This window comes from Enterobacter cloacae complex sp. 2024EL-00711 (assembly GCF_047529885.1).
In the GTDB taxonomy this organism is placed as follows: Bacteria; Pseudomonadota; Gammaproteobacteria; order Enterobacterales; family Enterobacteriaceae; genus Enterobacter; species Enterobacter ludwigii.
In genome coordinates this window covers 57,319-114,787 of record NZ_JBLIZC010000002.1, presented here as the reverse complement: position 1 = coordinate 114,787, position 57,469 = coordinate 57,319, and the positions used below count along the sequence as shown (strand labels likewise).

The window sequence follows — 57,469 nt, the reverse complement described above, 5'->3', positions numbered from 1 at the left end:
CTACGTAAGTTAATTTCATCAGCCTTCTCCTTATTGACGACGCGCCTGCATTTCGGCGTGATGACGTTTTTCACCAATCATCACCACAATCAACAGCAGCACCGCCAGCACGCTACCGCCAATCATCACCATAAAGCCGCCGTCCCAGCCGAAGAAGTCAACGGTGTAGCCCACAATGGCGCTCGCCGCGACCGAACCGCCCAGGTAACCGAACAGACCGGTAAAGCCGGCCGCCGTACCTGCCGCTTTCTTCGGCGCCAGCTCCAGGGCATGCAGACCAATCAGCATCACCGGGCCGTAAATCAGGAAGCCAATGACGATCATACAGGCCATATCGATTGACGGGTTACCCGGCGGGTTGAGCCAGTAAACCACGGTGGCAATGGTCACCAGCGTCATAAAGAAGACGCCCGTCGCACCACGGTTACCCCGGAACACTTTGTCCGACATCCAGCCGCAAATCAGCGTCCCCGGGATCCCGGCGTACTCATAGAGGAAGTAAGCCCAGGAGGATTTATCCAGCGCGAAATGCTTCACCTCTTTCAGATAGGTAGGTGACCAGTCGAGGATGCCGTAACGCAGCAGGTACACGAAGACGTTGGCCACCGCGATATACCACAGCAGTTTGTTGGGCAGGACGTACTTCATGAAGATCTGTTTGGCCGTCAGCTCTTCTTCATGCTGCTCGCTGTAATCATCCGGATAGTCGTTTTTGTACTCTTCAATTGGCGGCAGGCCACAGGACTGCGGCGTGTCACGCATCAGGGCGAAAGCGATAACCGCCACCAGAATGGCACCAAAGGCAGGCATATAAAGCGCGGCTTTCCAGTCGTTAAACCACGCCATCCCCAGCAGGAACAGCAGAGGTGGAATACCGCCACCGACGTTATGCGCGCAGTTCCACACCGACACGATGCCGCCACGCTCTTTCTGCGACCACCAGTGCACCATGGTGCGCCCGCACGGCGGCCACCCCATTCCCTGGAACCAGCCACAGAGGAACAGCAGCACGAACATCACGGCGATGCTGGAGGTTGCCCATGGCACAAAGCCCATGAACAGCATCACCGCTGCCGCCAGGATCAGACCCGCAGGCAGGAACACGCGTGGATTCGATCGATCGGACACTGAACCCATGATGAATTTGGAAAAACCATAGGCGATAGAGATCCCCGACAGCGCGAACCCCAGATCGCCACGAGAAAAGCCCTGCTCCACCAGATACGGCATGGCGAGCGCAAAGTTTTTACGTACCAGGTAGTACGCCGCGTACCCGAAGAAGATCCCCAGGAAGATTTGCCAACGCAGACGACGGTATAGCGGATCAATTTCTGCCTCTGGCAGACGCGCCCGATGCGGCGCAGGTTTGAAGATACTGAGCATGACAGCCTCCGTGGCCAGGTATTGAATTTACAGGGGTTTAACTGCCCCACACTCCAGAGAGGCGGCGATGTTAAGAAATCACGGTGATTGTTACTGTGAATCAACGCACAAATTGTTACAGAAATATGACAATGTGCGCAGAAAAGCGCATGGAATCACGTTTCACTTTCGAATTTCGTTCGTTTATGTTCGAAATCAAACAAACCACAGTTTTGATGTGGCTAAATGGTAAAAAACGAACACAGAGGGATAACAATGACAATTCACGATCCTCGCTACAGCGATGTGATTATCATTGGCGGTGGCGCGACCGGCGCCGGCATCGCACGCGACTGCGCCCTGCGTGGGCTGAGCGTCACGCTTCTGGAGCGCCATGACATTGCGACGGGCGCAACCGGGCGCAATCATGGCCTGCTGCACAGTGGTGCCCGTTACGCGGTGACCGACCCCGAATCCGCGCGGGAATGCATTGCTGAAAACCAGATCCTCAGACGCATTGCCCGCCACTGCATTGAACCGACCAACGGTCTGTTCATTACGCTTCCCGAAGACGATCTCTCATTTCAGCCAACCTTTGTGACCGCCTGCCGCGCTGCAGGGATTGAGGCTGACGTCATCGACCCCGAACTCGCGCGTCGTCTGGAACCGTCTGTCAACCCGGCCCTTATCGGTGCGGTGAAGGTCCCGGACGGCACGGTTGACCCTTTCCGCCTGACCGCCGCGAACATGCTGGACGCCCGTGAACACGGCGCACAGGTTCTGACCGGGCAGGAAGTGACCGGGCTTATCCGTGAAGGGAACCGCGTCTGCGGCGTACGTGTTTTTGATACGCAGTATAAGGAGCATGGCGAACTGTACGCCGCCGTGGTGGTCAACGCGGCGGGGATCTGGGGGCAACGCATCGCGGAGTACGCCGAGCTGTCTGTGCGCATGTTCCCGGCAAAAGGCTCGCTGCTGATCCTCGACCACCGCATTAACAACCACGTGATCAACCGCTGCCGCAAACCTTCTGATGCCGACATCCTGGTGCCGGGCGATACCATTTCGCTTATCGGCACCACCTCAACCCACGTGGACTATAGCGAGATTGATTACAACCGCGTGACCGCCGACGAGGTGGATATCCTGCTGCGCGAAGGGGAAAAGCTGGCCCCTGTGATGGCGCAGACCCGAATTCTTCGCGCCTATGCTGGCGTGCGCCCTCTGGTGGCGAGCGATAACGACCCGAGCGGGCGCAACGTCAGCCGTGGCATCGTGCTGCTCGACCACGCCGCACGCGATGGCCTGGATGGGTTTATCACCATCACCGGCGGCAAGCTGATGACCTACCGCCTGATGGCCGAGTGGGCAACCGATGCCGTCTGCCGCAAGCTGGGTAATAGCGAACGGTGTGTGACTGCAGAGCAACCTCTGCCTGGCTCGCGTCAGTCCACCGAGAAAACGCTGCAAAAAATCATCTCCCTTTCCGCCCCCCTGCGCGGTTCCGCCATCTATCGCCACGGAGACCGCACGCCGGTCTGGCTGGGGGAAGGACGGCTGAGCCGTAGCCTGGTGTGTGAATGCGAAGCCGTCACGGCGGGTGAAGTGCAATACGCCGTGGAGAATCTGACCGTCAACAGCCTGCTTGATTTACGTCGGCGCACCCGCGTGGGCATGGGCACCTGCCAGGGTGAGCTGTGCGCCTGCCGTGCCGCCGGGTTGTTACAACGTTTTCATACCACCACTGCCACCCAGTCGCTGGCACAACTCAGTGATTTCCTGAACGAACGCTGGAAAGGCATTCAGCCTGTCGCCTGGGGTGATGCACTGCGTGAAAGCGAGTTTACCCGCTGGGTCTACCAGGGGCTGTGCGGTCTTGAGAAGGAGCAACAGGATGAAATTTGATACCGTGATTGTCGGTGGTGGGCTGGCGGGTCTGCTCTGTGGTATCAGGCTAACGAAGCAGGGGCTGCGCTGCGCCATCATCACCCGGGGCCAGAGCGCACTGCACTTCTCGTCGGGTTCGCTGGATCTGCTGGATGAGGCATATCGCGATGCCCTGCCGCCAGAGCATCCCTATAACCTGACGGGCAGAGACACCGTCGACCGCTTCGCCCATGAAGCCGAAACCCTTCTGGCCGAGTGTGGCGCACGGCTGCAGGGTAACGCCCGGAAAAATCATCATCGGGTTACCCCGCTCGGCACCCTGCGCTCTGCCTGGCTCAGCCCGGAAGAGGTGCCTGTTGCCCCCTTCAACGCAGGACGGGTCCTGGTCGTGGGTATTAGCGGTTTTCTTGATTTCCAGCCCCACCTCGCTGCGGCATCGCTCTGTCGCCAGGGCGTGAACGCACACACGGCTGAGATAGAGCTTCCTGAGCTTGACGTCCTGCGCGACAACCCGAGCGAGTTTCGCGCGGTGAATATTGCCCGTTTTCTCGATAACGACGATAAATGGCCGCTACTGTATGCCGCGCTCCGGCCGCTTGCCGAAGGTTGCGACACGCTGTTTATGCCCGCCTGCTTTGGCTTAAGCGACAACCGGCTCTGGCGCTGGCTCTCGGATCGCCTGCCCTGCTCGCTTGGCCTGCTGCCGACGCTTCCCCCTTCTGTCCCCGGCATTCGCCTGCATACCCAGCTTCAGCGTCGGTTTATCGCTCAGGGTGGCGTGTGGATGGCGGGTGACGAGGTGAAAAAAATCACCCTGACGGATGGCTCGGTGAGCGAAGTCTGGACGCGTAATCACGCTGATATTCCGCTTCGCGCGCGTTATACGGTGCTGGCAAGCGGCAGTTTCTTCAGCAACGGTCTGCTGAGCCGTCGGGACGGCATCCAGGAGGCAATTATGGGGCTGGATGTCCGGCAAACGCCCTCCCGCGCGGACTGGTATCAGAGTGATTTCTTCACCCCACAACCCTGGCAGCAGTTCGGCGTGATTGTCGATAAGCAACTGCACCCGCAACTTTCTGGTCAGCCGGTCAGTAATCTCTATGCCATTGGCTCTCTTCTGGGGGGATACGATCCCATCGCTCAGGGTTGCGGCGGCGGGGTCTGCGCCATCACGGCGCTGTATGTGGCAGAGCAAATTGGCCAGCGCATGGAGGCTGAGCAATGAACGATACCCGGTTTGAAAGCTGCATCAAATGCACAGTTTGTACCACCGTCTGCCCGGTCAGCGGTGTGAATCCGCGCTACCCGGGCCCGAAACAGGCCGGACCTGACGGCGAGCGCCTGCGTCTTAAAGACGGTGCGCTGTACGATGAGGCGCTGAAATACTGCATCAACTGTAAACGTTGCGAAGTGGCCTGTCCGTCGGACGTGAAGATCGGCGATATCATCCAGCGAGCCCGCGCGCGTTACAGCACGCAAAAGCCGTCCCTGCGCGATGCGATCCTGAGTCACACCGACCTGATGGGCAGTGTCTCCACGCCTTTTGCCCCGCTGGTGAATGCTGCAACGTCTCTCAAGCCGGTGCGAAAACTGCTGGATGCGACGCTGAAGATAGACCACCACCGCAGCCTGCCAAAATACTCTCACGGTACCTTCCGGCGCTGGTATACATCCGTGGCAGCGGAACAGGCGCAGTACACCGATCAGGTCGCGTTCTTCCACGGCTGCTATGTCAACTACAACCACCCGCAACTGGGAAAAGATCTGCTGAAGGTACTCAACGCGATGGGGACCGGCGTGCAGCTCCTGAAGAAAGAGAAGTGCTGCGGTGTGCCGTTGATTGCCAACGGTTTTACCGATAAGGCGCGCAGACAGGCCAAAAGCAACGTCACATCCCTGCGCGAGGCCATCGTTGATAAAGGAATTCCGGTACTGGCCACCTCGTCCACCTGTACCTTCACCCTGCGTGATGAGTATCCGCACCTGCTGGACGTGGATAACACCGGTCTGCGCGAGCACATTGAGCTGGCGACGCGTTTCCTGTGGCGCAAACTGGACAGCGGGCAGACGCTGCCGCTGCGGGAACTACCGCTGAAAGTGGTGTATCACACACCGTGTCATATGGAGAAAATGGGCTGGTCGCTCTATACGCTTGAGCTGTTGCGGCTCATTCCGGGGCTGGAGCTGACGGTGCTGGACTCGCGGTGCTGCGGCATCGCGGGCACTTACGGCTTTAAGCGAGAAAACTACGAAACGTCACAGGCGATCGGCGCCCCGCTGTTTCGCCAGATTGAAGAGAGCGGCGCAGATATCGTGGTCACCGACTGCGAAACCTGCAAGTGGCAGATAGAGATGTCTACCAGCAAGCGCTGCGAGCATCCGATCACTCTGCTGGCGAAGGCGCTGGGCTAAACCATGCCGGGGCAAAACGCCCCGGCAAAGGCATCACTCAACAAACAGCGATTCGACAACATTAATCCAGCCGTGCTCGCTGGCCACCTCTTTACCCTTCAGCCAGCGGCGCAGCATGTTCAGCGCCATCATGGCGCAGACCTCCTGACGTACCGCCAGATTGTGGCGGGTAATGCTCATTTTAACCCGCAAAGCATACGTGCCTTCCGGCGTCGCCAGCGCAAAGTTGAGATGTTCCTCATCCAGCCCCCCCACAAACAGCGCCAGGCCAGCAAAATGTTTCACTCTTCTTTCCGAAGCCCAGCGCGCGGTCTGCGCCAGCGTTTCCTGCTGGAACGGCACCACTTCACTGGCCAACAGCGGCGCACTGGCGCGCGACAGCTGTAGCGCCAGCAGGCCGCCGGTGAACTGTTCGCTTAAGGTCACGCTCAGCTGCCGAGACTGCAGATGTGACGCAATCTGCGCCGGCAGCCCCTCGGTGCCTTCAAAGATCAGGCTTTCACCGGCCACGCGCTGCACCTCCGGCCAGAGCGCCAGCATCGCCGCCTTCTCTGAGGCCGGTCCTGTCAGCTTGAGTTCAATGATGGGCATGGAGGAGCGGTAGCCCATTGAGACACCGGGTGGCAGGGAAAGATGATCAAGACTCTGGGCCAGATCGCTTTCGGAACGGCCAAACGTGGTCAGACGCAGGCAGAGCGGAGGCTCAGGCAGGGTAAAACGTTCGCGAAGGCGCGGCAGGATCTGCTGCTCAACCATCACTTTAAATTCTGACGGTACGCCCGGCGTGAAGAACATCAGGCAGCGGTTCAGCGTAATGGCAAACCCACACGCAGTACCCACGGGGTTATCGACCAGTTCGGCGCTGGCGGGAATTTCCGCCTGCTTGCGGTTGCTGGGTGCCATAACACGGCCACGTTCGGAGAAGAAACGCTCCATCTGCGCCAGCCACTCTTCATGAAGCACCAGCCCTTCACCTTTTGCGGTCGCGGCGGCCAGGGCGCTGAGATCGTCGCTGGTGGGACCGAGCCCGCCGTTCACAATCAACACGTCGGCGTGTTCGCTACGCTCGCGCAGCACATTCACCAGTGACTCAAGATTGTCGCCCACCGTATTGCGACGCGTTAACGGTAATCCTTGCTCAAAGAAAAGATCGGCAAGCCAGGCAGCATTGGTATCAATAATTTGTCCATGCAGCACTTCGTCGCCGGTGGATAACATCTCCACGTTAATCATTGTGTTCTCCCGCTTATATGGTCAAAACACTATAGCGCAAATGGATGTCGGGAGAAGAGAGAAACTGGCGCGACAGAATGCCGCGCCGGCGTGATTAGAACCCTGCGCTGACCCCCACGTACGGACCGTCAGCCAGTGCGTTGTCGCGGTTGCCGTCTTTACCCGCCAGGTTCAGATAGCGATAGCCCGCTTCAATCGTAATCGGACGCATGATGGTCCAGCGCGCGCCCGCGTTGGCTTCTTCATAGCTGTCGATACCGCTGGAGAGCGAATCCGGAGAATAGTAATACTCGCCGAACAGGCCGAAGCTATCGCCAATTTTCCACTGCAGGCCGCCGCCTACCGCCGCCGCGTAACCTTCATCGCCGTCGTTCGGGTTAGTGTAAATTCCCTTACCGCCCACGGTGGCCAGGAACGGGCCAAGCGGAATGTTCAGACCCAGGCCGAGGCTTGCCGCATCGCCATCGTCATCGTTATGTGTCCAGCCGCCGGTCATCGCCAGACCGGAGGTCTCGGTCCCAAGGCCAAAGCCGAGGTGAGTATAATCCTGACCCGCCGAGCCGTTGAAGCTGATGGCGCTCGCCGCCGAAGAAACAACCATCAGGCCTAAGCCCACTAATGCCACTTTTTTCATTGTCGTGATCCCGCACAATTTTATAGAGAAGTCCCAAAACCGCGAGATTTTAACCTGAGTCGCCCGGGGATCAAGCACTCTGCGTGCGGCAGACAAGTAGTTTGTAACGATTTGATACCCGGTGTTTTTTTACGTGAGCAGCAGAAAACGCATTTTAACGCTCAGGCCACCCAGCGTTTCGCTGCGCGTCAGCTGTAAGGGACTTCGGTGCAGACGGGCAATATCAGCGGCCAGCGCCAGCCCGATCCCTGACCCGGCGGCATCTCCGACGTTATCCAGCCGGTGGAAAGGCAGCATCGCCTGCTGGATCTGGTCCTCTTCAATGCCCGGACCACTGTCCTCCACGCTCAGCTCAACGGCGCCCTGGCCTGTTCGCAGGAACACGGTCACTGTCCCTTCTGCAGGGGTATATTTGATCGCATTCTCCAGCAGGTTGGCGCACAACTCCCCCAGCAGCACTTCCTCGCCTTCGATCATGACCGGCTGCTGCCGACCGTCATAGCCCAGGTCAATCGCTTTACTGCGCGCCTGCGCCAGCCGGGAGAAGCAGCAGTTTTGCACCACCTGAACCAAATCTACCGGCGCAAACTGGCCCTCCCCCTGCTCCTTACGCTTCACCGCGGAAAGCTGCAGCAGCCGTTCGGTCAGTACAATGGTGTCATCCAGGGTCGCATTCATTGCCCGCAGGCTCTCCTGCCACAGGGCGGGATCCTGACGCGTCAGGGCAACGGAGACCTGGGTTTTCAGCACCGCCAGCGGGGTTTTGAGCTGATGCGAGGCATCCGCGTTGAAACGTTCCTGACGCGACAGCACGCCGCGCAGCCTGTCGATATAGCGGTTGAATGCCACAATCAGCAGCCGGGTCTCAGACCAGGGCAACAACTCCGGCAGCGGCGCGAGCAGGCCAGGATCACGGCGCACCATCAGCGAAGAGAGCTGGCGCATTGGGCGCAGTACGCGACGCAACAACCACGCGGTCAACACCAGGGTCAGCAGCACCAGCAATCCCTGAGAGACCCATGATGAAAAGAGCAATTGACTGGCGAGATAGCGGCGGGACTGGAGCGTCTCCGCGACATAAATCTCCGCCATGCCGACGATATTCCCTTCATTGACGGGCTGCAGCAGACGCGCGACACGGATCGCCTGCCCGCGATATTCGGTGTGATAAAACCAGGCCAGCGCCGGATAGAGCGTGGTGCGGGATGTTGCCGGGGGCATCCGGGGCAGATCGTCATAACCGGAGATCACCCGCCCGTCGGGATCGACCACTTTATAATAGAGCCGGTCGTTCATATTGAGTTCAAAGCTGTCGAGCACCACCCAGGGAACATTCACGCCCAGCCTGCCGTCGTGAACCTCCAGCCGCTCCGATATTGTTCGGGCAGAGGATAACAGCGTGCGGTCGTAAGCCTGCGTGGCCGCCTGCAATGCGCTGACATAGCTGTTAAATGCCGACAACCCCCACAGCAACAACAACGGAAGCCCAAGAAACAGCAGCAGTTGCAGGTAAAGCGACTGCGGCTTAACCCACCTCATCGCCGCACTCCAGCACATAACCCAGTCCGCGAAGGGTGGTGACCCTCACGCCGCTACCGCTGAGCTTTTTGCGCAGACGATGAATATAGAGATCGATACTCTCCGGGCTGACGTCGTCATTCAGGCTAAACACCTGATCGAACAGCTGCTGCCGGGAAACGGGCCGGGTCCGGCGATGCATCAACACCTTCAGCAGCGACAGTTCGCGTGGCGTGAGCGACAGAGGCTCGTCGCGCAGCAGGAAAAAGCCTTCGTCGTCATATTCCAGCTCCCCAAGGCGCTGACGCTCCTGCGTTCGCCCTTCGCTTCTGCGCAACAGGGCGCGCAGCCGCGCGTCAAGCTCCTCCAGCTCAAACGGTTTCGGCAGATAATCATCCGCCCCGGCGTTGAGCCCTTTCACCCGGTCCGCCACGTTGCTGCGCGCGGTGAGAAACAGGACGGGCAGCGTCTGACCGCGTTTACGCAGACGATGCACGACCTCCAGACCGTCAAAGCCAGGCATTCCGATGTCCAGAATGGCAACCGCATAGCTTTCTCCCTGCAGCAGATGGTCGGCGGCGCGCCCGTCAGAAACGCAGTCCACGGCAAAGCCCTCCTGCACCAGCGCTTTCTCCAGCCAGTGAGCCAGCTCACGATTATCTTCCGCGAGTAAGAGACGCATATCACATCCTGTAAAGTTGGTGTCGCATTGAAAGGGAAATGAAAGGTTATTGTTTTAACAATCACGCAACGGAACCGCTACAAGGTGGTTCACATAATCAGAAAAAAGCCCCGTACCCGTACTCCCGGAACTCCGGCGTGAGGATAAACGATGAAAAAACAACTACTTTCGACGCTTGCTGCAAGCGTATTGATGATAAGTGCCTCTGTCGTTCAGGCGCAGGATGCCCCGTCCCGCACCGAGTGCATCGCGCCGGCGAAACCCGGCGGCGGTTTCGATCTCACCTGCAAACTCATTCAGGTCAGCATGCTGGAGACCGGCGCTATCGCAAAACCCATGCGTGTGACCTATATGCCCGGCGGCGTGGGTGCCGTTGCGTACAACGCGATTGTCGCGCAACGCCCTGCGGAAGCCGGCACGGTGGTGGCTTTCTCCGGTGGCTCGCTGTTGAACTTGTCTCAGGGGAAGTTTGGCCGCTACGGCGTGGATGACGTGCGCTGGCTGGCAACCGTCGGTACCGACTACGGCATGATTGCCGTGCGCGCGGATTCACCGTGGAAATCCCTGAAAGACCTGCTGACCGCCATGGAAAAAGATCCGAACAGCGTGGTGATTGGCGCCGGTGCCTCCATCGGCAGCCAGGACTGGATGAAAGCCGCCCTGCTGGCACAGCAGGCGAAGGTTGATCCTCACAAGATGCGCTACGTGGCGTTTGAAGGGGGCGGCGAACCGGTGACGGCGCTGATGGGAAATCACGTTCAGGCGGTATCTGGCGATCTCAGTGAAATGGTGCCCTACCTGAACGGCGATAAAATCCGCGTGCTGGCGGTCTTCTCTGAGAACCGCCTGCCGGGCCAGCTGGCGAACGTCCCTACCGCAAAAGAACAGGGTTATGATCTGGTCTGGCCGATTATCCGCGGTTTCTTCGTCGGGCCAAAAGTGACCGATGCCGAATATCAGTGGTGGGTCGAAACCTTCAATAAACTCCAGCAGACCGAAGCGTTTAAAAAGCAGCGCGATCTGCGCGGGCTGTTTGAGTTCAACCTGAGCGGCAAGCCGCTGGATGAGTACGTCAAAAAACAGGTCAATGACTATCGCGAACAGGCGAAAGCCTTTGGCCTTGCCAAATAACCGGAGGCGGTATGAGCGATCGTATTTTTGCCGGGATTTGGCTGCTGCTCTGCGTCGGTGGGATGTTCGTCGCCTGGCAGATCCACAGCGAATACAGCTATGAACCAGTGGGGCCGCGCCCTTTCCCGATGGGCATTGTTGGACTGATGCTGCTCTGCTCGGTGGCCCTGCTGCTCCGTCATCCGGATACCGTAGAGTGGCCACCGCGCCGTATTCTGCAGCGTCTGCTGGTGATGGTCATTGTTCTGCTGATGTACGCCTGGGGTTTTGAGTGGCTCGGTTTTCCGGTTGCAACCGCCATCCTGACGATGGTGATCGGCATGCTGTTTAACGCCACCCTTCCGGCGGCGGGGATTTCCGGCGCGGTAATGGGGATCTTGCTGTGGTTTGCCTTTGACCGCCTGCTGGATGTGACCTTACCGCTCGGCGCATGGTTTAATTAACGGAGCACGCTATGGATACCTGGATTTATCTCTCGCAGGGGTTCGCCGTGGCGATGACCCCGGAAAACCTGGTGATAGCCCTGATCGGCTGCTTTGTCGGGACCATTGTGGGTCTGCTGCCCGGCCTTGGGCCGATTAACGGCGTTGCCATTTTACTCCCGCTGGCGTTTGCCCTGCATCTGCCTGCGGAATCGGCGCTGATCCTGCTGGCGACGGTGTATATCGGCTGTGAATATGGCGGGCGTATTTCCTCCATCCTGCTGAACGTGCCCGGCGATGCGGCGGCCATTATGACCGCGCTGGATGGCTACCCGATGGCACGGCAGGGTCGCGGTGGCGTGGCGCTGTCCATCTCCGCGGTCAGTTCGTTTTGTGGTTCACTGATTGCCATCGGCGGTATCATTCTGTTTGCCCCTGCGCTGGCCCAGTGGTCGCTGGCGTTTGGTCCGGCAGAGTATTTTGCGCTGATGGTCTTTGCCATCGCCTGTCTCGGCAGCATGATGGCGCAGAATCCGCTGAAATCGTTTTTGTCCGCGCTGATTGGCTTAGGGTTAGCCACCGTCGGCGTGGATGCCAACACCGGGGTTTATCGCTTTACCTTTGACAGCGTGCACCTTTCCGACGGCGTGCAGTTTATCGTGGTCGTGATTGGCCTGTTCTCGGTCTCTGAAATTTTATTGATGCTGGAACATACCAGCAGCGGACAGACGCTGGTGCGTAAAACGGGCCGCATGCTTTTCAGTGCCAAAGAGGGCGCACAGTGTATCGGCGCGACGCTGCGTTCGTCGGTGATTGGCTTCTTCGTCGGCATTCTGCCGGGGGCCGGGGCCACCATCGCCAGCGCCATCACTTACATGACCGAGAAAAAGCTCAGCGGCAACAGTGACAGCTTCGGCAAGGGCGACATTCGCGGGGTAGCGGCCCCAGAGGCTGCGAATAACGCCTCGGCCTGCGGTTCGTTTATCCCGATGCTGACCCTTGGCGTGCCGGGCTCGGGCACCACGGCGGTGATGATGGGCGCGCTGACGCTCTATAACATTACGCCTGGACCGGCCATGTTTACCGAGCAGCCGGATATTGTCTGGGGGCTGATTGCAGCGCTGCTGATCGCCAACGTGATGCTGCTGGTCATGAACATTCCGCTGATTGGTCTGTTCACCCGGATGCTGACAATTCCCCTGTGGTTCCTGGTGCCGGCTATCGCGGCCGTCTCTGCGGTGGGGGTGTATGCGGTACATAGCACCACTTTCGATCTGGTGCTGATGGTGCTGCTTGGCGCACTGGGCTACATCCTGCGTAAGATGCACTTCCCGATGTCGCCGCTGATTTTAGGCTTTGTGCTGGGAGAGATGCTGGAGCAGAACCTGCGCCGCGCCTTGTCCATCAGCAACGGCAATATGTCTATTCTGTGGGACAGTAGCGTGACGAAGGTGCTGTTAGCGATGGCCATCCTGGTGATTGTGGTTCCACCGGTATTGCGTCTGCTGCGTCGCCGCCAGCGCAAACCGGCACCGGATATCGGTTGATTATCCTTTCAACAGACGGGTGACCCACTGTTTTAATGCCTGGCGGGAGATCTTAATCCCGCCATTTTTAAGCTCTGCCGGCAGCATCAGCCAGTGCACCGGCTGCTCAAAGCGCGCCAGTTTACCCTGTACCCACGCCGGGAAGCCGGTGATATCGGTTCCCGGTTCACACTCCACCACCGCCACCGGACGCTGACCGAACTCGGCGTCATCGAGTGGGACGATAAACGCCTGGTTTATCTGCGGATGGCGGGCAATAACCCGCTCAAGGCTTTCCGGCTGGATCCCTTCGCCCCCGCTGAAAAAGAGGTTGTCCATTCGGCCAAGGATCGTCAGGCGCCCGTCATGCCATTCCCCGCGATCGCGGGTGGCAAACCAGCCCTGTGCATTGGTCAGCGGAATCAATGCACCGTCCCGCCAGTAACCTGCGGCCATACTTTGCGCTTTGATCCACACTTCACCGTCAACCACCCGCACCTCTCTGCCCGGCAACGCAGCGCCGACGTCCGGTTCACCGTCCGCCTCTTTGGCACAAACCGTTGATGCAAACTCCGTCAGACCGTAGCCACAGAAAGTGCGGATCCCCCGCTGGCCCGCCTGCTGAGTCAGGTCAACGGGGATCGCGGCCCCACCAAGCAGTACGGCTTTCAGCGCGACAGGCTGATGTGCATTAAGCAGACGCCAGAGCTGCGTCGGTACCAGTGAGGCATGCGTACAGCCCTGCAGGGCCTGCGCCAGCGGCTGCTTCTCGCGGACGGTTAAGCGCGCGCCAGCCTGCAGCCAGCGCCACAAAATCCCCTGCCCGGAGACATGAAACAGCGGCAGGGAGAGCAGCCAGTCGTCTTCATCGCCGTAGGGCATCAGCGAAAGCACGCCGCGCGCACTGGCAAGATGGGCGGCACAGGTATGGACCGCCGCCTTGGGTAAACCGGTTGAACCGGATGTCAGCGTCATGGAAGCCAGCCGCGACGGTTGCCACGCCACGCGACACCCGCCCGGCGCCTCGCGCATACTGAGTGCCACCAGCCCGTCGTAGACGCCGTCCAGCACCAGGGCAAAGCGCAGCGTCAACTGCGGGAGCAACACGTCCAGCAACGGGTGCGGCAGCTGCGGGTTAACGGGAAGAATACGTGCCCCGCACTGAAGCAATGCCAGCCACGCCATCAGGGTTTGCGGGTGATTATGCGCCAGCAGCAGTACGCCGTCGCCCTCCTGCACACCCTGCAGCTGAAAGCCTGCGGCCAGTCTGTCGATGCGCGCACACAGCTGTTGCCAGCTGAGCGTCTCATCGTTCAGCCTCAGGGCCGGTTTATCAGCATACTGCGAGCACCAGTGTCGCCACGGCCAGTCGGTAAAACTCATAGCAACGGCTCCAGCCCCTCAACGTCAAGGAGCGGCAGCGTGCTGTCTGGCCACGTTCGGATAAGCTGATTTTGCATCAGGTTCAGCGTATCGAGACCGGGGACAGTGTCTGGCGTTAACCAGGCGGCAATGCGCGCCAGTTGGGTTAGCCCCAGGCTGGACTCAATCGAAGAGCTGATGACCGCCGTCAGCCCGGCGGCATGGGCCGCCGCGACCTGCTCGCGTACCTTAGCAAGGCTGCCGGTCAACGTCGGTTTAATGACCACCGCGCGGACACCCGGTTCGGCGACAAACGCAAAGCCGTCTTCACGCAGGCTTTCATCCCACGCGATGGCAATGCCGGTTTCACGGGCAAACGCCCGGGAATCGTCGCGAGTTTTACACGGCTCTTCCAGAAACGCGATACGACTGCGGTACGCCGGGTTTACGTACTTCGCGAACTGCTGCGCCTTCAGCGGCGTCCAGGCGCGGTTAGCATCCAGACGCAGATGCAGGTCGGGCAATGCTTCCAGTAAGAGGTTAGCGACCATCCCATCGCGTACCGCTTCATAGAGACCGACTTTGATTTTCGCCACTTTCTCGCCTGGCATGGCGGCGAGCAGCGCAAACAGCTCATCCGGATCGCCCGTACAGAGCGGTGCCGCACGGTAATTAGCCTCTGCAGGCAAGCTACCGTCCAGCTCCGCCAGCGCGCAGCTAATACCAAAAGCCGCGGAAGGCACCTCCGGCAACGCCGGGTTCGCGCCCTCACGCCACTCACTGGCCCACGCCAGCAATACCGCCTGCGCGTCCTCCAGCGATTCAAGGCTAAAGCCCGGCAGCGGCGAAATCTCGCCCCAGCCTTCCTGCTCGCCCTGCTGCAGATGCACCAGCATGCCATCACGGGTTTTTAACCGCCGTTCACGCAGCACCACGCCCGCGTCCATAGGTATCTGCCAGCGGTAAACCTGCGCGCGACGCATTACGGATTCCGTTTATATTTGCTGAAGTCAGGCTGGCGTTTTTCGTTAAAGGCGTTGCGACCTTCCTGCCCTTCTTCGGTCATGTAGAACAGCATGGTGGCGTTACCTGCCAGCTCCTGCAGACCTGCCTGACCGTCACAGTCGGCATTCAGGGCCGCTTTCAGGCAGCGCAGCGCCATTGGGCTGTTTTGCAGCATTTCACGACACCAGCGCACGGTCTCTTTCTCGAGGTCGGCAATTGGCACCACGGTGTTCACCAGACCCATATCCAGCGCTTCCTGAGCAGTGTACTGACGGCACAGGAACCAGATTTCGCGGGCTTTTTTCTGACCGACAATACGCGCCATGTAGGAAGCACCCCAGCCACCATCGAACGACCCCACTTTCGGGCCCGTCTGGCCAAAGATGGCGTTCTCTGCGGCAATGGTCAGGTCACACATCATGTGAAGCACATGGCCGCCGCCGATGGAGTAGCCTGCCACCATCGCCACCACCGGTTTTGGACAAGTGCGGATCTGGCGCTGGAAATCGAGCACGTTCAGGTGGTGAACGCCAGAGTCATCCTGGTATCCGCCGTAATCGCCGCGCACTTTCTGATCGCCACCGGCACAGAACGCTTTTTCACCTTCGCCGGTCAGGACGATAACACCGATGTTGTCGTCATAGCGCGCGTCTGCCAGCGCCTGAATCATCTCTTTGACGGTCAGCGGACGGAACGCGTTACGCACCTGCGGGCGGTTGATGGTGATTTTGGCAATGCCGTCTGCGGATTTGTGGTAACGAATGTCGGAGTAACCTTCGGAGCAGTCTTGCCATTCAACCGGCGCATAGAGCATGTGTTCATCAGGATAGATCATAGAGAGTCCTTTATTCGAAGACGCAGTATCTGAGCCAGACTCGCAGCAACCGCAGCGGGGTTTTCCCGGTGGGCGTTGTGTCCGGCATGGGGAATCGCATGGCGTACGGCGTGCAGTTCAGCCGCAAGGGCTTTGAACTTCTCATCACGTTCACCATATAAATAATCAAAAGCGACGTTGCAGGCGCTCAGTCCCGGACGCAAATCAGGCTGCACGGCCAGCGAGGTGGCCTCGAGCATCATCGCCAGAGTCGCGCCATTGTTCTGGCTACGCTGACGAATAAGCGCCTGCCGCTGAACGTCCGTCAGGGAAGCAAATACGGGTTGTCGGTACCAGTCAGTGAAAACCACGTCGAGTGCCTCGGTACGAAAGCGCCGCGCCCAGCGGCGATCGGATACCAGCCGCGCACTCCGCTCACCGGCGTCCTGTAGCCCGGGATGGCCGCCTTCCACAATAATGCCCTTCAGCCCCTCTGGCTGCTGGCAGGCATGGAACATCGCAATGCGGCCGCCGAGGGAGTACCCCACCAGCCAGAAATTCAGTATGTTGTAACTAAGCAGGGTCCGGGTCAGCAAATCGCTCATCTCCTCGAACCCGGTCACGCCAGTATTGCCGGAAACACCGTGCCCCGGCAGGTCGAGATACAGCCGCGGGTAATCGCTCAGCGCCGCCCCGACCGTCTGCCACTCGCGGCAATCCCCGGAAAAACCGTGCAAAAAGACCAGCCAGGGATAACCCGGCTTTCCAGCCTGCTGCACGCCCGCGAGGATCACAGGTGGCTTACCTGGGCCAGCAGGCTTTGCAGTTTCTGCGCGCCGTCAGCATCGTTCACCACCAGCTCGATCAGCGTTGCACCGGGCTGTCGCCAGGCACTGCTCAGAGCCGCATCAAGCGCTTCCCAGCTTTCCGGGCGATGGTATTTCAGGCTGAACATTGCCGCGGCGTGTTCAAACTGCACGTTCTGGGGCATCAGATAGAAACGCTCACGTTCGCTCTGCGGGGTGGGCAGCAGGGAGAAAATCTGTCCACCGTTGTTGTTAACCACAATCAGCACAAACGGTGCCGAAACCTGACGCAGCAGCGCCAGGGCATTGAGATCGTACAGTGCGGAGAGATCGCCGACGATTGCCAGCGTAGACTTCGCGCTGGCACGCTGTACGCCCGCCGCCGTGGAGATCAACCCGTCAATGCCGCTGGCTCCCCGGTTACTGTAGACCGGGTAACCGGCTGGCAGCTTTGAAAAGGCATCTATCAGGCGAACCACCAGACTGTTGCCGACAAACAGCTGCCCCTGCTCGGGCAGATACTGACGAATACGGTGTGCCAGCCCGGCCTCACTGAACGTTTCGCAGCTCGCCTGGGTTAACGCCCAGGCCTGTTCCGAAAGCGCCGGGATCGCAACGGCCCAGGGCTTGCGTTTTTCAGCTGGATGGAGCGCAATCCAGGCATCAATCTCACTGACCAGACGACGACCACGATGGTGCGCCGGGTCGAGCCGCCCTTCCAGCGAGTCCACCAGCCAGTACTCTTCTGGATCACAGGTAGCCTGCCACTGCAGTAACCGTTTGCCGGTCAGGCTTGAGCCGAGCTGGATAATAATCTGCGCCTGCGCAAGCTCGGTGACCGCCTTCGCATTCCCCAGCCAGAGATCGGCACACGGCAGCGGCTGACCGGTCTGGGAAAGTACGTCGCCAATCAGCGGCCAGCCAAGGGTTTGCGCCCATTCCGCAACCAGCTTGCCTTGCGCGGCGCTCATGCGCCCGGCAACCACCACGCCACGCTTCTGCCGCCAGAAGAACCAGTCACGTTGTCTGGCGCTTTCAGGATGCGGTTGTGCACGCAGCCACGGCTTTTCACTTTGCCACCACTCACCCAGGGTGCGCTGCCATTCAAGACCGGTGTCATCCATTTCGCCATACAGCGGTTCGGCAAACGGACAGTTAATATGCAGCGCCCCGCTGCGCAGTGTCCCGATGGCATGATCGATTGTCGAGACCAGCCAGCTTGCCGGAATATCCTGAGTAGGACGCGGTAACGCGATTGCCTGTGAAGGATGCGAGGCAAAGATGCCCGGCTGACGAATGGCCTGGTTGGCGCCACAGTCGATAAGCTCGGGGGGACGATCCGCGGTCAGCAGGATCAGTTTCTCCCCGGTTAATCCGGCTTCGATCAACGCCGGATAGAGGTTTGCCACCGCGGTACCGGAGGTCACAATCACCGCCACAGGCTCGTTGCTGACTTTCGCCAGCCCCAGCGCCAGATGGCCAAGCCCGCGTTCATCAAAATGAGTGTGGTGAATAAATGCCCGGTTTTCAGCGGCCGCCAGCGTCAGCGGCGTTGAACGAGAACCCGGTGCAATACACACGTGCCTGACGCCATGGCGAGTCAGGGCTTCAAGGATCACCGCCGCCCAGCGTCGGTTAAAAGAACTTACTGACATGAGATTGTCCGGTATCAAGAATGCGACACAGTATAAATAATAGAAAAAATTGGAATTTTGATATGAATCGGGATTGCGCGAATCAGTCTTAATCCCTTAGGAGCAGAGAGCGCAGTCCGGCCGCTTTGTTTTCTATCTCCTGCCACTCCTGCTCCGGATCAGAGCCGCTGACAATTCCTGCCCCGGCGTACAGCCGCAGGGCGTCTTCGTAAACACGGGCAGAACGCAACGCCACGCAGAACTCGCTTTGTTCAGGGGATAAATACCCGGCAGAACCGGCGTACCACTCGCGGTCGAACGGCTCGTTGTGGTGGATAAAGTCGCGCGCCGCCTGACGCGGCAGGCCGGCGACGGCCGCCGTGGGCTGCAGAACATGCAGACATTGTGCATCGTCAGCGTGTTTGAGCTCGGTCCAGATACAGCGACGCAGATGCTGTACTTTACGCAGCCGTACAACCTGGGCGGGCAGCACCTCCAGCGTCTGGGTATGGTGCTGGAGCCGCTGGCAAATATCTTCCACTACCAGCATATTTTCACGCTGATTTTTGTCGTCGTTCATCAGCCAGTCGCCCAGCCGTTCGGCCTGTTTATCATCGGTATGGCTGGCGACGGTGCCTGCCAGCGCTTCCGTGCGCAGCAGCTTGCCGCGTCTGCGCCACAGGCGCTCGGGGGTCGAGCCGAGAAACGCGTTGCTGGCATCGAATACCATGCAGAAATGGTAGCAGTTCAGGTTCAGGGCGCGGCTGGCAGCCATCAGTGCGACAGGGTTAACAGAGTGCTTAAACTGCAGGTCGGTTGCCCGGGCGAGCACCACCTTTTCAAAATCACCGCGAGCGATGGTCTGGGTTGCCTTGCGGATAAGGCGCAGCCATTCGGGTTGTTCCGGATGATGCTTTTCCTGCACAACCTCAACGGACAGCGGACGAATGGGTCTTGCCTCACCGAGCTGCTGGAGAAAATCCAGCGCGGCGCGGGCATCATCGTGAAGTGAACTGTCGCTCCACAGCTGCAGGCGTAACGTGGCCTGTCCGGCGGTACGTCGCCACAGCAGACGCGGTAAAAACAGACTGCCCTGCTCGGGATTAAACGCATTCAGGCCGCAGATACGCGTGTCGCGGGCCGCATCATGCGCCTGCAAAAACTGTGAGGCAAATGCCAGAGAGGAGAAATGCGCGACGGCACCAAGCGCAGCAAGTTCTTCATCACCGTTACGCTGTTGCCAGTAAAACTGAGGATAGCAATGCTGAACGCCCAGCCAGGCCAGGGGATCGAAGGCGTCGTTTAACGGGAAAGAGACGTCGAAGTGATGTAAACCGGGTGCAGTGGGTAACGCTTGCGTAAGCTGGCTACGCAGATGCTCCAGCGCGGTGGAAATCGAATTCACGCGAACCTCTCCCTGTTAAAACCGCATATTATACGGGGTACTGACCATAAATAGCAGTACCCACGTATAGGGAGTGGTTAACCGTATAAGGAACGTTAACGGCGGGCTAAAAGCAGCCCCAGCACCAGTCCGACAGCTGCCCCTACCCCGATGCCTTGCCATGGTTTTTCATGGACGTAATCATCGGCACGGTATACCGCCTTTTTCGCGCGGTAGTAGTAATTGTCCGAAGCATGGCTGACGCGATTTTTAACATCATCCAGCGCTTTTTCGGCACGGGCTTTCAGCTCAATATATTTCTGATCGGCAGGGTCGCCCGACGAACGTAACACCTCTTCCAGCGTTTCGCTCAGCAAGGCCAGGTCGTCATCGATACGGGTATCCCAGGATTGAAATGACATATTTTTCTCCATGTTAGTACACCAGTCCGCTAACTATAGCCAACGACTCGCCATTACGCCTGTTTCGCTTCCCGCGCCATGCCGATGTGTGGAATACCGTCCTCATCGTACACGTCCGTCACGGGGGTAAACCCAAAATGCCCATAGAACGGTTGCAGGTGCGCCTGCGCGCCCAGATATAACGCCTTGTCCGGCCACTGTTTTTGGCACGCTTCCAGCGTTTTTTCCATCAGCTGATAGCCCAGTTTTTCACCACGCGCGTTGCCGCTGATAATCACGCGACCAATCACGACAGGCTCAAAATCATCTTCGCTTTTCAGAATCCTCGCATACGCCACCAGCGCGTTGTCCCGCCAGCCAAGAATATGGCGATTCTCGCCAATAAGATCATCGCCATCGATATCCTGATACGGACAGGTTTGTTCAACAACAAACACTTCGCAACGCAGTTTAAGCAGCGCGTAAAGTGACGTTACCGTGAGCTCACTATGGTGTAAATCTTGCCACTGGATCATGTCAGTCTCCTTCCTGGGTTCATCACGTTATACTAAACCCCTCCCCGTTCGGCAAAGGGCTGATTACGTTATGGAACTGATTTTTCTCGGTACGTCCGCTGGAGTGCCAACCCGATCACGAAATGTGACCGCGATTCTGCTGGATTTGCAGCACCCGACGCGGGGTGGATTATGGCTTTTTGACTGCGGTGAAGGGACACAGCATCAGCTGTTACATACCCCGTATCATCCCGGCAAACTGGATAACATTTTCATTACCCATCTGCATGGCGACCATCTGTTTGGCCTGCCTGGTCTGCTGTGCAGCCGCTCAATGGCGGGCAATGCCAACCCGCTGACGATTTACGGGCCTGCGGGTATTCGGGAATTTGTCGACACCACGCTGCGCCTGAGCGGCTCATGGACAGATTATCCCCTGGAGGTGGTGGAGATAACCGCCGGTCTGGTGCTGGATGACGGGGTTTATCGGGTGACAGCCCAACCCCTGAGCCATCCGGTGGAGTGCTATGGTTATCGCATTGAGGAGCAGGATAAACCCGGCGCGCTCAATGCGTCGGCGTTACTGGCCGACGGAATAAAACCCGGGCCGCTGTTCCAGCGTCTGAAGCAGGGCGAAACCGTGACGCTGGAAGACGGGCGCGTCATCAACGGGCAGGATTACCTCGCCGCCCCGCAGCCCGGGAAAAAACTGGCGATTTTTGGCGACACGGCCCCGTGCCCGGCGGCGTTGCTGCTGGCGCAGGGTGTGGATCTCATGGTGCATGAAGCCACCCTCGAGGCGGTGATGGAAGAGAAAGCCAACAGCCGGGGCCATAGCTCTACGCACCAGGCGGCGCAGCTTGCGCATGACGCGGGCGTCGGGAAACTGATCGTCACCCATGTCAGCTCGCGCTACGATGCCCGGGGCTGTGAACGCCTGCTGGCAGAGTGCCGTGAACGGTTCCAGGAATGTGAGCTGGCCGAAGATTTCGCTAAGGTCAGCGTTTAGTCCTTCATTTTTCTCTCAGAGTGCCGATAACGATTAAAAGGTCAGCATTTCTCTCGAGGGTAGAATGGATAATTTCCAGAAAGATATTGATGACAGGGCGAATCTCACCCTGTCGAACCGTTTTGAACTGTTGCTGTTCCGTCTTGGCACCTCTCTGAACGCAAATAAATCCGAGCTGTTTGGCATTAACGTCTTTAAGCTGCGTGAAATTGTGCCGATGCCAGAGTTCACGAAACCCGCCGGGATGAAATCACCGCTGATGGGCATGGTGAATATTCGCGATCAGGTTATCCCGGTAATCGACCTGGCTGCCGTGGCGGGCTGTAAGCCAACCACCGGGCTGAACATCCTGCTGATCACGGAATATGCCCGCAGCGTGCAGGCTTTTGCGGTGGAATCCGTTGAGAACATCATGCGTCTTGACTGGAAGCAGGTGCACGCGGCGGAAACTGCCGTCAGCGGGCGGTACATCACCAGTATCGCTTGTCTGGATGAGAAGACCGATACCAATGAGCTGGCGATGGTGCTCGACGTTGAGCAGATCCTGTATGACATCACCCCGGCCAACCACGACCTGCATGCCACGGATCTGAAGACCACGAAATTCCACATCAAGCCCGGTGCCGTCGCGATTGTCGCCGAAGACTCAAAAGTGGCACGCTCGATGCTGGAAAAAGGTCTGCAGGCGATGGAGATCCCGGCGCAGCTGCATATCACCGGCAAAGACGCATGGGAGAAAATTAGCGTGCTGGCGGCGCAGGCTCAGGCTGAAGGTGTTCCGATTACCGATAAGATTGCACTGGTGCTGACCGACCTGGAAATGCCGGAGATGGACGGCTTTACCCTGACGCGTAAAATCAAAACCGACCCGCTGTTGAAAGATATTCCGGTGGTGATCCACTCTTCCCTCTCCGGCAATGCTAACGAAGATCATATTCGCAAGGTGAAAGCCGACGGTTACGTGGCAAAGTTTGAACTCAATGAACTCTCGTCAGTCATTGAAGAAGTCCTGGATCGGTCAATGAAGAAGATTGACGGTCCGCTGATTAGCCGTAAACAGCTGGCTTAACTTTCAGCAGGCTCACGCCTTCCCGACAGAGCAAGGGCGCAGCCAACAAAAAACCCGCCGAGGCGGGTTTTTTTATTCACTGCGGTCAAACAGCAACGTGATTACATCAGCGGCATCGCGTGCTGCACGATGGTGATCAGCGGCTGTGGATAGATACCGAAGATCAGTACCAGCAGCGCGGAGATCAGTACCACGATACCACCGGCGCTGTACTGCCAGTTACGCGGCGCATCGCGGTTCAGCTGCTGAGGTGCACTCAGATACAGACTCACGGCCACACGCAGGTAGTAGTAGAGACCGATTGCAGAGCCGATCACCACGCCCGCCGTCAGCCACCACAGGTGTGCCTGCACACCCACTGCCAGCACGTAGAACTTACCGATAAAGCCCAGCGTCATCGGAATACCCGCCAGAGAGAGCATCATTACTGTCATAACGGCGGACAGAATCGGACGGTGCCAGAACAGACCACGGTAGGAGAACAGGGAATCTGCATCCGGACCACGGTACGGGCTGGACATCAGGCTCACCACGCCGAACGCGCCGAGGCTGCTGAACAGGTAACCGGCCAGGTAAACACCGACGGTCTCCATCGACATCTCACCGCTCTGCAGCGCAATCAGTGCCACCATCAGGTAGCCCAGATGGGAGATAGATGAGTAGCCCAGCAGACGTTTAATGTTGGTCTGGCTCAGCGCCATCAGGTTACCGAAGATGATGGAAGCAAACGCGATGATGCCCAGCACCACGCGAACCGCTTCGCTGTCACCCACCGGCGCATACAGGAACAGACGCATCACCACCCCGAAGATAGCGATTTTGCTCGCCGTCGCCAGGAAGGTTGAGACAGGAGCAGGCGCGCCCTGGTAGACGTCTGGCGTCCACAGGTGGAACGGAACCAGAGAGAGCTTAAAGCCAAGGCCAACAATCATCATGCCCAGACCCGCCAGCAGCAGCGGTTCGTGCAGCATACCGTCGCCGAGGCTCTTGCCGAGCGCCATGAAAGAGAGATTACCGGACTGTGCGTACAGCAGCGCGATACCAAACAGCAGGAAAGACGACGCGGCAGCAGACAGAATGGTGTACTTGATGCTCGCTTCCAGAGAACGTTTCTGACGGAAGGCGTAACCAATCAGACCGAACAGCGGCAGAGAGATAAGCTCAATACCGAGGAACAGCGCAGCCAGATGGTTCGCATTCGCCAGCAGAATACCGCCCAGCGCGGCAATCAGTACCAGCAGGTAAAACTCTTCTTTGTTGTCGTTGTAGCCTTCCAGCCATGGGTACGCAAACGTACAGGTTGCCAGGCTCGCCAGCAGAACCAGACCCGAGTACAGCATGGCATAGCCGTCAACGCGCATCAGTGGAGTGACGTCCATCGCCCCGCCCTGGCCAACAAACCAGAGAGAGACTAATGCGGCGTTCAGACCGATGACCGACAGCGTGGCATTCAGGAAGTGATTGCGTCGCCACGCAATGGAGAGCATCACAACCACCACCGTCAATCCGACGATCAGCAGCGGTAGCAGCGCGATCAGTTGTTGTGGAGTTATTGTCATGGCGAATTACGGCCTTGTAGTAGAAGCAGAATTAACAAACCACTGCTGGATATTCCCCATCGCGGAGTGCGAGGTATCCAGAATTGGCTGCGGGAAGAAGCCCAACAGCACCAGCAGTACGACCAGCAGCAGGATGATGAACAGCTCACGCAGCGACATCCCCGGCAGTTCTTTTGCAGCAATTTCGCTCTTCGCTTTACCGAAGTAAGCGCGATGCAGCATCGCCAGCGAGTAAACGGAAGCGAACACCAGACCAAAGGTGGAGATCACGGTAATGACCGGCACCACTTTGAAGCTGCCGAACAGAATCATAAATTCGCCGACGAAGTTACCGGTGCCTGGCATACCCAGCGTGGCCACCGCGAAGAACATAGAGAGCGCTGGCAGCCATTTAATTTTGCTCCACAGACCGCCCATCATACGCATGTCACGGGTGTGAAGACGTTCGTACAGCTGACCACACAGGATGAAGAGACCGGCTGCGGACAGACCGTGCGCAATCATCTGGATAACCGCACCCTGGTAAGCCAGCTGGCTGCCGGTGTAGATGGCAATCAGTACAAAGCCCATGTGGGAAACGGAGGTGTACGCAATCAGACGTTTAATGTCGTACTGCGTGAAGGCCATCCAGGCACCGTAGAAGATACCGATCACACCAAGCCACATCGCAATTGGCGCGAACTCAGCGGACGCATTCGGGAACAGCGGCAGAGCGAAACGCAGCAGACCGTAGGCCGCGGTTTTCAGCAAGATCCCCGCCAGGTCAACGGAACCCGCCGTTGGCGCCTGTGAGTGCGCGTCTGGCAGCCAGCCGTGCAGGGGAACCACCGGCATTTTCACCGCGAAGGCAATGAAGAAGCCCAGCATCAGCAGGTATTCCACACCGTGAGACATCGGGGTCTTCAGCAGGTCTTCATAGTTGAAGGTCCAGATACCGGTCGCCGTATGGTGAACAAACACCAGCGCCAGAATCGCAATCAACATCACCAGACCGCTCGCCTGGGTATAGATGAAGAACTTGGTTGCCGCCGTGATACGCGTTTTACCGTCGGACGCCTTATGGCCCCACAGCGCGATCAGGAAGTACATCGGCACCAGCATCATCTCCCAGAAGAAGAAGAACAGGAACATGTCGATGGCAAGGAACACGCCGATAACGCCGCCCAGGATCCACATCAGGTTCAGGTGGAAGAAGCCCTGGTATTTTTCAATTTCTCGCCAGGAGCACAGTACCGCCAGAACGCCGAGCAGACCCGTCAGCACCACCATCAGCAGCGACAGACCGTCGATAGCCAGGTGAATGGTTATCCCAAAACGCGGGATCCACGGCAGAATAAATTCAGACTGCCACTGCGGAATCCCCGCAGACTGCGTCAGAGAGTAGCCACCCTGCAACCACAGTTGCAGACCAAGCGCGAGCGTCAATCCCATGGTGATCAGCGCGATCCAGCGCGGCATCTTCACGCCAAAGCGTTCAGTCTGCCAGCACAGGAAGCCGCCGATGAAGGGAATTAATATTAGCCAGGGTAGTAACATGGCGATTTACATTCCTTTTTAAGGCCCCCAGCAGGGGCCTGATTTTCAACGAATTCGAATAAAATTCACTTAACGATCAACGCAACACCATCAGCAGCGCCAGCACGACAACCGCACCGATGCTCATGGACGCCACATACCAGCGCAGGTAACCGTTCTCGCTGAACAGCAGGCCTTTACCTGCAAAGCGGGAAAGGATCGCCGGGATATTCATCAGGGAGTTCAGCGGATCGCGTTTCAGCAGCCACGCAATGCCCAGGAACGGCTTGACGAAGATCATGTCGTACAGCCAGTCGAAGCCCCACGCGTTGTACCACCAGGTCCCCAGCAGGCGGCCTGGCGCACTGTTGGCAACGGCAGTCACCAGCGTACGTTTGCCCAGCCACAGCCATGCTGCGATCAGGATGCCCGCGATAGCGACCACACCCGAGGTGATTTCAAGCGTCAGAACGCGACCGTGCTCAAGCTCGGTGGTGTCCGGCAGTACGCCCTGCAGCGGTGGCACAATCAGTGCGCCAACGAAGGTGGAGAGTACCAGCAGCACAATCAGCGGCAGGTGATGAGTAATCCCCTTCCCTGCGTGAGCGTGAATTTGTTCTTTACCGTGGAATACGATGAAAATCATACGGAAGGTATACAGGGAGGTCATGAACGCACCGACCAGACCCGCAACCATCAGATTGATATGACCATTCGCCATGGCACCGGCAAGGATTTCGTCCTTACTGAAGAAGCCCGCGGTAATCAGCGGCAGTGCCGCCAGCGCCGCGCCGCCCACCAGGAAGCAGACATAAACCAGCGGAATGGACTTACGCAGTCCGCCCATCTTGAAGATATTCTGCTCGTGGTGGCAGGCCAGAATCACGGAACCGGATGAGAGGAACAGCAGCGCTTTAAAGAACGCGTGCGTCATCAGGTGGAAAATGGCTGCGTCCCATGCCTGAACACCCAGTGCCAGGAACATATAACCAATCTGGCTCATGGTGGAGTACGCGAGAACGCGTTTGATGTCGGTTTGCACCAGCGCGGCAAAGCCTGCCAGCACCAGCGTTACCGCACCAACGATACCCACCAGATGCAGAATTTCCGGCGTCATCAGGAACAGACCATGCGTACGCGCAATCAGGTAGACCCCAGCGGTAACCATGGTTGCGGCGTGGATCAGCGCGGAGACAGGCGTTGGACCTGCCATCGCGTCGGCCAGCCATGTCTGCAACGGCAGCTGCGCGGATTTACCCACGGCACCACCCAGCAGCATCAGCGTTGCCCACCACAGCATGTCATTGCCGGCAGCGAAGTGCGCTGGCGCCAGTTCTACCATTTCGCGGAAATTCAGCGTGCCCAGTTCGTTGTAGAGAATGAACAGCGCGAAGGCGAGGAAGACGTCACCCACACGGGTCACGACAAACGCTTTCATGGCCGCTGCGCCATTCTTCGGATCGGTATAGTAGAAGCCGATCAGCAGATAAGAGCAGAGACCCACGCCTTCCCAGCCGAGATACATCAACAGCAGGTTATCGGCCAGCACCAGAACAACCATGCTCGCGATAAACAGGTTGGTGTAGGCGAAGAAGCGGGAGTAACCCTCTTCACCACGCATATACCAGGAGGCAAACATGTGGATCAGGAAGCCCACGCCGGTTACCACGGAGAGCATGGTCAGAGAGAGACCATCCAGCACCAGGTTGAAACCGATGTTGAAATCACCGACCGACATCCAGGTCCACAGCGGTACGCTGAAGGCCTGACGCCCGTTATTAAAGAAGTCGATACCCGCATACGCTGTCACCAGCGCAGCCAGACCCACAGAGCCCATGCCGACGGTAGCGGACAGATTCTCAGACCAGCGGCCACGAGAAAACGCCAGCAGCACGAAGCCAATCAGCGGAAAAATAATGGTTAAGGCAAGCATGTTCATCCACGCAACTCACTTACTGAATCGATGTTCAGGTTCTGGCGGCGACGATGGAGCTGCAGTAACAGCGCCAGGCCAATACTCGCTTCGGCAGCCGCGAGGCTGATGGCGAGAATGTACATCACCTGACCATCGGTCTGGCCCCAGTAGCTTCCGGCGACCACGAAGGCCAGCGCGGAGGCGTTAATCATGATTTCCAGACCGATCAGCATAAACAGCAGATTGCGGCGGATAACCAGACCGGTTAAGCCCAGAACGAATAAAATCGCAGCGAGGATCAGTCCATGTGTTAAGGGGATCATGCGCGTTCCTCCGTTTTTCTTTTCGCGCGGTCGTCAGTGCGGTTGCTCAGCAACTCACCAGCACGCTCTTCGCGGCCAACGTGGAAGGCAACAACCAGGCCCGCCAGCAGCAGCATAGAGGCCAGTTCAACCGCCAGGACGTATGGGCCAAACAGCGTAATACCCACCTCTTTAGCGCCGATTGGCGTGCCGTCGATGCCCTGATCATTCACGCCCAGAATGGCGTAAACAATGACCACCAGCATGATGGCCGACAGGATCGCCGGGCCAATCCAGACCTGCGGTTTTAACCACTGACGTTCCTGCTCAATTTCAGAGCCGCCCAGGTTCAGCATCATCACCACGAAGACGAACAGCACCATGATGGCCCCGGCGTAAACGATGATCTCCAGCGCACCAGCAAAGTGCGCGCCCAGCGCAAAGAACACCCCGGAAATAGCCAGCAGCGAGATAATTAAGTACAGCAGCGCATGCACCGGATTGGTGTGCGTAATCACTCGCAGCGTAGCCAGGATGGCGATAAGGCCACAGATATAAAAAGCGAATTCCATTGCCCTCTCCTTACGGTAACAGGCTCTTGACGTCGATAGGCTTAGCTTCGTTCTCTGCTTCGCCCTTATCTTTGCCGTCGATTGCCATACCCGCCATCCGGTAGAAGTTATATTCCGGGTATTTGCCCGGACCGGAAATCAGCAGATCCTCTTTCTCGTACACCAGGTCCTGACGCTTATACTCACCCAGTTCGAAGTCCGGGGTCAGCTGAATCGCCGTGGTTGGGCACGCTTCTTCACACAGACCGCAGAAAATGCAGCGTGAGAAGTTGATGCGGAAGAACTCAGGATACCAGCGGCCATCTACCGTCTCTGCTTTCTGCAGAGAGATACAGCCCACCGGACACGCTACCGCACACAGGTTACAGGCAACGCAGCGCTCTGAACCGTCCGGATCGCGCGTCAGCACGATACGGCCACGGTAGCGCGGCGGCAGATATACCGGCTCTTCCGGGTACATCCGGGTTTCGCGTTTGGCAAACGCGTGCAGGCCGATCATCCAAATACTGCGTACCTGAGTGCCGAAACCTACCAATAATTCTTTTAAGGTCATGGTCTATAGCCCCTTATGGCTGCTGCCAGAGAATGACAGCCGCCGTTACCAGCAAGTTGATGAGCGTCAGCGGCAGGCACACTTTCCAGCCGAAGGACATTACCTGGTCATAACGCGGACGCGGTAACGCTGCGCGAATCAAAATGAACATCATCATGAAGAACGCGGTTTTCAGCGCGAACCAGATGAACGGCGGTAAGAACGGGCCATGCCAGCCACCAAAGAACAGCGTTACCATCAACGCGGAAATGGTGACAATACCGATGTACTCGCCCACGAAGAACAGACCGAATTTCATACCGGAATATTCGATGTGGTAACCGTCGGCCAGTTCCTGTTCGGCTTCTGGCTGGTCAAACGGGTGACGGTGACACACCGCCACGCCCGCGATAGCAAAGGTAATAAAACCAAAGAACTGCGGGATAACGTTCCAGATGTCAGCCTGGTTGTTGACGATGTCGGTCATGTTGAATGAACCGGCTTGCGCCACCACACCCATCAGGGAAAGCCCCAGGAATACTTCGTAGCTCAGCGTCTGCGCAGAAGCACGCATCGCACCCAGCAGGGAGTATTTGTTGTTACTGGACCAGCCCGCGAACAGCACCGCATACACGGCGAGGCCTGCCATCATCAGGAAGAACAGAATGCCAATGTTCAGGTCAGCCACCACCCAGGTCGGGCTGACAGGAACAATCGCGAACGCCAGCAGCAGCGAGGTAAAGGCGATCATCGGTGCCAGAGTAAAGATCACGCGGTCCGAGAAGCGCGGGATCCAGTCCTCTTTAAAGAACATCTTGATCATGTCCGCTACCAGCTGGAGTGAACCACCCCAGCCCACGCGGTTCGGTCCGTAACGGTTCTGGAACAGACCGAGCAGACGACGTTCACCAAAGCTCATGAACGCGCCACAGGTGACGACCACCAGCAGGATAACTATCGCTTTCAGAATGCTCAGCAGGATGTCGATAAGATCCGGCGTTAACCAACTCATGCTTTTGCCTCCTGCAGATTATCAAGACGCGCACCCGCCAGTACCGGCGCGATGCCAGGCATACCCATCGGCAAACCCACCTGCCCTGCTGTCAGCCTTTCAGAGATAATCAGCGGCAAGCTGATTGTCTGGCCATCATAGCTAAAGGCGATGTTCGCACCCGCGTTAACGCCAAGCTTCGCGGCATCTGCCGGGTTAAGCTTGATGTACGGCTGCGGCATGCGGCTCTGGAATACCGGAGAACGCTGGGACAATTCGTCACTACCGAACAGATGGTAGTACGGCGCAATACGCCAGTTCCCTTCCTGCGCATGGAAGCTCGCCGGCACGGTGGTGAAGAAGTCCAGACCGGTGTCGGAAGCTTCAATCAGACGCACGCCCGGGTCACCGTGGCGCAGAGAGCCGCCCACTTCAGCCTGGAATTTGTTCCATGCCTGCGGGGAGTTCCAGCCTGGTGCCCATGCGAACGGAACCTGAGAGCGCGGTGCAGACGGCTGGTTGTTCCCTTCCATTGAGAAGGCAAACATCGTGTCTTTATCCTGCGGCTGACGAGGTTCGTGAACGCTGATGTTGGCACGCATCGCGGTACGACCGCTGTAACGGTGCGGTTCACGCGCCAGTTTCTGGCCACGAATACGGAAGCTTGCGTCAGGAGCCGCATCTTTGATGCCAGCCAGCTGAGGCAGTTTTTCCACGACCGCGTCGATAACATGGTCGAGCTGCGTCCAGTCCACTTCACGGCTCTGAACGGTGCTGTGCAGAGAGTGCAGCCAGCGCCAGCTTTCCAGCATTATGGTGTTGCTGTCGTAGTACGCCGGGTCATACACCTGGAAGAAACGCTGTGCGCGGCCTTCGTTGTTGATAACCGTACCGTCGCTTTCCGCGAAGCTTGCCGCAGAGAGCACCAGGTGCGCTTTGTCCATGATCGCGGTGCGCTGATGGTCAATAACCATCACCAGCGGCGCTTTGGAGAGCGCTGCGTCAACGCGTGCGGCAGAAGCATGGCGATGCAGGTCGTTTTCCAGCACCACAACGGCGTCAGCGGCACCGGATTCCAGTTCGCTTAACGCAGCTTCCAGAGAGCCACCGCCAATCATTCCCAGACCGATGCTGTTCACCGCACGGGCAATCATGGTCACGCCAACGTCTGCACCACGGCCTTTCAGCGCTTTAGCCACGTTCGCGGCAGCCTGAATGATCTCCGCGCTACCGGCGTTAGTCCCGGAAACAATCAGGGGTTTCTTCGCACCCGCCAGGGCCTGAACAATCACATCAACCTTGTTCTGCAGGTCGCGATCGAGACCTTCAACGGCCGGAGAATTGCTGTCCAGCGCATGAGCAATCGCAAAGCCAAGACGGGCCTGATCTTCAACCGGCGCGCAGTAGGTCCACGCCGCGATATCGTCCAGACGCGTGTTGTCGACGTTTGTCACAAACAGAGGATGCTTCGCACGCTGACCGATGTTGAGGATTGCCGCAATCTGCCAGTCAGCCACTTTCTGAGCCGCCGCCATTTCACGAGCTTTACCTTTGACCGCCTGACGAACCGCCAGGGCAGCGCGAGCGCCGGTCTGCGTCAAATCTTCACCCAGCACCAGAACCGCATCATAAGATTCAATTTCACGCAGCGCTGGGGTGTGAATACCGCCTTCACGCAGCACTTTCAGTACCAGCTGCAGACGTTCCTGCTCGCCCTGAGCGATACCGGTGTAGAAGTTTTCCGCCCCAACCAGCTCACGCAGCGCGAAGTTACTTTCGATGCTGGCGCGCGGGGAGCCGATACCGATCACTTTCTTCGACTGGCGCAGAATATCTGCCGCGCCCTGCATCGCCTGTTCAGCGTTCAGGGTGATGAAGTCATCACCACGGCGTTGAACGGGCTGACGTGGACGGTCTTTCAGGTTCACGTAGCCGTAGCCGAAACGACCGCGGTCGCACAGGAAGTAATGGTTAACGGTACCGTTATAACGGTTTTCAATACGACGCAGTTCGCCATAGCGTTCACCCGGGCTGGTGTTACAGCCCAGCGAACACTGCTGGCAGATGCTTGGTGCAAACTGCATGTCCCACTTACGGTTGTAACGCTCGGAGTGGGTTTTATCGGTGAAGACGCCGGTTGGACAAATCTCGACCAGGTTACCGGAGAATTCGCTTTCCAGCGTACCGTCTTCCGGACGACCGAAGTAGACGTTGTCATGCGCGCCATACACGCCCAGATCTTGTCCGTCTGCGTAATCTTTGTAGTAACGCACGCAGCGGTAGCAGGCGATGCAGCGGTTCATTTCGTGAGAGATGAACGGCCCCAGATCCTGGTTGCGGTGGGTACGTTTGGTAAAGCGATAGCGACGGAAGCTGTGACCGGTCATTACGGTCATATCCTGAAGGTGGCAGTTACCGCCCTCTTCACAGACCGGGCAATCGTGCGGGTGGTTGGTCATCAACCATTCCACAACGCTTTCACGGAACTGTTTGGCTTCTTCGTCATCAATCGAAATAAAAGTGCCTTCGGTGGCTGGCGTCATACAGGACATCACCAGGCGACCACGCGTGTCTTCCGCGTTTTGATATTGCTTCACCGCGCACTGGCGGCAAGCACCGACGCTGCCCAGCGCCGGATGCCAGCAAAAATACGGAATATCAAGGCCGAGCGACAGACAAGCTTCCAGCAGGTTGTCCGCCCCGTTGACCTCATACTCTTTGCCGTCTACATGAATCGTAGCCATTAGCATGCTTCCAGTTGGCTCAGTCGTAACTGAGCGTTAATCAAAATTCTGTTTTACCAGCGCGCTTTCAGCAGGTTCGGCTGAATCCCATTGATTGCATGGGTATTGCTGAACGGCTGCTTGATGCCTGCTTCGAATTCGTCGCGGAAATATTTAATCGCGCTCTGCAGTGGCTCAACGGCGCCTGGTGCGTGGGCACAGAAGGTTTTCCCTGGGCCCAGGAATCGACACAGTTGCTCAAGTGTCTCGATATCGCCAGGCTGGCCTTCGCCACGTTCGATAGCACGCAGGATCTTCACGCTCCACGGCAGACCATCACGGCACGGTGTACACCAGCCGCAGGACTCGCGGGCAAAGAACTCTTCGAGGTTACGCACCAGCGATACCATGCCGATCTCGTGGTCGACGGCCATCGCCAGCGCCGTACCCAGACGGCTGCCTGCTTTACCAATGCTTTCGAATTCCATCGGCAGATCAAGATGGGCCTCGGTCAGGAAGTCGGTCCCTGCACCGCCTGGCTGCCAGGCTTTGAATTTCAGGCCATCACGCATGCCGCCAGCGTAGTCTTCAAGAATTTCACGTGCGGTGGTGCCAAACGGCAGTTCCCAGACGCCAGGGTTCTTCACACGACCGGAGAAGCCCATCAGCTTGGTACCGGCATCTTTACTGTTCGAGATGCCCTGATACCACTCCACGCCATTGGCGAGGATTGCCGGGACGTTACACAGGGTTTCGACGTTGTTTACACAGGTCGGTTTACCCCAGACGCCAGAGCTTGCCGGGAACGGTGGCTTGGAACGTGGGTTCGCACGGCGGCCTTCCAGGGAGTTAATCAGTGCGGTCTCTTCACCACAGATATAACGCCCTGCCCCGGTGTGCACGAACAGCTCGAAGTCAAAACCGGTGCCAAGGATGTTTTTACCCAGCAGGCCCGCTTCAGTGGCTTCGGCAATCGCGCGACGCAGGTTTTCAGCCGCTTCGATGTATTCACCGCGCAGGAAGATGTAACCCCGGTACGCTTTCAGCGCGAACGCGGAGATCAGCATGCCTTCCACCAGCAGGTGCGGCAGCTGTTCCATCAGCAGGCGGTCTTTATAGGTGCCCGGTTCCATTTCATCAGCGTTACACAGCAGGTAACGGATGTTCATGGATTCGTCTTTTGGCATCAGGCTCCACTTCAGACCGGTGGAAAAGCCTGCGCCGCCGCGCCCTTTCAGGCCAGCGTCTTTGACCGCACTGACGATGTCGTCCGGCGCCATGCCGCCCAGGGCTTTACGCGCACCGGCATAGCCGTTTTTGCTCTGGTATTCGTCGAGCCATACCGGCTGTTTGTCATCACGCAGACGCCAGGTCAGTGGATGAGTTTCAGCAGTACGAATTACAGTTTTCATTTGTACTGCTCCAGCAGGTCAGGAATGGCTTCCGGCGTCAGATAACTGTGAGTATCCTCATCAATCATCATGGTCGGCCCCTTGTCGCAGTTCCCCAGGCAGCAGGTTGGCAGCAGCGTAAAGCGGCCATCGAACGTGGTCTGGCCTGGCTTGATATTGAGTTTTTTCTCAATCGCTGCCTGAATGCCCTGATAACCGGTAATGTGACAAACCACGCTGTCACAGTAGCGGATCACATGGCGACCCACCGGCTGACGGAAGATCTGGCTGTAGAACGTGGCTACGCCTTCTACGTCACTTGCCGGAATGCCCAGCACTTTTGCGATCTCATAGATCGCCCCATCCGGCACCCAACCACGCTGTTTCTGTACGATTTTCAGCGCTTCAATGGACGCCGCACGTGGGTCTTCGTAGTGGTGCATCTCGTGCTCAATAGCGGCACGTTCTGCTTCACTCAGCTCAAAAGCCTCGGTTTGTGGTTGTTGATTCTCGTGCATAATTAGCGGTCCACATCTGACATAACAAAATCGATACTACCCAGATACACAATCAGGTCGGAGACCAGACTGCCGCGGATGGCGGACGGGATCTGCTGCAGGTGCGCAAAGCTTGGTGTACGCACGCGGGTACGGTAGCTCATGGTGCTGCCGTCACTGGTCAGGTAGTAACTGTTAATACCCTTGGTCGCTTCAATCATCTGGAAGGATTCTTGCGCCGGCATAACCGGACCCCAGGAAACCTGCAGGAAGTGGGTGATCAGGGTTTCGATATGTTGCAGCGTGCGCTCTTTCGGCGGCGGCGTCGTCAGCGGGTGATCCGCCTTGAACGGGCCTTCCGGCATGTTGTTGAGGCACTGCTCAAGGATGCGCAGACTCTGGCGCAACTCTTCAACTTTCAGCATCACGCGGGTGTAGCAGTCGGAAACACCGCCGCCAACCGGGACTTCGAAGTCGAAGTTTTCATAGCCAGAGTAAGGACGGGCTTTACGCACGTCGAAATCAATACCGGTTGCGCGCAGACCCGCACCTGTCGTACCCCACTCCAGCGCTTCTTTCGCACCGTAGGCTGCAACGCCCTGGGAACGGCCTTTCAGGATGGTGTTACGCAATGCGGCTTTCTCGTAAGAAGCCAGACGTTTTGGCATCCAGTCGAGGAATTCACGTAGCAGACGCTCCCAGCCGCGCGGCAGATCGTGTGCCACACCGCCGATACGGAACCAGGCCGGGTGCATACGGAAACCGGTGATGGCTTCTACCAGATCGTAGATTTTCTGACGATCGGTAAAGGCAAAGAAGACCGGTGTCATCGCGCCAACGTCCTGAATGAACGTGGAGATATACAGCAGGTGGCTGTTGATACGGAACAGTTCGGAGAGCATCACGCGGATGACGTTAACGCGATCCGGTACGGTGATACCTGCCAGTTTCTCAACGGCCAGCACGTAAGGCATTTCGTTTACGCAACCGCCGAGGTACTCAATACGGTCGGTATACGGAATGTAGCTGTGCCAGGACTGACGCTCGCCCATCTTCTCAGCACCACGGTGGTGGTAACCGATGTCCGGTACGCAGTCGATAATCTCTTCGCCATCAAGCTGAAGAATAATACGGAAAGCACCGTGAGCAGAGGGGTGGTTTGGACCGAGGTTGAGGAACATGAAGTCCTCGTTTTCCGTCCCGCGTTTCATGCCCCAGTCTTCCGGCTTGAAGGTCAGCGCTTCCATCTCCAGATCCTGCTTGGCTTTCGTCAGCTCAAACGGGTCGAATTCAGTCGCACGTGCCGGGTAGTCTTTACGCAGCGGGTGGCCGGTCCACGTCTGCGGCATCATGATGCGCGTCAGATGCGGGTGGCCGTCGAAGGTCATCCCGAACATTTCCCAGGTTTCACGCTCATACCAGTTAGCGTTCGGGAAAAGTTTAGTGATCGTCGGCAGATGCATGTCGTTTTCAGACAATGCCACCTTGAGCATGATATCCGTATTACGGTCTATTGAGATCAGGTGGTAGAAAACGGAAAAATCCGCAGCAGGGAGACCCTGGCGGTGCGTACGCAGACGTTCATCCATGCCGTGTAAGTCAAACAGCATGACGTAAGGTTTTGGCAATTTCTTGAGGAAATCGACCACTTCCAGTAATTGCTCACGCTTCACCCAAACAACGGGTACCCCGGTGCGGGTCGCCTGAACAGTAAAGGCATCCGGCCCAAAACGGTTGCGCAGTTCGCCAATGACAGGGTCATCCAGATGATCCCGTGTTTGCCAGGCGGCTTCTTGCGCGGTTAAGTCGGTCATATTGTTCACCATTGCAAATGGTCCGTGGTGACTGTAGGGCGTGGCTTCGCGCTATTTGAGTAGTGATATGCGAAGGTTTACTCCATGCCCACAGGCGCAAATTAAATTTCGTCAGGCGTACGCAGATTGGTTACTGCAATACGTTCGCCGCGTTTACGCTCGCGCTCAGACTGCATGTTGGCGCGGTAAACACCCTGATCGCCAACCACCCAGGAGAGCGGACGACGTTCTTTACCGATAGACTCCTGCAGCAGCATCAGCGCCTGCATGTAAGCTTCCGGACGCGGCGGACAACCCGGGATGTAAACATCCACTGGAATAAACTTATCTACGCCCTGTACGACGGAATAAATGTCGTACATACCGCCAGAGTTTGCACATGCGCCCATGGAAATAACCCATTTTGGCTCCAGCATCTGGTCATACAGACGCTGAATAACAGGTGCCATCTTGGTAAAGCATGTACCTGCCACCACCATCAGGTCAGCCTGACGTGGGGAAGCACGCAGTACCTCTGCCCCAAAACGCGCAACGTCATGCACCGCAGTGAATGACGTCACCATTTCAACGTAGCAGCAAGAAAGGCCAAAGTTGTAAGGCCAGATGGAGTTCTTACGACCCCAGTTGACCATATCGTGCATGGCATGCTCGAGTTTGCCCATGTACACGCTTTTATTGACTTCTTGCTCCAGGGGGTCGGTTACGATCTCCTGTTTTTGCAGGGGGTAACGGTCATTCTCACCGTTAGGATCTATGCGGGTGAGCGTATAATCCATCTTATTGCCTCGCTGTTACTGCTGACGATTAGAGATACTGTTTTCCGGGTTGATGTGTTCACGACGTGAACGCGCAGGCGTCCAGTCAAGCGCGCCAATACGCACCAGATAAACCAGACCGGCCAGTAACACTAAAATGAAAATTGCGGCCTCGACAAAGCCCACCCAACCACTTTCGCGGATGGAAGTTGACCATGCGAAAAGGTAAAGCGCTTCCACGTCAAAGATGACGAAGAACATGGCTACCAGATAGAACTTGGCAGACAGGCGTAAGCGAGCGGAACCTACTGAATCAATACCTGATTCGAAAGGTGTGTTCTTGTGCCTTGCACGGGCGCGACCGCCCAGGAACCAGCCGCCGACTAACATCAGGCAGCACAGGCCAATGGCTACAATAAGAAAGATTGCGAATGCCCAGTGATGAGCGATGACTTCTGTGGATGTTGACATACTCATTGCTTACTCATCAAAAGTGATACCTACGACACTGCTCTTGCTGGCAGATGGGCATCACATCGATTCATGGGGAGGAACGAAAAACCTTACACTAACTGTCAGAAATGAGACGTAGACAGCAAAATGATGGGGTTTTTTACTCCTTTCTATAACCTTTTGTCAACTTTAACAAAGGTTTCTTCACATTAAATTACATCGAGCGATTCTCATTAACATTTGGTGCCCTTTAACCCTGGCGGGTACCTGAGTTTACGTCAAATGCATGTTGTTGAATCGTGTCCGTTTTGGAAGTAAAAAAAATAACCCTCCTATTTTGACAGGATTTGCCAACGATTCCTCCCCCCAAAGAGGAGTATTTTCTTGATCTGAGACACGCTTTTGTTAATTCACCCAAAAAACCAGCAACATATTTCCTGTTTTATTAACATCGGGGCGAGCTGGAGGGAGACTGAACGGGAAATGCACAACATTTGAACAAAAGCATTTATCTTACTGATAAATAGCGACTATCCTGAAAATCCACGCGGTGATCGCGGTTATTACTGCCAAAAAAAAGCCACTGCAGGCGAAAATCGCGTGAGTGGCTTTTTTTTACATTTACAAATTGTTACCAGAATTTTGAGCTGTCGATCACTCAAAGTCCCCTTCAACGATCAGGGAATCATCCCCCCCTTCGGAGGTAACATGTTCGAACTGCCATGGATTATGGTAGTTTTCCATCGCCTCGAACACGACTTTCGCCAGTTCGTTATTGCTGGACGTATTGTGGCAGAGCAGATACTCCGTATCAGGCAAAGCAGGAAGACCATCTGATTTACCCAGTACGCGCAGATCCGGGCTCATCATTTCGACCGGACGGGCCGTTACCCCAAGCCCCGCTTTCACGGCAGCACGTACCGCTGGCAATGTGGAAGCCACATAAGCCAGACGCCATGGAATATTGGCCTCATTGAGCGCCGCCAACACCATATCGCGGAACGGACTCGGATCATCCAGTAATACCAATGGAATTGGCTCACCTTTTTGCAGCACATATTCAGCTGCGCAATACCAATGCGTCGGAGACGTGCGCAACGTCAGGCAATTAAATTGCCCTGGACGGTGCGTGGTCACCACCAGATCGACCTTATTCTCATTTAGCATCTCAATCATAAAAGCATTTCGTTTTACGCTAACGTCCAGCGCAAGCTTCGGATAAACCGAACTAATTCGATTGAGAAGAAATGGCAATATTGTGTCTGCTGACTCATCAGACGCACCTAACGTTAGCACCCCTTGCAGGTTGCTATACATTAATGACATACATGCTTCGTCATTAAAGCGAAGTATTTTCCTGGCATAACCCAGAAGCTGAATACCGTGTTCCGTTAAGAGCTTATTACGCCCGTGACGGGCAAAGAGCTCTTTACCAACCAGTTGTTCCAGCCGTTGCATTTGCTGGCTAACGGCGGACTGGGTTCGGCAAACGGCGGCAGCAGCAGCTGCAAAAGTGTTGAGATCGGCGACCGCAACAAACGTTCTCAGCAGATCGAGGTCGAGATTCATTATCGGACGATTTGCATTTATCATATCTTTTCACTTTCAGGTTGCTCGTGCGGAGCTGCCCGGGTTGAAGCTGTGTGTGTAACAGTTAAGCAATTCCCTCTGAAGGTTTTCCCTCGCATCCCGGCCCGGCAGACTGCCTGACAGATAGTTATTGTGCTGTTTTAATATCAACAGTCAGAAAGCACGTTTCATGACGTTATTTTTATTCTCTTAAACGTTCAGGATATTTAGATGTTTGCAGGTTTATGTAAATTCCATTAAGGGTGATACACCCTTTCTGCCATCTTTCTCGCAGTGCTGTCAACGTAGCAGGAGATGTTTAACCCATTCCGGCCAGAGATAACTCTAACAATAACAATCAATTAATTCAGAAAACCTGTTCCACAAATACAAAACATATGTATCTGTGCCCAGCTTTCCTGAAAGACATCTTAACCCAAATCCACTTTATTTATAAGTCTTATTGCAATATTGCGGATTTATGAGGGTTGTTAAGCTTCTCAACTAATTTTATTAAAATTAACTAAAGTTGCATTTTGTCGGTTAATAATAAATAAATTTTAATTTAGATTAAGGCCATTCATTAATAACACTTAACATTAATTTCACATGAGTAACTTTTAGCCAATGCACACTATTACAACGCCACGTAACGAAGCATTCAGGTTTTACGAAAGGTCACTCAGCGTAACTGCCACGCAGGTTGCGGATATTATTTATTTTTATCAGCACAATATACAACTTTTATATACTTTAACAGCACAATAAACCCATTATCACACCATTAACCTTACTTTACGTCAGTTAAATTGTTCGCTGATAGCGAAAAAGATTCACTCCATTTTCATCCACTCCACAAAATCTTCTCCTGCCCGCCCTTCAAAACGAAGCGAGGGGGGAGTACATTATTCCGTGCTGACTTCCACGGCAGGGAGTGGCAACAATCGCGAAAAGGTTAAAGGTTCATGTCCCCTATCGAAAAATCCAGCAAGCTAGATAACGTCTGTTACGACATCCGTGGCCCGGTTCTGAAAGAGGCTAAACGCCTTGAAGAAGAAGGCAATAAGGTTCTAAAACTCAACATTGGTAACCCTGCGCCATTTGGTTTTGAAGCGCCGGATGAAATTCTGGTTGATGTGATCCGCAACCTGCCTACTGCGCAAGGCTATTGCGATTCAAAAGGACTTTACTCCGCACGAAAAGCCATCATGCAGCACTACCAGGCGCGCGATATGCGTGATGTTACCGTTGAAGATATCTATATCGGCAACGGTGTCTCTGAGCTGATCGTGCAGGCCATGCAGGCGCTGCTGAACAGCGGTGACGAAATGCTGGTTCCCGCGCCGGATTATCCGCTGTGGACGGCGGCCGTATCCCTGTCCAGCGGTAAAGCCGTGCACTATCTTTGCGACGAGTCCTCTGACTGGTTCCCGGATCTCGATGATATTCGTGCGAAAATTACCCCACGCACGCGCGGCATCGTTATTATTAACCCGAACAACCCAACGGGCGCGGTCTACTCAAAAGAGCTGCTGATGGAGATCGTGGAGATCGCCCGCCAGCACAACCTGATCATCTTTGCCGACGAAATTTACGACAAGATCCTGTATGACGCGGCGCAGCACCACTCTATCGCCGCACTGGCTCCGGACCTGCTGACCGTGACTTTTAACGGCCTGTCTAAAACCTACCGTGTGGCCGGTTTCCGTCAGGGCTGGATGGTCTTAAACGGCCCGAAAAAACATGCGAAAGGCTATATTGAAGGGCTGGAAATGCTCGCCTCTATGCGTTTATGTGCCAACGTGCCGGCGCAGCATGCTATCCAGACCGCACTCGGCGGCTATCAGAGCATCAGCGAGTTTATCGTGCCAGGCGGGCGTTTATATGAGCAGCGTAACCGTGCGTGGGAGCTTATCAACGATATTCCAGGCGTCTCCTGCGTGAAGCCGAACGGCGCGCTCTACATGTTCCCGAAAATCGACGCGAAACGCTTTAATATTCATGACGACCAGAAGATGGTGCTCGATTTCCTGCTGCAGGAAAAAGTGCTGCTGGTTCAGGGTACCGCCTTTAACTGGCCGTGGCCGGATCACGTGCGTATCGTTACCCTGCCGCGTGAAGATGACCTCGAGATGGCCATCAGCCGCTTTGGACGTTTCCTCTCAGGTTACCACCAGTAATCTTAAAATCAGGCTACTCCGGTAGCCTGATTTGCATCTTGCCTCCCCTCCCCGCACAATGAAGTCTGTCGCAGTGAAGACAAAAGGTAACCTATGAGTCAGAGTCATTTCTTTGCCCACCTCTCCCGCCTAAAACTGATCAACCGCTGGCCGCTGATGCGCAATGTCCGCACCGAGAATGTGTCGGAGCACAGTCTGCAGGTTGCGATGGTCGCTCACGCTCTGGCTGCCATTAAAAACCGTAAATTCAACGGGCAGGTTAACGCTGAACGTATTGCCCTGCTGGCGATGTATCACGATGCCTCGGAAGTGCTGACCGGGGATTTACCGACACCCGTGAAATATTTCAACTCGCAGATAGCCCAGGAATATAAGGCCATTGAGAAGATTGCTCAGCAGAAACTGATCGACATGGTGCCGGACGAGCTGCGCGATATTTTTGAGCCGCTGATTAATGAGCATCAGTACACGGAAGAGGAAAAATTGCTGGTTAAGCAGGCGGATGCGCTATGCGCTTACCTGAAATGTCTGGAAGAGCTGTCCGCGGGGAATAACGAATTTCTGCTGGCGAAAACGCGTCTGGAAAAAACGCTGGAATCACGCCGCAGCGAAGAGATGGATTATTTCATGCAGGTGTTTGTGCCGAGCTTCCATTTGTCGCTGGACGAGATCAGTCAGGACTCCCCTCTCTGACGGTATGCCGGGTCGCGACATCGCTACCCGGCATCAGGGTTTAAAACGGGAACAGTACGGGAATCAGTATCACGCACACCACCATCACCAGCACGGTGAAGGGCACGCCTATCTTCACAAAATCACTGAATTTGTAATTTCCCGGGCCAAGCACCAGCGTATTGACCGGTGACGAGACCGGAGTCATAAACGCTGCAGATGCCGCCATAGCGACGATCATGGCAAACGGGTACGGCGAAACCCCCATTGATTTCGCCATCGCCAGTGCAATGGGTGCCATCAGGACGGCCGTGGCCGTATTGGAGATAAACAGGCCTATCGTGGCGCACATGATAAACAGGCAGACCAGCATCATGTAAGGCCCGTATCCACCGCCTGCGTCCATGAGTCCCTTGACGATCAAATCCACCCCACCGGTTTTTTGTAACGCCAGGGCAAAGGGCATCATCCCGACAATCAGAATGATGCTCGGCCAGTGAATGGCTTTGTAGGCGCTTTCGGCATCAATACAGCGGAATTTACCCATCAGAAGACAGGCGATAATGGCCGCAATGGGGTTTGGAATTTCGTCAGTCAGCATCAGTGCGACCATCAACACCAGGCAAAAAATCGCATGCGGTGCCTGGCTGTGCGCCGGAGAAGCATCGCTCTCTTCAACCGGCATATTGAGTACAACAAAGTCGCGGCCTTTCTGCCCAAGCTGACCGATCAGTTTCCAGTTGCCGACGACCAGGAAGATATCACCGAGCAGGATAGGCTCATCCACTACCGCCCCTTCCATCGCCACGCCATCACGCTTTAAGCCCACCACGTTTAGCCCATAGCGGGTCCTGAAGCCGATTTCGCGCACGGTTTTACCCAGTAATTCTGATTCCGGGATCAGCGACACTTCGGCCATGCCGACATCCAGCGCCTGGTCTGAGAAATACTCCCCACGTAGCACCATGGGTTCCAGCAACTGTTCACTGCAAAACTCGCGCAAATCGACATCGGCGGTGGACATATCAATCAGCAAAACGTCGCGTGCACGGAATTCCGACACCCCGTTGACGTTAACAATCACCCGCCGAAAACGACGCCAGCGCTCTACGCCGATCACGTTCGCGCCATAGCGCTCACGCAGCTTCAGGTCGTCAAGACGCTGGCCAATGAGGGGCGAGCCGGGGCGGATAGCCAGACGGCGCGCCCGCCCGGTCAGACGGTACTCTTTGATCAGATCGCGGAAGGTCCGTCGTTTCCAGCCGTCTTTGCTTTTATCCTGTTTTTCCCCCTTCAGGGCAAAACGGGTTAACAGCATGTAGACCACGCCCAGCACCAGAATCACCAGTCCAAGTGGGGTCACGCTGAAAAAGCTAAAGCCTTCAAACCCTTCGCGGATAAGCTCACTGTTGACGACCAGGTTCGGCGGGGTCGCCACCAGCGTCATCATCCCGCTAATAAGACCGGCAAAGCTCAGAGGCATCATCAGGCGCGACGGCGAGGTTTGCATCCGCATGGAGACGCTCAGCACCACCGGGATAAAGATGGCGACGACACCCGTGGAGCTCATAAACGCCCCCAGCCCGGCAACCGTCAGCATCAGGTAGATCAACATTTTGGTTTCGCTGTTGCCGGCCACCTTGACCAGCCACGACCCCATAATGGTCGCCACGCCAGTGCGCACCAGCCCGTCGCCAATAATAAACAGGGCGGCAATCAGGATAACGTTGGGATCACTAAATCCGGAGAAAGCCTCCGGCAGCGTGAGCGTACCGCTCAGCACAAAGGCAACGATGACAAACAAGGCGATGGCATCCATGCGCACCTTGCCTGAGGCAAAGAGAAGGATGGCGATTAAAAGCAGGCTCAGGACCCAAATCAGTTCACCGTTCACAACATATCCTTGTCAGTGGAGGAGACAAAATTTTGCCATAAAAAAGCCCCAACAATGTGGGGCTATATCATGGGATTACATTTTAAGCGAGACGGTTACAACTCCGTCCGGTGCCTTCGCAACGTTAATGGCCATCAGCGTGTTAAGCACCAGATCCGCCTCGTTCAGGCGGGGTGAACCCGCCGGAACATTAACGGCGATGACGTGGCTTCCAGCGTTCAACCCCGCCAGGACGCCTGCTGCCGCATCCTCCACCACCACACAATCGGCTGGTGCAAGGCCAAGCAGTTCGGCACCGAGTAAAAAGGCATCCGGTTCAGGCTTGCCGCGCTTCACGCGCTCTGCCGTGATAAACACTTCGGGCGTCGGTAACCCTGCGGCCTTGTGGCGGGCATGGGCAACGGGCACCGAGCCGGAGGTGACGATCGCCCACGGGATTTGGGCTTCGTTCAGATGTTCAAGCAGTTCAAGCGCCCCCGGCAGCGCTGTGATGCCATCCGTGTCGGTGGCTTCAATGTGCTCAAGATAGCTGAACTCCGCCTGAATCTCTTCCTCAGAACGTCCTGCTAAGAAGTGCCGCAATGAGGTTATGGCCTGTTTGCCATGGATAAAATTCAGTACTTCCTGATGGTCAATGCCATGTCTGTCCGCCCAATGGCACCATGAACGCTCCACAACCGGCAGCGAATCCACCAGCGTACCGTCCAAATCAAACAGAAAACCTCTACACTGCACAAGCACCTCCGTCAGGCATTAATAATTTGTTGAATCTCATTGTTACTTAAATGGTACTGGCGCGGGCAGGCGTGCCAGACGCTCAGCATGCGCTGATATTTTTCCCACATTGGGGTCTGCGCATTGAAGCCGTGCGTGCCCGCGTCAAAATGGGTATAGCGCCCTTCCGTGTTCACCATAAAACGCACATAGCTCAGATAACGCGCTTCCGTTGCGGCATCAAAGCCCAGGAAGGTGACGCGACGTTCGTCAATGGACTGCTGATCTTTGAGATTGGTCCAGGAAACATGCAGGGCGTGATACATCTCCATAATGTCGATCACGGTGCGGCAGGTTTCTTCTTTCATCTCACCAAACTCGCGGTCCAGTTCACGCATCTGCAAACCAAAGCCACGTTCGACGATTGTCTGCAGGCGGCTGTAGCGCTCAGCGTTATCGGGATCAAGCATAGTCATCATTTTGTACTGGTTGGACAAAATCAGACGTTGAGCATGGGTCATTTCCATCTTTCGACTCCTGTAGCGCATTGCACTGTAAAAAAAAGACACGGTAACGGTGAGTTACTGTGCCTTCTTTTATTCGTCGTTTCGATGATCAATCACAAGTCATCGAGGAATGTTTTGTCGAGTTGCTTAAAAGCGCGCTTGAGCGTGTCAGCCAGCGCCTGGTAATCGGGCTTGCCTTCGACCGGGGCAAGCGCCTGCCCGGCTTCCTCCAGTTTCCCGCGAACTTCATAAAACCAGTGTAAAATAGAAGGCGGGAGTGGCGTGATAGAACGTTTACCTAACCACCACAGACCCTGCATCGGCAGACTTAACGCGAAAAGTGCCGTCGCAACGGCCGGGCCAAGCTGCCCACCCAGCGCGATTTGCCAGCAGAGCGTAAAGATGGCGACAGGTGGCATAAAGCGAATCGCATAGCGCGTGGCGCGGATCGTGCGGTTCTCAATAAACATGGGCGCAAGGCGCTTTTCCATTGGCCACGTCTTTGCGTAATGCTGTCCCCGACGAAACAGACTGAAAAAATTCACGGACGGGTTCTCTGGTGTCGACATGGCTGTACCTCAACTTCACATATAAAAATTAAAATTTTCGTGCAAAACCACAACAGGCTATGACAACGTTCAAAATATTTTGTCATCAGCACCCCGTATCGGGTATTCTGTGCCAGCCTGATAGGCCCTTAGACGAGAACCATTAACTCGTCAAATTATCGCATATTATGCCATTGGCTGAAAAATGTTCAAAATGGCATAAAATCATATGTATTTCTTCCATCATGCCACAATGTTCGTTTGGCATGATGTTAATCATAAATGTCTGAGTCATTATGCGTTACGCTTTTAGACTCCCTGACGTTTTTTTAGCCACGTATCAATAATAGGTACTTCCATGTCGAGTAAGTTAGTACTGGTTCTGAACTGCGGTAGCTCCTCACTGAAATTCGCCATCATCGATGCGCTCAACGGTGACGAATACCTCTCTGGTTTGGCCGAATGTTTCCATCTGCCTGAAGCACGTATCAAGTGGAAGATGGACGGCAGCAAACAGGAAGCGGCTTTAGGTGCAGGCGCCGCTCACAGTGAAGCGCTGAACTTTATCGTTAACACTATTCTGGCACAAAAACCAGAACTGTCTGCTCAGCTGACTGCGATTGGTCACCGTATCGTCCACGGCGGCGAAAAATACACCCGTTCCGTCGTTATCGACGAAACGGTTATCCAGGGCATTAAAGACTCTGCCTCTTTCGCACCGCTGCACAACCCAGCTCACCTGATCGGTATCGCTGAAGCGCTGAAATCCTTCCCGCAGCTGAAAGACAAAAACGTGGCTGTGTTCGACACTGCGTTCCACCAGACCATGCCGGAAGAATCTTACCTCTATGCCCTGCCGTACAGCCTGTACAAAGAGCACGGCGTTCGTCGCTACGGCGCGCACGGCACCAGCCACTTCTATGTGACTCAGGAAGCCGCTAAAGTGCTGAACAAGCCGGTTGAAGAAGTTAACATCATCACCTGCCACCTGGGCAACGGTGGTTCTGTTTCTGCCATCCGCAACGGTAAATGTGTTGATACATCCATGGGTCTGACCCCGCTGGAAGGTCTGGTGATGGGTACCCGTTCCGGTGACATCGACCCGGCGATCATCTTCCACCTGCACGACACCCTGGGCATGAGTGTTGATCAGATCAACAAAATGCTGACCAAAGAGTCTGGCCTGCTGGGTCTGACCGAAGTCACCAGCGACTGCCGTTATGTTGAAGACAACTACGCAGAAAAAGCAGACGCTAAACGTGCAATGGACGTTTACTGCCACCGTCTGGCGAAGTACATCGGCTCTTACACTGCGCTGATGGACGGTCGTCTGGACGCGGTTATCTTCACCGGTGGTATCGGTGAGAACGCGGCAATGGTTCGTGAACTGTCCCTGGGTAAACTGGGTGTTCTGGGCTTCGAAGTTGACCACGAGCGTAACCTGGCTGCCCGCTTCGGCAAGTCTGGCTTCATCAACAAAGAAGGCACCCGTCCGGCTATCGTTATCCCAACTAACGAAGAGCTGGTCATCGCGCAAGACGCGCACCGCCTGACTGCCTGATTCCACACCGCCAGCAATGCTGGCGGTGCTGTTTTGTAGCCCGCCCCCTGTCGGCGGTAACGAAAGAGGATAAACCGTGTCCCGTACTATTATGCTGATCCCTACCGGAACCAGCGTCGGTCTGACCAGCGTCAGCCTTGGCGTTATCCGTGCTATGGAACGCAAAGGCGTTCGTCTGAGCGTCTTTAAGCCTATCGCCCAGCCTCGTGCCGGTGGCGATGCGCCAGACCAGACCACCACCATCGTGCGTAAGAACTCCAATCTGCCAGCGGCTGAACCGCTGAAGATGAGCCACGTTGAATCTCTGCTCTCCAGCAACCAGAAAGACGTGCTGATGGAAGAGATCATCGCCAACTATCACGCTAACACGCAAGACGCGGAAGTGGTGCTGGTTGAAGGCCTGGTCCCGACCCGCAAACACCAGTTCGCTCAGTCTCTGAACTTCGAAATCGCGAAAACGCTGAATGCGGAAATCGTGTTCGTCATGTCCCAGGGTACCGATAACCAGGAACAGCTGAAAGAGCGTATCGAACTGACCCGCAGCAGCTTCGGCGGCGCGAAAAATACCAACATTACCGGCGTTATCGTTAACAAACTGAATGCACCGGTTGATGAGCAAGGTCGTACCCGTCCTGACCTGTCCGAAATCTTCGATGACTCTTCTAAAGCGAAAGTGGTTAAAGTTGATCCGGCGACTCTGCAGGATTCCAGCCCGCTGCCAGTACTGGGCGTGGTGCCATGGAGCTTCGACCTGATTGCTACCCGTGCAATCGACATGGCGCGTCACCTGAACGCTACCGTGATTAACGAAGGCGACATCAATACCCGCCGCGTGAAGTCTGTGACCTTCTGTGCGCGTAGCATTCCGCACATGCTGGAACACTTCCGCGCAGGCTCTCTGCTCGTGACCTCCGCTGACCGTCCTGACGTGCTGGTTGCTGCGTGCCTGGCCGCGATGAACGGTGTGGAAATCGGCGCCATTCTGCTGACCGGTGCTTACGAGATGGATCCACGCGTAAGCAAGCTGTGCGAACGTGCGTTCGCCACTGGCCTGCCAGTCTTTATGGTGAACACCAACACCTGGCAGACCTCTCTGAGCCTGCAGAGCTTCAACCTGGAAGTGCCGGTTGATGACCATGAGCGTATCGAGAAAGTGCAGGAATACGTTGCGGGCTACATCAACGCAGACTGGATTGAATCCCTGACGGCGACCTCCGAGCGCAGCCGTCGTCTGTCTCCTCCGGCCTTCCGTTACCAGCTGACCGAGCTGGCGCGTAAAGCGGGCAAACGTGTTGTTCTGCCAGAAGGCGACGAACCACGTACCGTTAAAGCGGCTGCCATCTGTGCAGAGCGCGGCATCGCGACCTGTGTGCTGCTGGGTAACCCGGATGAAATTAACCGCGTTGCTGCCTCTCAGGGCGTTGAGCTGGGTGCAGGTATTGAAATCGTCGACCCGGAAGTGGTTCGCGAAAGCTATGTTGCGCGCCTGGTTGAGCTGCGTAAGAGCAAGGGCATGACCGAAGCCGTTGCGCGTGAGCAGCTTGAAGACAACGTTGTGCTGGGCACGCTGATGCTGGAGCAGGACGAAGTTGACGGCCTGGTTTCCGGTGCGGTTCACACCACGGCGAACACCATCCGTCCACCGCTGCAGCTGATCAAAACGGCGCCAGGCAGTTCTCTGGTGTCTTCCGTGTTCTTCATGCTGCTGCCTGAACAGGTTTACGTTTACGGTGACTGTGCGATCAACCCGGATCCAACTGCAGAGCAGCTGGCTGAGATTGCTATTCAGTCTGCCGATTCCGCGATTGCCTTCGGTATTGAACCTCGCGTGGCAATGCTCTCTTACTCCACCGGTACTTCTGGTGCAGGTAGCGATGTAGAGAAAGTCCGTGAAGCGACGCGTCTGGCACAGGAAAAACGTCCTGATCTGATGATCGACGGTCCGCTGCAGTATGATGCCGCGGTTATGGCTGACGTTGCGAAATCCAAAGCACCGAACTCACCGGTTGCGGGTCGCGCTACCGTGTTCATCTTCCCGGATCTGAACACCGGTAACACCACCTACAAAGCGGTACAGCGTTCTGCAGACCTGATCTCCATCGGGCCAATGCTGCAGGGTATGCGCAAACCTGTGAACGACCTGTCCCGTGGCGCGCTGGTTGACGATATCGTCTACACCATCGCTCTGACCGCGATCCAGTCTTCACAACAGCAGTAATACGTTACTGACTAAAAAGGCGACCTGAGGGTCGCCTTTTTTATTTACAACAACTCCCTCGCCGCCGACACAATGTCGTGTGCCGTCAGGCCATACTCCTTCTGCAGGAAGTCCTGTGTCCCCACCTGGCCGTAACGCTCCTTCACGCCCACCCGACGCATCGGCACCGGACAGGTTTCCACCAGCACTTCCGCCACTGCCGATCCCAGCCCGTTATGAATGCTGTGGTTTTCGCAGGTCACGATACGTCCGGTTTTCTCGGCGTAGTTTTTCACCAGCATCCGGTCAATCGGCTTAAGGGTAAACATGTCGATCACCGCGGCGCTGACGCCCTCCTGTTCGAGCTGACGCGCCGCTTCAAGCGCTTCCGCCACCATAATGCCGTTGGCAATCAGGGTGATGTCACTGCCTTCGCGCAGTACGTTGCCCTTGCCAAGCGTAAATGTCGAACCCGGCGCATACACGCTCGGGGCCTGCTTACGGATGGTACGCACCCAGTAGAAACCTTCGAGGTCAATAAGCTGGCGCAGTACATCTTCAAACATCACCGCATCCGTTACCTCCAGCACCACCGAATGGGCCAGCCCCCGCACGATGCCCATATCTTCAAACGACATATGCGTGCCGCCGTTATGACAGGCCGTCACGCCGGCATCTGAAGCAATGACCTTCACATTGTTACGCTGGTAGTCCAGGGACATAAACAGCTGGTCGAAACAGCGACGGCTGGCGAAGGCGGTAAAGGTATGCACGAACGGCTTGCGTCCGGTCAGCGACAGCCCCGCCGCCGTCCCCATAACGTTAGCTTCCATGATGCCGCAGTTAATCACATGCTGCGGATAATCACGTGCCACGCCATCCATCGCCATTGAGCTCATCAGATCCGCCTCGAGGGCGATAATGTCGCTCCCGGCTTCAATCTGCTGTGCCACAAACCCCGCGTAGACTTTACGCATCTCGACGGCGTCTTTCTGACCTGCAGGTGCAACCTTAATCATGTGAAGCCTCCAGTTGGCGAATCGTCTCGTTGAGGGCCGCCTTGCTCTCGGCGGTTAATCGCAGATGGTGCGAGTTACTCAGTTGCTCCAGATACGGCACGCCCTGCCCTTTGATACTGTCGAGGATCACCACCAGCGGGCGAGCATCCGCCGCCGGAACCAGCGATGTCACCTCCAGCAGTGCCGGAATGTCATCTCCTTTCACCGTCACCACGTCAAACCCGAAGGCACGGAATTTTCCTTCCAGATCGAACGCACAGATAATGTCGTCGAGTTCGCCATCAAGCTGCTGTTTGTTCCAGTCAACGAATACGGTCAGGTTATTCAGGCGATGGTGTGCAATAAACTGGAACGCTTCCCAGCACTGCCCTTCGTTCAGCTCGCCGTCGCCGACGATACAGAAAACCCGGTTGGGTCGTCCCGCCAGCTTATGCGACAGCGCCATTCCACCGGCGATGGAAATCCCCTGCCCCAGCGAGCCGGTGGTGGCATCCACCCCGCGCGTTTTTAGCCGGTCCGGATGGCTCGGCAGACGCGTACCGTTCTGGTTCAGCGTGCTCAGCTCTTCCATCGGGAAATAGCCTTTGATCGCCAGGGTGCTGTACAGCGCGGGACCAGCATGTCCTTTTGACAAGACAAAGTAGTCACGCTCTGGCCAGTCCGGGTCGGCCGGGTCAATTTTCATCACTGCGCCGTACAACACGGCCAGGGTTTCAACAACCGACATACTGCCGCCGTAGTGACCAAAGCCCAGCAGGGTCAGCATTTTCAGCGTTTCAAGGCGGATCTGACGCGCCAGATGGGTTATCTCATTCTCATTCATGATTTGGCTCCGGTGTTTTCCTGCGCGTTATCGCCCGCAGATTTGTTTTTAGCGAACACGTTGTACGCCACCAGCAGTGCGAACAACGCCACAACAAGGCCGGTGATGGCAAGCGGCGACAGGAAGCGCGCCAGGTTACCCAGCACGATCCCGACAGCGCCAAAGTCAGCGTCCGAGAACGTGGTATTGGCAAATCCAATTGCCCCCAGCACCGGCAGCAGCAGAACCGGCAGGAAGGTGATCAGCAGGCCGTTGGCAAACGCACCAATCATCGCTCCACGACGTCCCCCGGTGGCGTTACCAAACACGCCCGCGGTAGCGCCGGTGAAGAAGTGCGGCACCACACCAGGCAGAATCAGCACCCAGCTGAATTGCCCACAGATAAACAGACCCACCAGCCCGCCAAGGAAGCTGAACAGGAAGCCAATCAGCACCGCATTTGGCGCATACGGATAGACAACCGGGCAGTCCAGAGCCGGACGTGCATTCGGCACCAGTTTTTCAGAAAAGCCGGTAAAGGCCGGGACGATTTCCGCCAGAATCAGGCGCACACCCTGCAGGATGATGAACACCCCCGCGGCGAACGTGATGGCCATGATGATGGCATAGACCAGGTAGTTCTGACCGCCGCTAAAGGTCGCCTCAACGTAGTCACGCCCGGCGCTCACCGCCATGATCAGGTAGATGATCATCATGGTCAGCGAGATGGAGATAGAGCTGTCGCGCAGGAAGCTCAGGTTCTTCGGCAGGTTCATCTCTTCAGTCGAGCGAGAGCCTTTGCCGAACTTGCTGCCAATCCAGCCGGAGAGAACATAGCCCAGGGTACCGAAGTGACCAAAAGCGATGTCATCGTTGCCGGTAATGCGCTTCATGTAACGCTGCGCCAGCGCCGGGAAGAAGGCCATCACCAGACCGAGGATCAGCGACCCGGTAAAGACCAGACCAACGCCCTCAAAGCCCGCCACGGTGAGGATGACCCCAATCATGCATGCCATGTAGAAGGTATGATGCCCGGTCAGGAAGATATACTTCAGACGCGTAAAGCGGGCGACAATGATATTTGCCACCATACCGAATGCCATAATCAGCGCGGTAGAGGCACCGTATTTCTCTAGCGCAATAGAAACAATTGCCTCGTTATTGGGAATAATGCCCTGAATATTAAAGGCGTGTTCAAACATTCCGCCTAACGGATTTAATGACCCAACCAGCACCGTAGCCCCGCCGCCGAGCACAATAAAACCGAGTATGGTTTTAATGGTCCCTTTCACCACATCAGAAAAAGATTTCTTTTGAGCGACCAGGCCAATTAAGGCTATTAAGCCCACCAGAACCGACGGGACTTTTAATATATCAACAACGAAATTCAGCGTTTCAAGGATAAACATATCCACCTCGCCTTATCAGGATTATTGTCTGTCGAACCAGGCGCGGAGCTGCGCTTCGAGTTCGTTGATATCAATGATGTTGTTGATCACCACCAGCTGGCTTTCCGGCACGCTGGCGCTGGCGGCAATGTCCTTCGCCATCACGAAAAGATCGGCGGCACCCGGCGTTGCCGAGGAGAGATCGGAGTGTTCAACGTCGGCGTCAATGGCCAGCTTCTTGAGCACCTTTTTAATATTCATTTCGACCATAAAACTACTGCCCAGGCCTGAACCGCAAATAGCCATAATTTTCATTGTTGTCCCCTTTTTTTGAGTAGAGCACGCCCCATCACGCTAAACGTAATGTTGTGATAAATCGGATGAGAGAATTAAATCAGAAGCGGTCAATAATCGTTTTAATATCCTCCAGGGTATTCGCCTGATGCAATTCAGCCATATCGTCGTCGCTGGAAAATAATTCAGCGAGGGCAGAGATCATGTCGATGTGACTGTGTTTATCCGGCGCCGCGAGCATAATAATAACATCCACGGGATCGAACTCACCGGCACCAAAAGAGACTCCCTTTTTCAGCTTTAATAATGAGAGGCCTAATCCTTTGGCCCCCTCTTCCGGCCGCGCATGCGGCATGGCCAGCCCTGGTGCCAGCACATAATAAGGTCCTAATGCATGATGCTGCTCAATGATGGCCGTCACGTATTCCGGGCCAATCACCTGCAGATCCAGCAACGGTTTCGCGCATATTTCCAGCGCCTGCGGCCAGCTTTCTACGCTCTCCTGCAGCGTGATGGTTGTATCATATATCCACTTTTTCAGCATTTCTCCGTCCCGCCACAATGCAAAAGATGAGCAAACTTTATTCAACACATCCCATATTGACTGCGATCGGGATCACAAAGATAGCGCTACCAATCGCTAACATTCAGAAGTGTGATAGCGCTATCAAATTGTAATCATGGTGTGAATTCACAGCAAAAAAAGGGATTTAAGGCGTATACTGCGTTTCACGTGAAACGAAGGATGATAATAAAAACGCGTCTGGTCAGCAGGAAGGTGTATGTCTCTAACCCGAAAACGGCGCAGTACCGGTAAAGTGACACTCGCCGATGTCGCACAGCTTGCCGGGGTGGGCACGATGACCGTGTCCCGTGCACTCCGCACGCCTGAACAGGTTTCCGATAAACTGCGAGAAAAAATAGAAGCCGCTGTACAGGAATTGGGTTACATGCCTAATCTCGCTGCCAGCGCGCTGGCCTCGGCATCGTCATGGACGATTGCGATGGTCGTTCCTAATCTCTCCGAATCCGGTTGCTCGGAGATGTTCGCCGGGCTTCAGCAGGTGCTGCAGCCTGCCGGATACCAGATCATGCTGGCCGAATCACAGCATCGACTCGAGCAGGAAGAAAAATTGCTGGAGACGCTGCTGGCGTCGAACATTGCCGCTGCGATTTTGCTCAGTGTTGAACACTCCGATACTGTCCGCCACTGGCTGAAAAACGCGTCCATTCCGGTCATGGAGATGGGGGCCATGCGCGCCGATCCTATTGATATGAATATCGGGATTGATAACGTCGCGGCGATGTACGAACTGACGGAGATGGTTATTAAGCGCGGCTACCAGAATATTGGCCTGCTGTGCGCTAACCAGGAGCAGTGGATTTTCCAGCAGCATTTACAGGGCTGGTACAAAGCGATGCTTCGCCACCATATGTCACCAAACCGGGTGATTAACGCCGCCATGCCACCGAGTTTTTCCACGGGTGCGGCGCAACTGCCGGAGTTCCTGCTGGCGTGGCCAGAGCTGGATGCACTGGTGTGCGTGTCGGATGAACTGGCCTGCGGGGCACTTTATGAATGCCAGCGTCGGCGTATAAAAGTACCGGACGATCTGGCCGTGGTGGGTTTTGGCGATAGCGACGTCAGCCGGGTCTGTCAGCCACCGCTGACGACCATGGCTGTGCCACATCGTAAGATTGGGATTGAAGCGGGACGCGCGTTACTGGAACGTCTGAATGATGGAGACTGGCGCGACCATAAACCTATCGCGTCCAGCCTGTGTCTGCGGGAGAGCTGTTGAGGCTTACTCCGCCTCTTCCTCTTTTTCCGCTTTCGTGGATTCGTTTTTAGCGTTGCGGGTCATCCACAGCGCCAGCGCTTTTAACGAATCCGGGGTGAACTCGTCGCAACGCGCGGTAATTTCTTCCGGCGTCATCCAGTTCACTTCGCTCACTTCTTCTTCCTGCAGGGCGAACGGGCCATGGGAAACGCAGCTAAACAGCCCGCCCCAGACGCGGCAATGTTCGTCCTCGAAATAGAACTGACCATGCTCGGCAAACGGCACGCCGGCAATCCCTAACTCTTCTTCCGCTTCACGACGCGCGGAGTCCAGCAGAACTTCATCCGCCTGAACAACGCCGCCTGCAGTTGCATCCAGCATACCAGGGAGAAAATCTTTGGTGTCCGTGCGGCGCTGAACCAGAATTTTGCCCATCCCGTCATGCACAACGATGTATGTCGCACGGTGACGCAGACGCTCCGCGCGCATTTGTTCGCGGCTGGCCTGCGCGATCACTTCATTCTCTTCGTTGACAATGTCAACCCACTCTGTACTTGCCAAATGACTCTGCTCCACCATCGGGAAACCTTCTCGTCTAAGCGCTCTTTCGGCGCGTTTGCAGTTGAGGTGTAACTTACGGATTAATCGCTATTTGCGCAATAACTTGCTGATCATTAAGTGCGATTACGCTTAACGTATTCTCATCGAGCATGCCATAGCTTGCTGGATTTCCACCTTTCGGTATGCTGACCGAACCGGGGTTAAAGTGATACATCTCGCCGCGTTTTTCTGCCACCGGAATATGAGTATGACCGTAAACCAGGACATCGCCAGCCGCCAGTGCCGGGAGATTTTCCGGGCTAAAAAGATGACCATGGGTCAGGAACAGACGGCTATTTTCCATCAGCACCTGTTGCCAGGGGGCAGTGATGGGAAAATCCAGCAGCATCTGGTCCACTTCACTGTCGCAGTTACCGCGAACGGCGATAATGCGCGAAGCATACTGGTTGAGTTTTTCCGCTACCTGCGCCGGTGCATAGCCTTCCGGCAGCGCATTGCGCGGACCATGATTTAACACATCCCCCAGAATCACCAGCCATTGCGCCCCGCTTTGAGCAAACAGAGAAAGAACACGCTCGGTCGCGGGCAGCGAACCATGGATATCAGACGCAAACATCAGTTTCATCAGTCACTCCCTGGAAATCAGACTGCCCTATCATACCTGAAGCGTCAGGCTATATCAGCCCGCCCGCTTAGCGGAGAGTGCCACATAGCGCTGCACTGAGGCGCGTTGCCACTGAAACGCGGCATAATCCACCAGCAGCTGAGGCACCTCATCTCCATTGAGGATCAGACGGTTCAGCATCAGCGCCAGATCGGTATCGGCAATACACCACTCGCCGAATAAATTTGGATTACCATGAGCCAGCAGAGAAGTCGCGGTATCGATCAGTTTTTGGGCACTGGCCGCACCGTCTTTACTCAGCGCCGGTTTTTTCACCCCGGCAAACACCACATCCGTGGAGCGTTCCACGCGAATCGGCACCAAATCGCTGCGCAGCCACGCCTGGATCTGACGTGCGCGGGCACGTTTTTGCAGATCGTGAGGGTAGATGCGCTCCCACTCAGGAGGTGCGAACCGATCTTCCAGATACTCATCGATCGCCGACGATTCACTCAGCGCGAAGCCATCAATGTCCAGCACCGGCACGCGACGGGTCAGGGCGTAGCCCTGCCACTGTGGTTTCAGATGTTCACCGCCGCCCAGATCCACCGTCTTTAGCGTAAATGACAGTCCTTTTTCGGCCAGCGCCACGTACGCGCTCAGAACATAGGGAGAAAAGAAATCTGCATCGGACCATAACGTGATTACGGGCTGGTTCATAACATCCTCATCGGCTGATCGGTTTTCATTCAACATATAATCTCTTTGCCTCGCTGTCACTTGATGAAAACTCACGATTTACAACAACCACCTATACTCATTTTTCATGGCGTCACTATTTTCACTGACAGGAGTTGAGAATGATCGACCTTTATTATGCCCCCACCCCGAACGGCCATAAGATCACCCTCTTTCTTGAGGAAGCCGAACTGGATTACAGGATCATTCGCGTGGATATCAGCAAAGGCGATCAGTTCAGTCCTCTCTTTCTGGCTATATCGCCAAACAATAAAATCCCGGCCATTATTGATAACCATCCTGCCGATGGGGGCAAGCCGTTGAGCCTGTTTGAATCCGGAGAAATATTGCTCTATCTGGCAGAGAAGACTGGCAAATTGCTGAGCGGAGAGCTGCGCGAGCGTCACCACACGCTGCAGTGGCTTTTCTGGCAGACGAGCGGTCTGGGGCCGATGCTCGGACAAAACCACCATTTTACCGCCTACGCGCCGCAGCCGATTCCTTATGCTATCGAACGCTATCAGGTGGAAACCCAGCGGTTATACGGCGTTCTGAACCGTCGGCTGGAGAAAGCACCGTGGCTCGGCGGGGATCATTACAGCATCGCCGACATTGC

Annotated in this window: 54 protein-coding genes (2 of these 54 running past the window's edge); 14 read left to right on the top strand and 40 right to left on the bottom strand. The window is 56.1% G+C overall.

The genetic code is table 11. The features are described from left to right. Together glpQ and glpT are read right to left on the bottom strand one after the other, a co-directional pair. Positions 1-19, bottom strand: partial view of a glycerophosphodiester phosphodiesterase gene (gene glpQ, locus ACMVME_RS06970; RefSeq protein ID WP_068794830.1) — the beginning only. It extends 1,034 nt beyond the left edge of the window; the window shows 19 of its 1,053 coding nt (coding positions 1-19); its start codon is at positions 17-19; its stop codon lies beyond the left edge, outside the window. Between the two features lie 11 nt (positions 20-30). Beyond that, positions 31-1,383 (bottom strand): glycerol-3-phosphate transporter, encoded by a 1,353-nt coding sequence (gene glpT / locus ACMVME_RS06965; protein WP_025203601.1) that lies wholly within the window; start codon positions 1,381-1,383, stop codon positions 31-33. Positions 1,384-1,638: 255 nt separating this feature from the next. On the opposite strand from glpT, the gene glpA reads away from it, so the two are divergent. Genes glpA through glpC form a run of 3 tightly spaced genes read left to right on the top strand, consistent with a single transcriptional unit; the run spans position 1,639 to position 5,661 of the window. Next, positions 1,639-3,267 (top strand): anaerobic glycerol-3-phosphate dehydrogenase subunit A, encoded by a 1,629-nt coding sequence (gene glpA / locus ACMVME_RS06960; RefSeq protein WP_032678599.1) that lies wholly within the window; start codon positions 1,639-1,641, stop codon positions 3,265-3,267. Continuing rightward, on the top strand, positions 3,257-4,474 hold the full coding sequence (gene glpB / locus ACMVME_RS06955) for a glycerol-3-phosphate dehydrogenase subunit GlpB (RefSeq protein ID WP_047742954.1): 1,218 nt from the start codon (positions 3,257-3,259) through the stop codon (positions 4,472-4,474). The genes glpA and glpB overlap by 11 nt, the downstream gene beginning before the upstream one ends. Beyond that, positions 4,471-5,661 carry an anaerobic glycerol-3-phosphate dehydrogenase subunit GlpC gene (glpC, locus tag ACMVME_RS06950; RefSeq protein ID WP_063156661.1) on the top strand — a complete coding sequence of 397 codons (1,191 nt, stop codon included), beginning with the start codon at positions 4,471-4,473 and terminating at the stop codon, positions 5,659-5,661. The genes glpB and glpC overlap by 4 nt, the downstream gene beginning before the upstream one ends. Positions 5,662-5,694: 33 nt before the next feature. Here the strand turns inward: glpC and ACMVME_RS06945 are convergent, their stop codons facing one another. From ACMVME_RS06945 to tctD, 4 genes are all read right to left on the bottom strand, one after another. Beyond that, complete coding sequence (locus tag ACMVME_RS06945; RefSeq protein WP_050737128.1) at positions 5,695-6,894, bottom strand: nicotinamide mononucleotide deamidase-related protein YfaY; 1,200 nt, start codon at positions 6,892-6,894, stop codon at positions 5,695-5,697. A gap of 94 nt (positions 6,895-6,988) precedes the next feature. Then, positions 6,989-7,528 carry a YfaZ family outer membrane protein gene (locus tag ACMVME_RS06940; RefSeq protein ID WP_049022318.1) on the bottom strand — a complete coding sequence of 180 codons (540 nt, stop codon included), beginning with the start codon at positions 7,526-7,528 and terminating at the stop codon, positions 6,989-6,991. A gap of 129 nt (positions 7,529-7,657) precedes the next feature. After that, entirely contained in the window at positions 7,658-9,067 is a 1,410-nt protein-coding gene (locus tag ACMVME_RS06935) for a sensor histidine kinase (protein ID WP_068794831.1), read from the bottom strand. Beyond that, positions 9,054-9,728 (bottom strand): transcriptional regulator TctD, encoded by a 675-nt coding sequence (gene tctD, locus ACMVME_RS06930; RefSeq protein WP_014170976.1) that lies wholly within the window; start codon positions 9,726-9,728, stop codon positions 9,054-9,056. The genes ACMVME_RS06935 and tctD overlap by 14 nt, the downstream gene beginning before the upstream one ends. 150 nt (positions 9,729-9,878) lie before the next feature. On the opposite strand from tctD, the gene ACMVME_RS06925 reads away from it, so the two are divergent. Genes ACMVME_RS06925 through ACMVME_RS06915 form a run of 3 tightly spaced genes read left to right on the top strand, consistent with a single transcriptional unit; the run spans position 9,879 to position 12,828 of the window. Then, entirely contained in the window at positions 9,879-10,859 is a 981-nt protein-coding gene (locus tag ACMVME_RS06925) for a Bug family tripartite tricarboxylate transporter substrate binding protein (RefSeq protein ID WP_014170977.1), read from the top strand. 11 nt (positions 10,860-10,870) lie between these two features. Further along, entirely contained in the window at positions 10,871-11,302 is a 432-nt protein-coding gene (locus tag ACMVME_RS06920; RefSeq protein ID WP_020883153.1) for a tripartite tricarboxylate transporter TctB family protein, read from the top strand. An 11-nt stretch (positions 11,303-11,313) separates the two neighbouring features. After that, positions 11,314-12,828: a tripartite tricarboxylate transporter permease gene (locus tag ACMVME_RS06915; protein WP_068794832.1), complete on the top strand. Its 1,515-nt coding sequence runs from the start codon at positions 11,314-11,316 to the stop codon at positions 12,826-12,828. Here ACMVME_RS06915 and menE read toward each other — a convergent pair whose 3' ends face one another. The 8 genes from menE to ACMVME_RS06875 form a co-directional block, all read right to left on the bottom strand. Beyond that, positions 12,829-14,190 (bottom strand): o-succinylbenzoate--CoA ligase, encoded by a 1,362-nt coding sequence (menE, locus tag ACMVME_RS06910; RefSeq protein ID WP_068794833.1) that lies wholly within the window; start codon positions 14,188-14,190, stop codon positions 12,829-12,831. Continuing rightward, positions 14,187-15,152, bottom strand: coding sequence for an o-succinylbenzoate synthase (gene menC, locus ACMVME_RS06905; protein WP_068794834.1), 966 nt, complete (start codon positions 15,150-15,152; stop codon positions 14,187-14,189). The genes menE and menC overlap by 4 nt, the downstream gene beginning before the upstream one ends. Then, the gene (gene menB, locus ACMVME_RS06900) at positions 15,152-16,009 is read right to left on the bottom strand and encodes a 1,4-dihydroxy-2-naphthoyl-CoA synthase (protein WP_014170982.1); all 858 of its coding nucleotides are present in this window, start codon (positions 16,007-16,009) and stop codon (positions 15,152-15,154) included. The genes menC and menB overlap by 1 nt, the downstream gene beginning before the upstream one ends. Continuing rightward, positions 16,006-16,782 (bottom strand): 2-succinyl-6-hydroxy-2,4-cyclohexadiene-1-carboxylate synthase, encoded by a 777-nt coding sequence (gene menH, locus ACMVME_RS06895; protein ID WP_068794835.1) that lies wholly within the window; start codon positions 16,780-16,782, stop codon positions 16,006-16,008. The genes menB and menH overlap by 4 nt, the downstream gene beginning before the upstream one ends. Further along, positions 16,779-18,449: a 2-succinyl-5-enolpyruvyl-6-hydroxy-3-cyclohexene-1-carboxylic-acid synthase gene (menD, locus tag ACMVME_RS06890; RefSeq protein WP_068794836.1), complete on the bottom strand. Its 1,671-nt coding sequence runs from the start codon at positions 18,447-18,449 to the stop codon at positions 16,779-16,781. The genes menH and menD overlap by 4 nt, the downstream gene beginning before the upstream one ends. An 88-nt stretch (positions 18,450-18,537) precedes the next feature. Continuing rightward, a complete protein-coding gene (gene menF / locus ACMVME_RS06885; protein ID WP_068794837.1) occupies positions 18,538-19,833 on the bottom strand; it encodes an isochorismate synthase MenF in 1,296 nt (431 codons plus the stop codon). A gap of 95 nt (positions 19,834-19,928) precedes the next feature. Continuing rightward, positions 19,929-20,234, bottom strand: coding sequence for a stress response protein ElaB (elaB, locus tag ACMVME_RS06880; RefSeq protein ID WP_020883147.1), 306 nt, complete (start codon positions 20,232-20,234; stop codon positions 19,929-19,931). A gap of 53 nt (positions 20,235-20,287) precedes the next feature. After that, a complete protein-coding gene (locus tag ACMVME_RS06875) occupies positions 20,288-20,749 on the bottom strand; it encodes a GNAT family N-acetyltransferase (protein ID WP_014170987.1) in 462 nt (153 codons plus the stop codon). 70 nt (positions 20,750-20,819) lie between these two features. Between ACMVME_RS06875 and rnz the strand changes: the two genes are divergently transcribed. Next, on the top strand, positions 20,820-21,737 hold the full coding sequence (gene rnz, locus ACMVME_RS06870) for a ribonuclease Z (RefSeq protein WP_068794838.1): 918 nt from the start codon (positions 20,820-20,822) through the stop codon (positions 21,735-21,737). Between the two features lie 64 nt (positions 21,738-21,801). After that, the gene (locus ACMVME_RS06865) at positions 21,802-22,806 is read left to right on the top strand and encodes a chemotaxis protein (protein WP_014170989.1); all 1,005 of its coding nucleotides are present in this window, start codon (positions 21,802-21,804) and stop codon (positions 22,804-22,806) included. 101 nt (positions 22,807-22,907) lie between these two features. On the opposite strand, the gene nuoN is transcribed toward ACMVME_RS06865, so the two are convergent. The 14 genes from nuoN to lrhA all read right to left on the bottom strand — a co-directional run bounded on the left by nuoN (position 22,908) and on the right by lrhA (position 39,418). After that, a complete protein-coding gene (gene nuoN, locus ACMVME_RS06860) occupies positions 22,908-24,365 on the bottom strand; it encodes an NADH-quinone oxidoreductase subunit NuoN (RefSeq protein ID WP_014170990.1) in 1,458 nt (485 codons plus the stop codon). A gap of 6 nt (positions 24,366-24,371) precedes the next feature. Next, entirely contained in the window at positions 24,372-25,901 is a 1,530-nt protein-coding gene (gene nuoM, locus ACMVME_RS06855; protein WP_014170991.1) for an NADH-quinone oxidoreductase subunit M, read from the bottom strand. Between the two features lie 76 nt (positions 25,902-25,977). Further along, the gene (gene nuoL / locus ACMVME_RS06850; RefSeq protein ID WP_014170992.1) at positions 25,978-27,819 is read right to left on the bottom strand and encodes an NADH-quinone oxidoreductase subunit L; all 1,842 of its coding nucleotides are present in this window, start codon (positions 27,817-27,819) and stop codon (positions 25,978-25,980) included. Beyond that, positions 27,816-28,118 (bottom strand): NADH-quinone oxidoreductase subunit NuoK, encoded by a 303-nt coding sequence (gene nuoK / locus ACMVME_RS06845; protein ID WP_003861496.1) that lies wholly within the window; start codon positions 28,116-28,118, stop codon positions 27,816-27,818. Before nuoK ends, nuoL begins: the two co-directional genes overlap by 4 nt. After that, a complete protein-coding gene (gene nuoJ / locus ACMVME_RS06840) occupies positions 28,115-28,669 on the bottom strand; it encodes an NADH-quinone oxidoreductase subunit J (RefSeq protein WP_014170993.1) in 555 nt (184 codons plus the stop codon). Before nuoJ ends, nuoK begins: the two co-directional genes overlap by 4 nt. A 10-nt stretch (positions 28,670-28,679) precedes the next feature. Next, positions 28,680-29,222, bottom strand: coding sequence for an NADH-quinone oxidoreductase subunit NuoI (gene nuoI / locus ACMVME_RS06835; protein WP_003861491.1), 543 nt, complete (start codon positions 29,220-29,222; stop codon positions 28,680-28,682). A 13-nt stretch (positions 29,223-29,235) separates the two neighbouring features. Beyond that, positions 29,236-30,213 carry an NADH-quinone oxidoreductase subunit NuoH gene (gene nuoH / locus ACMVME_RS06830; RefSeq protein ID WP_014170994.1) on the bottom strand — a complete coding sequence of 326 codons (978 nt, stop codon included), beginning with the start codon at positions 30,211-30,213 and terminating at the stop codon, positions 29,236-29,238. Then, a complete protein-coding gene (gene nuoG, locus ACMVME_RS06825) occupies positions 30,210-32,936 on the bottom strand; it encodes an NADH-quinone oxidoreductase subunit NuoG (protein ID WP_032678612.1) in 2,727 nt (908 codons plus the stop codon). The genes nuoH and nuoG overlap by 4 nt, the downstream gene beginning before the upstream one ends. 53 nt (positions 32,937-32,989) lie before the next feature. After that, complete coding sequence (gene nuoF / locus ACMVME_RS06820; protein WP_014170996.1) at positions 32,990-34,327, bottom strand: NADH-quinone oxidoreductase subunit NuoF; 1,338 nt, start codon at positions 34,325-34,327, stop codon at positions 32,990-32,992. Then, positions 34,324-34,824 carry an NADH-quinone oxidoreductase subunit NuoE gene (gene nuoE / locus ACMVME_RS06815; protein ID WP_014170998.1) on the bottom strand — a complete coding sequence of 167 codons (501 nt, stop codon included), beginning with the start codon at positions 34,822-34,824 and terminating at the stop codon, positions 34,324-34,326. The genes nuoF and nuoE overlap by 4 nt, the downstream gene beginning before the upstream one ends. A 2-nt stretch (positions 34,825-34,826) precedes the next feature. Continuing rightward, positions 34,827-36,629 (bottom strand): NADH-quinone oxidoreductase subunit C/D, encoded by a 1,803-nt coding sequence (nuoC, locus tag ACMVME_RS06810; RefSeq protein WP_251858776.1) that lies wholly within the window; start codon positions 36,627-36,629, stop codon positions 34,827-34,829. An 89-nt stretch (positions 36,630-36,718) separates the two neighbouring features. Continuing rightward, complete coding sequence (nuoB, locus tag ACMVME_RS06805; RefSeq protein ID WP_003861482.1) at positions 36,719-37,393, bottom strand: NADH-quinone oxidoreductase subunit NuoB; 675 nt, start codon at positions 37,391-37,393, stop codon at positions 36,719-36,721. 15 nt (positions 37,394-37,408) lie between these two features. Continuing rightward, on the bottom strand, positions 37,409-37,849 hold the full coding sequence (gene nuoA / locus ACMVME_RS06800; protein WP_014171000.1) for an NADH-quinone oxidoreductase subunit NuoA: 441 nt from the start codon (positions 37,847-37,849) through the stop codon (positions 37,409-37,411). Positions 37,850-38,479: 630 nt separating this feature from the next. Beyond that, entirely contained in the window at positions 38,480-39,418 is a 939-nt protein-coding gene (gene lrhA / locus ACMVME_RS06795) for a transcriptional regulator LrhA (RefSeq protein ID WP_025203584.1), read from the bottom strand. Between the two features lie 941 nt (positions 39,419-40,359). Between lrhA and alaA the strand changes: the two genes are divergently transcribed. Together alaA and yfbR are read left to right on the top strand one after the other, a co-directional pair. Next, positions 40,360-41,574: an alanine transaminase AlaA gene (gene alaA, locus ACMVME_RS06790; RefSeq protein ID WP_014171002.1), complete on the top strand. Its 1,215-nt coding sequence runs from the start codon at positions 40,360-40,362 to the stop codon at positions 41,572-41,574. Between the two features lie 93 nt (positions 41,575-41,667). Continuing rightward, on the top strand, positions 41,668-42,267 hold the full coding sequence (gene yfbR, locus ACMVME_RS06785) for a 5'-deoxynucleotidase (RefSeq protein ID WP_414743404.1): 600 nt from the start codon (positions 41,668-41,670) through the stop codon (positions 42,265-42,267). A 40-nt stretch (positions 42,268-42,307) separates the two neighbouring features. On the opposite strand, the gene ACMVME_RS06780 is transcribed toward yfbR, so the two are convergent. The 4 genes from ACMVME_RS06780 to yfbV form a co-directional block, all read right to left on the bottom strand. After that, positions 42,308-44,140 (bottom strand): SLC13 family permease, encoded by a 1,833-nt coding sequence (locus ACMVME_RS06780; protein ID WP_014171004.1) that lies wholly within the window; start codon positions 44,138-44,140, stop codon positions 42,308-42,310. A gap of 75 nt (positions 44,141-44,215) precedes the next feature. Further along, positions 44,216-44,875, bottom strand: a complete 660-nt coding sequence (locus tag ACMVME_RS06775; RefSeq protein ID WP_068794839.1) for a sugar phosphatase — start codon at positions 44,873-44,875, stop codon at positions 44,216-44,218. A gap of 11 nt (positions 44,876-44,886) precedes the next feature. Then, on the bottom strand, positions 44,887-45,381 hold the full coding sequence (locus tag ACMVME_RS06770; RefSeq protein WP_020883140.1) for a YfbU family protein: 495 nt from the start codon (positions 45,379-45,381) through the stop codon (positions 44,887-44,889). A gap of 92 nt (positions 45,382-45,473) precedes the next feature. Continuing rightward, the gene (gene yfbV, locus ACMVME_RS06765; protein WP_008502875.1) at positions 45,474-45,929 is read right to left on the bottom strand and encodes a terminus macrodomain insulation protein YfbV; all 456 of its coding nucleotides are present in this window, start codon (positions 45,927-45,929) and stop codon (positions 45,474-45,476) included. A gap of 337 nt (positions 45,930-46,266) precedes the next feature. Here yfbV and ackA point away from each other — a divergent pair, with 337 nt between their 5' ends. Together ackA and pta are read left to right on the top strand one after the other, a co-directional pair. Beyond that, positions 46,267-47,469: an acetate kinase gene (gene ackA, locus ACMVME_RS06760; protein WP_014171008.1), complete on the top strand. Its 1,203-nt coding sequence runs from the start codon at positions 46,267-46,269 to the stop codon at positions 47,467-47,469. Positions 47,470-47,545: 76 nt separating this feature from the next. Next, positions 47,546-49,687 carry a phosphate acetyltransferase gene (gene pta, locus ACMVME_RS06755; RefSeq protein WP_014171009.1) on the top strand — a complete coding sequence of 714 codons (2,142 nt, stop codon included), beginning with the start codon at positions 47,546-47,548 and terminating at the stop codon, positions 49,685-49,687. Between the two features lie 44 nt (positions 49,688-49,731). Here pta and ACMVME_RS06750 read toward each other — a convergent pair whose 3' ends face one another. From ACMVME_RS06750 to ACMVME_RS06730, 5 genes are all read right to left on the bottom strand, one after another. Further along, a complete protein-coding gene (locus ACMVME_RS06750; RefSeq protein ID WP_025203581.1) occupies positions 49,732-50,685 on the bottom strand; it encodes a transketolase family protein in 954 nt (317 codons plus the stop codon). Beyond that, positions 50,678-51,508 (bottom strand): transketolase, encoded by an 831-nt coding sequence (locus tag ACMVME_RS06745; protein WP_049022768.1) that lies wholly within the window; start codon positions 51,506-51,508, stop codon positions 50,678-50,680. Before ACMVME_RS06745 ends, ACMVME_RS06750 begins: the two co-directional genes overlap by 8 nt. After that, the gene (locus ACMVME_RS06740; protein WP_020883137.1) at positions 51,505-52,896 is read right to left on the bottom strand and encodes a PTS ascorbate transporter subunit IIC; all 1,392 of its coding nucleotides are present in this window, start codon (positions 52,894-52,896) and stop codon (positions 51,505-51,507) included. The genes ACMVME_RS06745 and ACMVME_RS06740 overlap by 4 nt, the downstream gene beginning before the upstream one ends. 21 nt (positions 52,897-52,917) lie before the next feature. Continuing rightward, positions 52,918-53,190 (bottom strand): PTS sugar transporter subunit IIB, encoded by a 273-nt coding sequence (locus tag ACMVME_RS06735; protein WP_014171013.1) that lies wholly within the window; start codon positions 53,188-53,190, stop codon positions 52,918-52,920. A 79-nt stretch (positions 53,191-53,269) separates the two neighbouring features. Next, the gene (locus ACMVME_RS06730) at positions 53,270-53,713 is read right to left on the bottom strand and encodes a PTS sugar transporter subunit IIA (protein WP_025203579.1); all 444 of its coding nucleotides are present in this window, start codon (positions 53,711-53,713) and stop codon (positions 53,270-53,272) included. Positions 53,714-53,951: 238 nt separating this feature from the next. On the opposite strand from ACMVME_RS06730, the gene ACMVME_RS06725 reads away from it, so the two are divergent. Next, positions 53,952-54,971 (top strand): LacI family DNA-binding transcriptional regulator, encoded by a 1,020-nt coding sequence (locus ACMVME_RS06725; protein WP_014171015.1) that lies wholly within the window; start codon positions 53,952-53,954, stop codon positions 54,969-54,971. Between the two features lie 3 nt (positions 54,972-54,974). On the opposite strand, the gene yfcD is transcribed toward ACMVME_RS06725, so the two are convergent. Genes yfcD through yfcF form a run of 3 tightly spaced genes read right to left on the bottom strand, consistent with a single transcriptional unit; the run spans position 54,975 to position 56,835 of the window. Further along, complete coding sequence (gene yfcD / locus ACMVME_RS06720) at positions 54,975-55,529, bottom strand: NUDIX hydrolase YfcD (RefSeq protein ID WP_014171016.1); 555 nt, start codon at positions 55,527-55,529, stop codon at positions 54,975-54,977. Positions 55,530-55,584: 55 nt separating this feature from the next. After that, entirely contained in the window at positions 55,585-56,136 is a 552-nt protein-coding gene (gene yfcE / locus ACMVME_RS06715) for a phosphodiesterase (protein WP_014171017.1), read from the bottom strand. 54 nt (positions 56,137-56,190) lie between these two features. Further along, on the bottom strand, positions 56,191-56,835 hold the full coding sequence (yfcF, locus tag ACMVME_RS06710; RefSeq protein WP_032681959.1) for a glutathione transferase: 645 nt from the start codon (positions 56,833-56,835) through the stop codon (positions 56,191-56,193). Positions 56,836-56,975: 140 nt separating this feature from the next. Here yfcF and yfcG point away from each other — a divergent pair, with 140 nt between their 5' ends. After that, positions 56,976-57,469, top strand: the 5' portion of a protein-coding gene (gene yfcG / locus ACMVME_RS06705; protein ID WP_020883132.1) for a GSH-dependent disulfide bond oxidoreductase. The gene runs 136 nt beyond the window's last position; the window shows 494 of its 630 coding nt (coding positions 1-494); it begins with the start codon at positions 56,976-56,978; its stop codon lies beyond the right edge, outside the window.

What these genes read in the sequence shown, in the direction of transcription:
- yfbV (WP_008502875.1), bottom strand. Translation starts at nt 45,929, where the DNA reads ATGTCGACACCAGAGAACCCGTCCGTGAATTTTTTCAGTCTGTTTCGT.
- ACMVME_RS06770 (WP_020883140.1), bottom strand. Translation starts at nt 45,381, where the DNA reads ATGGAAATGACCCATGCTCAACGTCTGATTTTGTCCAACCAGTACAAA.
- nuoB (WP_003861482.1), bottom strand. Translation starts at nt 37,393, where the DNA reads ATGGATTATACGCTCACCCGCATAGATCCTAACGGTGAGAATGACCGT.
- nuoL (WP_014170992.1), bottom strand. Translation starts at nt 27,819, where the DNA reads ATGAACATGCTTGCCTTAACCATTATTTTTCCGCTGATTGGCTTCGTG.
- ACMVME_RS06945 (WP_050737128.1), bottom strand. Translation starts at nt 6,894, where the DNA reads ATGATTAACGTGGAGATGTTATCCACCGGCGACGAAGTGCTGCATGGA.
- yfcE (WP_014171017.1), bottom strand. Translation starts at nt 56,136, where the DNA reads ATGAAACTGATGTTTGCGTCTGATATCCATGGTTCGCTGCCCGCGACC.
- glpT (WP_025203601.1), bottom strand. Translation starts at nt 1,383, where the DNA reads ATGCTCAGTATCTTCAAACCTGCGCCGCATCGGGCGCGTCTGCCAGAG.
- menD (WP_068794836.1), bottom strand. Translation starts at nt 18,449, where the DNA reads ATGTCAGTAAGTTCTTTTAACCGACGCTGGGCGGCGGTGATCCTTGAA.
- ACMVME_RS06750 (WP_025203581.1), bottom strand. Translation starts at nt 50,685, where the DNA reads ATGATTAAGGTTGCACCTGCAGGTCAGAAAGACGCCGTCGAGATGCGT.
- elaB (WP_020883147.1), bottom strand. Translation starts at nt 20,234, where the DNA reads ATGTCATTTCAATCCTGGGATACCCGTATCGATGACGACCTGGCCTTG.
- ACMVME_RS06740 (WP_020883137.1), bottom strand. Translation starts at nt 52,896, where the DNA reads ATGTTTATCCTTGAAACGCTGAATTTCGTTGTTGATATATTAAAAGTC.
- glpB (WP_047742954.1), top strand. Translation starts at nt 3,257, where the DNA reads ATGAAATTTGATACCGTGATTGTCGGTGGTGGGCTGGCGGGTCTGCTC.
- ACMVME_RS06875 (WP_014170987.1), bottom strand. Translation starts at nt 20,749, where the DNA reads ATGATCCAGTGGCAAGATTTACACCATAGTGAGCTCACGGTAACGTCA.
- nuoN (WP_014170990.1), bottom strand. Translation starts at nt 24,365, where the DNA reads ATGACAATAACTCCACAACAACTGATCGCGCTGCTACCGCTGCTGATC.
- alaA (WP_014171002.1), top strand. Translation starts at nt 40,360, where the DNA reads ATGTCCCCTATCGAAAAATCCAGCAAGCTAGATAACGTCTGTTACGAC.
- ACMVME_RS06725 (WP_014171015.1), top strand. Translation starts at nt 53,952, where the DNA reads ATGTCTCTAACCCGAAAACGGCGCAGTACCGGTAAAGTGACACTCGCC.
- glpC (WP_063156661.1), top strand. Translation starts at nt 4,471, where the DNA reads ATGAACGATACCCGGTTTGAAAGCTGCATCAAATGCACAGTTTGTACC.
- ACMVME_RS06745 (WP_049022768.1), bottom strand. Translation starts at nt 51,508, where the DNA reads ATGAATGAGAATGAGATAACCCATCTGGCGCGTCAGATCCGCCTTGAA.
- menB (WP_014170982.1), bottom strand. Translation starts at nt 16,009, where the DNA reads ATGATCTATCCTGATGAACACATGCTCTATGCGCCGGTTGAATGGCAA.
- ACMVME_RS06935 (WP_068794831.1), bottom strand. Translation starts at nt 9,067, where the DNA reads ATGAGGTGGGTTAAGCCGCAGTCGCTTTACCTGCAACTGCTGCTGTTT.
- ACMVME_RS06730 (WP_025203579.1), bottom strand. Translation starts at nt 53,713, where the DNA reads ATGCTGAAAAAGTGGATATATGATACAACCATCACGCTGCAGGAGAGC.
- nuoJ (WP_014170993.1), bottom strand. Translation starts at nt 28,669, where the DNA reads ATGGAATTCGCTTTTTATATCTGTGGCCTTATCGCCATCCTGGCTACG.
- nuoE (WP_014170998.1), bottom strand. Translation starts at nt 34,824, where the DNA reads ATGCACGAGAATCAACAACCACAAACCGAGGCTTTTGAGCTGAGTGAA.
- nuoK (WP_003861496.1), bottom strand. Translation starts at nt 28,118, where the DNA reads ATGATCCCCTTAACACATGGACTGATCCTCGCTGCGATTTTATTCGTT.
- nuoH (WP_014170994.1), bottom strand. Translation starts at nt 30,213, where the DNA reads ATGAGTTGGTTAACGCCGGATCTTATCGACATCCTGCTGAGCATTCTG.
- nuoG (WP_032678612.1), bottom strand. Translation starts at nt 32,936, where the DNA reads ATGGCTACGATTCATGTAGACGGCAAAGAGTATGAGGTCAACGGGGCG.
- ACMVME_RS06915 (WP_068794832.1), top strand. Translation starts at nt 11,314, where the DNA reads ATGGATACCTGGATTTATCTCTCGCAGGGGTTCGCCGTGGCGATGACC.
- tctD (WP_014170976.1), bottom strand. Translation starts at nt 9,728, where the DNA reads ATGCGTCTCTTACTCGCGGAAGATAATCGTGAGCTGGCTCACTGGCTG.
- glpA (WP_032678599.1), top strand. Translation starts at nt 1,639, where the DNA reads ATGACAATTCACGATCCTCGCTACAGCGATGTGATTATCATTGGCGGT.
- rnz (WP_068794838.1), top strand. Translation starts at nt 20,820, where the DNA reads ATGGAACTGATTTTTCTCGGTACGTCCGCTGGAGTGCCAACCCGATCA.
- menE (WP_068794833.1), bottom strand. Translation starts at nt 14,190, where the DNA reads ATGAGTTTTACCGACTGGCCGTGGCGACACTGGTGCTCGCAGTATGCT.
- nuoM (WP_014170991.1), bottom strand. Translation starts at nt 25,901, where the DNA reads ATGTTACTACCCTGGCTAATATTAATTCCCTTCATCGGCGGCTTCCTG.
- nuoI (WP_003861491.1), bottom strand. Translation starts at nt 29,222, where the DNA reads ATGACCTTAAAAGAATTATTGGTAGGTTTCGGCACTCAGGTACGCAGT.
- nuoF (WP_014170996.1), bottom strand. Translation starts at nt 34,327, where the DNA reads ATGAAAACTGTAATTCGTACTGCTGAAACTCATCCACTGACCTGGCGT.
- ACMVME_RS06865 (WP_014170989.1), top strand. Translation starts at nt 21,802, where the DNA reads ATGGATAATTTCCAGAAAGATATTGATGACAGGGCGAATCTCACCCTG.
- yfcD (WP_014171016.1), bottom strand. Translation starts at nt 55,529, where the DNA reads ATGGTGGAGCAGAGTCATTTGGCAAGTACAGAGTGGGTTGACATTGTC.
- nuoA (WP_014171000.1), bottom strand. Translation starts at nt 37,849, where the DNA reads ATGAGTATGTCAACATCCACAGAAGTCATCGCTCATCACTGGGCATTC.
- ACMVME_RS06920 (WP_020883153.1), top strand. Translation starts at nt 10,871, where the DNA reads ATGAGCGATCGTATTTTTGCCGGGATTTGGCTGCTGCTCTGCGTCGGT.
- yfcF (WP_032681959.1), bottom strand. Translation starts at nt 56,835, where the DNA reads ATGAACCAGCCCGTAATCACGTTATGGTCCGATGCAGATTTCTTTTCT.
- ACMVME_RS06925 (WP_014170977.1), top strand. Translation starts at nt 9,879, where the DNA reads ATGAAAAAACAACTACTTTCGACGCTTGCTGCAAGCGTATTGATGATA.
- lrhA (WP_025203584.1), bottom strand. Translation starts at nt 39,418, where the DNA reads ATGATAAATGCAAATCGTCCGATAATGAATCTCGACCTCGATCTGCTG.
- nuoC (WP_251858776.1), bottom strand. Translation starts at nt 36,629, where the DNA reads ATGGTGAACAATATGACCGACTTAACCGCGCAAGAAGCCGCCTGGCAA.
- ackA (WP_014171008.1), top strand. Translation starts at nt 46,267, where the DNA reads ATGTCGAGTAAGTTAGTACTGGTTCTGAACTGCGGTAGCTCCTCACTG.
- ACMVME_RS06735 (WP_014171013.1), bottom strand. Translation starts at nt 53,190, where the DNA reads ATGAAAATTATGGCTATTTGCGGTTCAGGCCTGGGCAGTAGTTTTATG.
- yfbR (WP_414743404.1), top strand. Translation starts at nt 41,668, where the DNA reads ATGAGTCAGAGTCATTTCTTTGCCCACCTCTCCCGCCTAAAACTGATC.
- ACMVME_RS06940 (WP_049022318.1), bottom strand. Translation starts at nt 7,528, where the DNA reads ATGAAAAAAGTGGCATTAGTGGGCTTAGGCCTGATGGTTGTTTCTTCG.
- menC (WP_068794834.1), bottom strand. Translation starts at nt 15,152, where the DNA reads ATGCGTCGCGCGCAGGTTTACCGCTGGCAGATACCTATGGACGCGGGC.